The sequence below is a fragment of the Halomonas huangheensis genome, assembly GCF_001431725.1.
Taxonomy (GTDB): Bacteria; Pseudomonadota; Gammaproteobacteria; order Pseudomonadales; family Halomonadaceae; genus Halomonas; species Halomonas huangheensis.
The window spans coordinates 285,922-343,592 of record NZ_CP013106.1; the positions used below are offsets into that span (position 1 = coordinate 285,922).

At 58.5% G+C, this 57,671-nt stretch carries 42 protein-coding genes, 2 tRNA genes and 3 rRNA genes (1 of these 47 running past the window's edge); 25 read left to right on the top strand and 22 right to left on the bottom strand.

Annotation, left to right across the window (positions count from 1 at the left end):
• On the bottom strand, positions 1-213 hold the beginning of the coding sequence (locus AR456_RS01350) for a nicotinate phosphoribosyltransferase (protein ID WP_021819072.1). It extends 1,164 nt beyond the left edge of the window; 213 of the gene's 1,377 nt are visible here — the first part of the coding sequence; it begins with the start codon at positions 211-213; the stop codon falls past the left edge of the window.
• A gap of 304 nt (positions 214-517) precedes the next feature.
• Between AR456_RS01350 and AR456_RS01355 the strand changes: the two genes are divergently transcribed.
• On the top strand, positions 518-1,255 hold the full coding sequence (locus tag AR456_RS01355) for an NUDIX hydrolase (RefSeq protein ID WP_021819071.1): 738 nt from the start codon (positions 518-520) through the stop codon (positions 1,253-1,255).
• 33 nt (positions 1,256-1,288) lie between these two features.
• On the opposite strand, the gene AR456_RS01360 is transcribed toward AR456_RS01355, so the two are convergent.
• The 4 genes from AR456_RS01360 to AR456_RS01375 form a co-directional block, all read right to left on the bottom strand.
• Positions 1,289-2,272: a 2-hydroxyacid dehydrogenase gene (locus AR456_RS01360; protein WP_021819070.1), complete on the bottom strand. Its 984-nt coding sequence runs from the start codon at positions 2,270-2,272 to the stop codon at positions 1,289-1,291.
• Between the two features lie 119 nt (positions 2,273-2,391).
• Complete coding sequence (locus AR456_RS01365) at positions 2,392-3,369, bottom strand: sugar kinase (RefSeq protein ID WP_021819069.1); 978 nt, start codon at positions 3,367-3,369, stop codon at positions 2,392-2,394.
• Positions 3,366-4,418 (bottom strand): LacI family DNA-binding transcriptional regulator, encoded by a 1,053-nt coding sequence (locus AR456_RS01370; protein WP_021819068.1) that lies wholly within the window; start codon positions 4,416-4,418, stop codon positions 3,366-3,368. Before AR456_RS01370 ends, AR456_RS01365 begins: the two co-directional genes overlap by 4 nt.
• 162 nt (positions 4,419-4,580) lie before the next feature.
• Complete coding sequence (locus tag AR456_RS01375; RefSeq protein WP_021819067.1) at positions 4,581-5,273, bottom strand: HAD family hydrolase; 693 nt, start codon at positions 5,271-5,273, stop codon at positions 4,581-4,583.
• 401 nt (positions 5,274-5,674) lie between these two features.
• On the opposite strand from AR456_RS01375, the gene AR456_RS01380 reads away from it, so the two are divergent.
• A complete protein-coding gene (locus AR456_RS01380; protein ID WP_021819066.1) occupies positions 5,675-7,201 on the top strand; it encodes a hypothetical protein in 1,527 nt (508 codons plus the stop codon).
• A 24-nt stretch (positions 7,202-7,225) separates the two neighbouring features.
• Here AR456_RS01380 and AR456_RS01385 read toward each other — a convergent pair whose 3' ends face one another.
• The gene (locus AR456_RS01385; RefSeq protein ID WP_155829265.1) at positions 7,226-8,557 is read right to left on the bottom strand and encodes an SGNH/GDSL hydrolase family protein; all 1,332 of its coding nucleotides are present in this window, start codon (positions 8,555-8,557) and stop codon (positions 7,226-7,228) included.
• 108 nt (positions 8,558-8,665) lie between these two features.
• Here AR456_RS01385 and AR456_RS01390 point away from each other — a divergent pair, with 108 nt between their 5' ends.
• The gene (locus tag AR456_RS01390; protein WP_021819064.1) at positions 8,666-9,598 is read left to right on the top strand and encodes a LysR family transcriptional regulator; all 933 of its coding nucleotides are present in this window, start codon (positions 8,666-8,668) and stop codon (positions 9,596-9,598) included.
• A gap of 93 nt (positions 9,599-9,691) precedes the next feature.
• Here the strand turns inward: AR456_RS01390 and fba are convergent, their stop codons facing one another.
• From fba to AR456_RS01415, 5 genes are all read right to left on the bottom strand, one after another.
• A complete protein-coding gene (fba, locus tag AR456_RS01395; protein WP_021819063.1) occupies positions 9,692-10,756 on the bottom strand; it encodes a class II fructose-bisphosphate aldolase in 1,065 nt (354 codons plus the stop codon).
• Between the two features lie 108 nt (positions 10,757-10,864).
• Positions 10,865-12,031 (bottom strand): phosphoglycerate kinase, encoded by a 1,167-nt coding sequence (locus tag AR456_RS01400; protein ID WP_021819062.1) that lies wholly within the window; start codon positions 12,029-12,031, stop codon positions 10,865-10,867.
• A 57-nt stretch (positions 12,032-12,088) separates the two neighbouring features.
• Positions 12,089-13,105, bottom strand: coding sequence for a type I glyceraldehyde-3-phosphate dehydrogenase (locus tag AR456_RS01405; RefSeq protein ID WP_021819061.1), 1,017 nt, complete (start codon positions 13,103-13,105; stop codon positions 12,089-12,091).
• 126 nt (positions 13,106-13,231) lie between these two features.
• Positions 13,232-13,939, bottom strand: coding sequence for an LrgB family protein (locus AR456_RS01410; RefSeq protein WP_021819060.1), 708 nt, complete (start codon positions 13,937-13,939; stop codon positions 13,232-13,234).
• Entirely contained in the window at positions 13,936-14,304 is a 369-nt protein-coding gene (locus tag AR456_RS01415; RefSeq protein WP_021819059.1) for a CidA/LrgA family protein, read from the bottom strand. Before AR456_RS01415 ends, AR456_RS01410 begins: the two co-directional genes overlap by 4 nt.
• Before the next feature lie 215 nt (positions 14,305-14,519).
• On the opposite strand from AR456_RS01415, the gene AR456_RS01420 reads away from it, so the two are divergent.
• A complete protein-coding gene (locus AR456_RS01420) occupies positions 14,520-15,572 on the top strand; it encodes a class I fructose-bisphosphate aldolase (protein WP_021819058.1) in 1,053 nt (350 codons plus the stop codon).
• 155 nt (positions 15,573-15,727) lie between these two features.
• Here the strand turns inward: AR456_RS01420 and tkt are convergent, their stop codons facing one another.
• Complete coding sequence (gene tkt / locus AR456_RS01425) at positions 15,728-17,731, bottom strand: transketolase (RefSeq protein WP_056932989.1); 2,004 nt, start codon at positions 17,729-17,731, stop codon at positions 15,728-15,730.
• 270 nt (positions 17,732-18,001) lie between these two features.
• Here tkt and metK point away from each other — a divergent pair, with 270 nt between their 5' ends.
• The 4 genes from metK to AR456_RS01445 all read left to right on the top strand — a co-directional run bounded on the left by metK (position 18,002) and on the right by AR456_RS01445 (position 23,780).
• A complete protein-coding gene (metK, locus tag AR456_RS01430) occupies positions 18,002-19,222 on the top strand; it encodes a methionine adenosyltransferase (RefSeq protein ID WP_021819056.1) in 1,221 nt (406 codons plus the stop codon).
• A 208-nt stretch (positions 19,223-19,430) separates the two neighbouring features.
• Positions 19,431-21,299 carry an NAD-dependent DNA ligase LigB gene (gene ligB, locus AR456_RS01435; protein ID WP_236995529.1) on the top strand — a complete coding sequence of 623 codons (1,869 nt, stop codon included), beginning with the start codon at positions 19,431-19,433 and terminating at the stop codon, positions 21,297-21,299.
• Positions 21,300-21,411: 112 nt separating this feature from the next.
• On the top strand, positions 21,412-22,776 hold the full coding sequence (gene ahcY, locus AR456_RS01440; protein ID WP_031207871.1) for an adenosylhomocysteinase: 1,365 nt from the start codon (positions 21,412-21,414) through the stop codon (positions 22,774-22,776).
• A gap of 203 nt (positions 22,777-22,979) precedes the next feature.
• Entirely contained in the window at positions 22,980-23,780 is an 801-nt protein-coding gene (locus AR456_RS01445) for a UDP-2,3-diacylglucosamine diphosphatase (protein ID WP_021819053.1), read from the top strand.
• On the opposite strand, the gene AR456_RS01450 is transcribed toward AR456_RS01445, so the two are convergent.
• Positions 23,750-24,337, bottom strand: coding sequence for a TetR/AcrR family transcriptional regulator (locus AR456_RS01450; protein ID WP_021819052.1), 588 nt, complete (start codon positions 24,335-24,337; stop codon positions 23,750-23,752). The genes AR456_RS01445 and AR456_RS01450 overlap by 31 nt on opposite strands.
• A gap of 118 nt (positions 24,338-24,455) precedes the next feature.
• On the opposite strand from AR456_RS01450, the gene AR456_RS01455 reads away from it, so the two are divergent.
• Positions 24,456-25,109 carry a glutathione S-transferase family protein gene (locus tag AR456_RS01455; RefSeq protein WP_021819051.1) on the top strand — a complete coding sequence of 218 codons (654 nt, stop codon included), beginning with the start codon at positions 24,456-24,458 and terminating at the stop codon, positions 25,107-25,109.
• A 22-nt stretch (positions 25,110-25,131) separates the two neighbouring features.
• Here the strand turns inward: AR456_RS01455 and AR456_RS01460 are convergent, their stop codons facing one another.
• Positions 25,132-26,061, bottom strand: a complete 930-nt coding sequence (locus tag AR456_RS01460) for an AEC family transporter (protein ID WP_021819050.1) — start codon at positions 26,059-26,061, stop codon at positions 25,132-25,134.
• A gap of 282 nt (positions 26,062-26,343) precedes the next feature.
• On the opposite strand from AR456_RS01460, the gene metF reads away from it, so the two are divergent.
• The gene (gene metF, locus AR456_RS01465) at positions 26,344-27,192 is read left to right on the top strand and encodes a methylenetetrahydrofolate reductase [NAD(P)H] (protein ID WP_031207866.1); all 849 of its coding nucleotides are present in this window, start codon (positions 26,344-26,346) and stop codon (positions 27,190-27,192) included.
• 106 nt (positions 27,193-27,298) lie between these two features.
• Here the strand turns inward: metF and AR456_RS01470 are convergent, their stop codons facing one another.
• The 4 genes from AR456_RS01470 to prlC form a co-directional block, all read right to left on the bottom strand.
• Positions 27,299-29,485 carry a TRAP transporter permease gene (locus tag AR456_RS01470; RefSeq protein WP_021819048.1) on the bottom strand — a complete coding sequence of 729 codons (2,187 nt, stop codon included), beginning with the start codon at positions 29,483-29,485 and terminating at the stop codon, positions 27,299-27,301.
• 77 nt (positions 29,486-29,562) lie between these two features.
• Positions 29,563-30,543 carry a TAXI family TRAP transporter solute-binding subunit gene (locus AR456_RS01475; protein WP_021819047.1) on the bottom strand — a complete coding sequence of 327 codons (981 nt, stop codon included), beginning with the start codon at positions 30,541-30,543 and terminating at the stop codon, positions 29,563-29,565.
• Positions 30,544-30,968: 425 nt separating this feature from the next.
• The gene (locus AR456_RS01480; RefSeq protein ID WP_021819046.1) at positions 30,969-31,217 is read right to left on the bottom strand and encodes a YheV family putative zinc ribbon protein; all 249 of its coding nucleotides are present in this window, start codon (positions 31,215-31,217) and stop codon (positions 30,969-30,971) included.
• Positions 31,218-31,269: 52 nt separating this feature from the next.
• Positions 31,270-33,318: an oligopeptidase A gene (gene prlC / locus AR456_RS01485; RefSeq protein WP_031207864.1), complete on the bottom strand. Its 2,049-nt coding sequence runs from the start codon at positions 33,316-33,318 to the stop codon at positions 31,270-31,272.
• 190 nt (positions 33,319-33,508) lie between these two features.
• Here prlC and AR456_RS01490 point away from each other — a divergent pair, with 190 nt between their 5' ends.
• The 3 genes from AR456_RS01490 (at position 33,509) to AR456_RS01500 (ending at position 36,295) form a co-directional block, all read left to right on the top strand.
• Positions 33,509-34,852, top strand: a complete 1,344-nt coding sequence (locus AR456_RS01490) for a sodium-dependent transporter (protein ID WP_031207863.1) — start codon at positions 33,509-33,511, stop codon at positions 34,850-34,852.
• A gap of 75 nt (positions 34,853-34,927) precedes the next feature.
• The gene (locus tag AR456_RS01495; protein WP_021819043.1) at positions 34,928-35,479 is read left to right on the top strand and encodes a gamma carbonic anhydrase family protein; all 552 of its coding nucleotides are present in this window, start codon (positions 34,928-34,930) and stop codon (positions 35,477-35,479) included.
• 129 nt (positions 35,480-35,608) lie between these two features.
• Positions 35,609-36,295 carry a metal-dependent hydrolase gene (locus AR456_RS01500; protein WP_021819042.1) on the top strand — a complete coding sequence of 229 codons (687 nt, stop codon included), beginning with the start codon at positions 35,609-35,611 and terminating at the stop codon, positions 36,293-36,295.
• Between the two features lie 9 nt (positions 36,296-36,304).
• On the opposite strand, the gene AR456_RS01505 is transcribed toward AR456_RS01500, so the two are convergent.
• Genes AR456_RS01505 through AR456_RS01515 form a run of 3 tightly spaced genes read right to left on the bottom strand, consistent with a single transcriptional unit; the run spans position 36,305 to position 40,388 of the window.
• Positions 36,305-37,690: a sigma-54-dependent transcriptional regulator gene (locus tag AR456_RS01505; RefSeq protein ID WP_031207860.1), complete on the bottom strand. Its 1,386-nt coding sequence runs from the start codon at positions 37,688-37,690 to the stop codon at positions 36,305-36,307.
• A gap of 36 nt (positions 37,691-37,726) precedes the next feature.
• Positions 37,727-39,610: a sensor histidine kinase gene (locus AR456_RS01510; RefSeq protein ID WP_021819040.1), complete on the bottom strand. Its 1,884-nt coding sequence runs from the start codon at positions 39,608-39,610 to the stop codon at positions 37,727-37,729.
• Between the two features lie 4 nt (positions 39,611-39,614).
• A complete protein-coding gene (locus AR456_RS01515) occupies positions 39,615-40,388 on the bottom strand; it encodes an FCD domain-containing protein (RefSeq protein ID WP_021819039.1) in 774 nt (257 codons plus the stop codon).
• A 366-nt stretch (positions 40,389-40,754) separates the two neighbouring features.
• On the opposite strand from AR456_RS01515, the gene AR456_RS01520 reads away from it, so the two are divergent.
• The 12 genes from AR456_RS01520 to AR456_RS01575 all read left to right on the top strand — a co-directional run bounded on the left by AR456_RS01520 (position 40,755) and on the right by AR456_RS01575 (position 56,574).
• The gene (locus tag AR456_RS01520; RefSeq protein WP_021819038.1) at positions 40,755-41,510 is read left to right on the top strand and encodes a (Fe-S)-binding protein; all 756 of its coding nucleotides are present in this window, start codon (positions 40,755-40,757) and stop codon (positions 41,508-41,510) included.
• The gene (locus AR456_RS01525; protein ID WP_021819037.1) at positions 41,507-42,937 is read left to right on the top strand and encodes a LutB/LldF family L-lactate oxidation iron-sulfur protein; all 1,431 of its coding nucleotides are present in this window, start codon (positions 41,507-41,509) and stop codon (positions 42,935-42,937) included. The genes AR456_RS01520 and AR456_RS01525 overlap by 4 nt, the downstream gene beginning before the upstream one ends.
• Positions 42,934-43,587: a LutC/YkgG family protein gene (locus AR456_RS01530; RefSeq protein WP_021819036.1), complete on the top strand. Its 654-nt coding sequence runs from the start codon at positions 42,934-42,936 to the stop codon at positions 43,585-43,587. Before AR456_RS01525 ends, AR456_RS01530 begins: the two co-directional genes overlap by 4 nt.
• A gap of 274 nt (positions 43,588-43,861) precedes the next feature.
• Positions 43,862-45,979 carry a hypothetical protein gene (locus tag AR456_RS01535; protein ID WP_021819035.1) on the top strand — a complete coding sequence of 706 codons (2,118 nt, stop codon included), beginning with the start codon at positions 43,862-43,864 and terminating at the stop codon, positions 45,977-45,979.
• 88 nt (positions 45,980-46,067) lie between these two features.
• Positions 46,068-48,959: an FAD-binding and (Fe-S)-binding domain-containing protein gene (locus AR456_RS01540; RefSeq protein WP_021819034.1), complete on the top strand. Its 2,892-nt coding sequence runs from the start codon at positions 46,068-46,070 to the stop codon at positions 48,957-48,959.
• A 721-nt stretch (positions 48,960-49,680) separates the two neighbouring features.
• A 16S ribosomal RNA gene (locus tag AR456_RS01545) occupies positions 49,681-51,220 on the top strand.
• A 92-nt stretch (positions 51,221-51,312) separates the two neighbouring features.
• Positions 51,313-51,389 (top strand) — tRNA-Ile (locus tag AR456_RS01550).
• A gap of 165 nt (positions 51,390-51,554) precedes the next feature.
• A tRNA-Ala gene (locus AR456_RS01555) sits at positions 51,555-51,630 on the top strand.
• A gap of 284 nt (positions 51,631-51,914) precedes the next feature.
• Positions 51,915-54,815 (top strand): 23S ribosomal RNA (locus AR456_RS01560).
• Between the two features lie 93 nt (positions 54,816-54,908).
• Positions 54,909-55,024, top strand: a 5S ribosomal RNA gene (gene rrf, locus AR456_RS01565).
• The 16S, 23S and 5S rRNA genes sit together here with 2 tRNA genes alongside, the layout of an rRNA operon.
• Positions 55,025-55,402: 378 nt before the next feature.
• A complete protein-coding gene (locus AR456_RS20775) occupies positions 55,403-55,720 on the top strand; it encodes a transposase (protein ID WP_021818783.1) in 318 nt (105 codons plus the stop codon).
• Between the two features lie 11 nt (positions 55,721-55,731).
• Entirely contained in the window at positions 55,732-56,574 is an 843-nt protein-coding gene (locus AR456_RS01575; RefSeq protein WP_236995560.1) for an IS3 family transposase, read from the top strand.
• Between the two features lie 70 nt (positions 56,575-56,644).
• Here AR456_RS01575 and AR456_RS01580 read toward each other — a convergent pair whose 3' ends face one another.
• Positions 56,645-57,643 carry a helix-turn-helix transcriptional regulator gene (locus tag AR456_RS01580; protein WP_021819584.1) on the bottom strand — a complete coding sequence of 333 codons (999 nt, stop codon included), beginning with the start codon at positions 57,641-57,643 and terminating at the stop codon, positions 56,645-56,647.
• Between the last annotated feature and the right edge of the window lie 28 nt (positions 57,644-57,671).

The following is a 57,671-nucleotide window of genomic DNA, read 5'->3' on the forward strand; positions in this document are numbered from 1 at the left end:
GGCCTGGCAAACGGCCTCGGCTTCATCGATGTCTGTCGCGCTGATGGGGTGGCAGAGGTATTCCTTGAGAAAGGCCTGAAGGCCGAAGAACAGCGTTGTCGGATGCGCACCACCACGAGACTCGATATAGCTGGAGACATACTGGGTCCCGGCGGGGTACTGCAGAAAATGCGAGACCTTGTAGGAGTCGGTGTTCAGAATCAGATTACGCATGACGGAGCCCCTCCAGTCATAAGGCGCGGATATTGGTCTATCCCGCTAACGCGCCGGATGTGGCAGCGATGAAACCCATCGCTTGAGTTTAATATAGTGGCTGATAGCCAATAAATAAACCACAATCGTTTCGAGTCATGTGTCGGGTGCCATTTCCCGCCATTCTGCGTTCCTCGATCCGTGGTGCAGCGCTATACGTCAGGTAGGCATGGTCGTTACCGGCGATGGACTCATTGTCAGCGAAATAGACACGGCTTATTGTTGGCATATAGCCACTAATGGTAATGGCACAAGGAAGTCTCCGATGTCTGAATGGCAATCCGAAGCTGAATATCTCGAACAGTATGACGCCCGCCGCTATGACTGGCCGCTGGTTAGCGTCGATGTGGTTATCTTTACCTTGTATGAGTCACGCTTGCAGGTATTGCTGATAAAGCGAGGAGAGTTTCCTCACCGGGGACGCTGGGCCTTGCCGGGAGGCTTCATCGCCATGGATGAGGATGGTGATCTACAGGCAACAGCTCGTCGCAAGTTGCGGGAAAAGACTGGGGTCGAGGCGCCGTTGCTGGAACAAGTGGGAAGCCAGGGCAATGACTGTCGCGACCCTCGCGGCTGGTCGGTGACGGTACTGTACATGGCACTGATTGCCTGGGCGCCGACAGCAGAGTTCCTCGAAGGCGTCGATGATGCGCGTTGGTGGCCGGTAGAGAAGGTCGCCGACCTGGAGATGGCCTTTGACCATGCATCCTTGATCGAGGAGGCACGGGAGCGCCTGAAGAACAAGACGGCCTATACGGTACTGCCCGTGCATGTGCTGAGGCGTCCCTTTACCCTCACTCAGTTGCAGCACGCCTTCGAATTGCTGATGGATACGCAGCTGGAGAAGAAATCCTTCCGGCGGCGGATTCTCAATGCCGAAGTGCTCGAAGAAACCGGAGAGGCGCTGCTGGAAGGCGGCCGAGGCCGTCCAGCCGCCCTCTATGCTCCAGCGCGGGGCTCGGAAAGGCACCTTTTCGCTAGAGTGTTTGGTGAGTCTGCCTGAGCCGAGCGGGCCATCACCGTGTATTCACCATGCTCAGCTCGTCTGCGCGAGCACTTCGCCATTGACCGGACTGATCGGCTGCTCACCATTCAGTGCCATTCGGATGTTGTCGATGGCACGTTGCGCCATGGCGGTGCGTGTCTCATGTGTTGCGGAACCGATATGCGGCAAGGCGACGACATTGGACATCTGTGTCAGTGGTGAGTCAGCAGGAAGCGGTTCGGTTTCGAACACGTCAAGGCCAGCAGCATGCAGGGTGCCATCCTGCAGCGCCTGGATCATGGCGGCTTCATCGACCACCTTGCCGCGTGCCACATTGACGAAGATCGCTTCGGGCTTCATGCGCGCGAACTGTTCGGCACCGATCAACTTCTCGGTCTGCGCCGATAGGGGCACGGTGACACAGACGATATCAGACTGCTCAAGTAGCGCATCCAACTCCAGTCGTTGAGCTCCCAGCGACTGCTCCAGCTCCGGTTTGGGGGACGCCATGCTGTAGAGAATCTTCATATTGAAGCCCAGAGCACCACGCCTGGCGATGGCCGCACCGATCCGTCCCATACCGATCATGCCCAGCGTCTTGCCATGCACGTCGGAGCCGAACAGCTCCTTGCCGACGTTCTGGGTCCAACGCCCCTGGCGAACCATTTCCGCCAGCTCGGTGGCGCGCCGCGCGGTACACATGATCAACAGGAAGCCAGTGTCGGCGGTTGTTTCGGTAAGCACATCCGGTGTGTTGCACAGTAGAATGCCACGTCGAGTCAGTTCCGCGACCGGGTAGTTGTCATAGCCGACGGAAATACTGGCAATCGCCTCTAGCTGTGGTGCCTTGTCAAGGAGCTCGGGGGTCACCTTGAGGCTGGCGCCGACCAGACCATGTGCCTGTGACAGGACTTCCAGCACTTCGGGATCATCGAAGCCGGTGATATGCGGCAGGTAGTCGACCTGGAACTCGGAGCGCAGTGCGGCGAGTTGGTCGTCGTTGATCTCACGGAATACCAGAATACGCTTTGTCATGACGGATCTCGTTGTTGGTGGCTGCCGAGCATGGCCGTGGGGCATTCAGGATGGCCCATCGAGTCAGAAGGAGGATCGCTCAGTCGGTTGTTTGTCATACATAGTACAGAAACGTTCTATCACATCCGGGAAGCGGCTTCGAGCTGTTGCAGTCGTTCCCTGCTGGGTAATCCTTCCATATCGCCGATGACCTGTACCTGCTCGGCGCCGACCAGATTGGCGCGCATCAAGGCCTCTCGTGGCCCTAGTCCATCGAGCATCGCGCTGACGAAGCCTACTGCAAAGCCGTCACCGGCTCCCACGGTGTCGACCACTTCGGCGACGGGAATACCCTCGACGATGAAGCTTTCGTCGGTACCGGTCAGGATACCGCGGTAAAAGCTGCCCTCAGGGCCAAGCTTGATGACCACTGCCTCGGCACCCTGGTCGAGATAGAATCCAGCGATGTCCTGTGGCTGGTCATATCCGGTCAACAGGTGGCCTTCGCTCAAGCCCGGTAGCACCCAATTGGCATGCGCTGCCATGGCGTTGAGAGTGGTGCGCATCTCGTTTTCGCTAGCCCACAGAGTAGGGCGCAGGTTGGGGTCGAAAGACACGCTGGCGCCTTGCTTGCGGGCCTGCTGGATCAACTGCCGGGACAGTTCACGGCAACTGGCCGAGACCGCCGGTGGAATGCCGGTCGCATGCAGGTGGCGTAGTGCGGAGAAATCGACATTGCTGGCGTCGAACGATGACAGCTGGCTGGCGGCGCTGTTCTTGCGCATATACTCGACATACGGATCGGCACCACCTTCGGCACGCTCCTTGAACAGTAGTCCCGTGGGGTGCTCCGGGTCGGTGGTCAAATAGCGGCAATCGAGGCCCTCGGCCTCCAGCTTGTGGCGGAGGTAGCGGCCGGCACTGTCATTGCCGACTCGGCTCAACCAGCCGACGTGGAAGCCCAGCCGTGACAGGCCAATGGCAACATTGGTATCGGCGCCGGCGATACCCCGGGAAAAGTGCTCGATATCGGCGAGGTCGCCAGTCGTGCTGGCAACGAACATCGCCATGGCTTCGCCGAAGGAGAGAATTTCAGGTGCTTTGGGGGATGCAGTCATGGAAGTGTCTCGTGATGATGGGAGTCGAAAATGTCGGTTGGCTGAGTCGAGCCACGCGCGATCAGGTGAGGGATGAAGGATTGATAGCGAGGTTCGGTATTCCGTCTGGCCTGACGCGAGCGAAGACAGGCGATAGCCGCCTTGCCGATGGCATCGGTGGGCTGTGCCAGAGTGGTAATGCCGGGGTCGGTAAGTTCACACCAGTCCAGCTCATCAATACCAATGAGCCCGATATCGCCAGCATGCAGGCCAAGGGCGCGCATGCGCCGGAACACCGCTAGAGTCACCTGGCCATTGGCACACAGAATGGCAGGGCGCGACGGAGTATCAGCTGAGGAAATCACCTCCAGGGCAGTATCCAGTCTCCCTTGATCATCCAACTCGGTGGAGAGCACATCATTGGACAATTTCTGATCCCGGCAGCGCGCTTCGAAACGCTCCAGACGAGCTTTTCGGGAGCTTGCCTGGGCAGGAGGCTCCGTAACATAGAGCAGTCGTGAATAGCCCCGATCGAGCAAGTGATCAATGGCCATATCGATAGCGGCGACGTTGTCGAGACCGACTTCATCGACCTGTAGATCCGCAAGGCGGCGGTCCAGTAGCACCAGTGGCGGTCCATTGGTGGCGAACTGGCGTAGGGCGTCACTGTGTCGACCTGCAGCATTGACGATCAATCCTTCGATGCGCCACGAGGACATCAGGGCCAGCTGTTGCTGTTCCTGCTGTGGATCGTTGTCGCTGTTGCATACCAACAGTGATAGGCCGGCCTGACGACAAGCCTGTTCCACGCCATGCATGATCGCGACCGAAAACGGGTTGCGGATATCCGCCACCAGCATGCCGATCAGTCCGGAAGGGCCTCCCTTGAGTCCGCGTGCCAGAGGGTTGGGCTGATAGCCAAGTTGCTTCGCGGCTGCGAAGATGCGCTGCTGCATTGCGGCCGACAGGCGTTCACGCTCACCGCTGTAATAGCGTGACACGCTGGTCTTGGAAACGCCGGCAATGCGGGCGACCTCAAGGATGGTTGCGGGCCGAATGGATGAGGACATGGCTGGATTCCGTATTGAAACATACAATGGGAACGTTCCCATTGTATGTTCAGAATAAATCCAGGTCTCTCGACAGGCAAGTAACCAATGGCTAGACAAAAGTCTGGTTCGGCTATTCGAAACCGGGCCAGAGCCTCAGGGGGAGTAGCGGTGGCAGCGCTCTCAGGCGTGCGAAGCCTGCATGGCACTCTGGTGCTGGCGCTGAATGCGCGAGATGACCGTCGGTAGCTGGAACATGCTGGTGATCATGATGGCTCCCTCGGGAGTTTCCTCGGCATCCGGGAAACGGTTGAGGTGGATCACCGTCATGCCAGCGGCCAGCGCGGCTTGTACGCCGACAATGGCATCATCGATGGCGATGCAGTCTTCGGCCGCAAAGCCCATGATGCTGGCGGCATGCAGGTAAAGGCAGGGGTCCGGCTTCCAGCAGTTGGCGGTATAGCCACTGAAGATGCGGTTACCGAAGACCTCGGTCAGACCTACAGTGTTAAGCGAGGTACTGACCTTGTTCTCGGGGCCGTTGGACACTACGCCCATCGGGTAGTCGGTAAGCACCGCGAGGGCTTCGGTAGCACCATCGATTGGTGTCAGGTCTGTTGCAAGGCGTTGATTGAGGTTGGCGCGCATCACCGCCTCGAGTGTCTCGAGGTGGTCCGGGTCGACCCGACCATGTTGAGCCTCGAGGGCTGCCACGATGTTGCGGAAGCGAGCACCGCGAAAACCGCCCATGTAGTCCTCGGTTCGGAACGGCAGGCCTGCCGCCGTCAGGCTCGCAGCCATCTCGGCAGCCAGCAGGGGTTCACTATCGACGAGGGTTCCGTCGCAGTCGAAGAGCAGACATATAGGGCGAGTCATGGTGGACCTCGCAACAATGTAGTGGAGTTATCGAACAGTGTTGCATATTTATGTAGATTCTGCCCATGTTCAAGAGCGAAAACCACATTTTTTGAACAGTGTTTTTCAATTGTGCATCATCTGCACCTCAATGGTGCAGGCCACACTGTCCGGGGGCTGAGCCATGCATCAGACGTCTATCATCCAGATGTTCGTTCTATGACATGGTGATCTGGTGTCGGCAGATTTGTCGCCATTGATGAGGCATCATCTCGGCTCCACGAAATCTGCTGTGGTTGCATATTTCTGTCGAGCGGGAGAGGCTCAACTTACACATATCAGCGGAGTGGCTGCCATTGAGGTTCGTGAACTCGGAGCTGTGGCGTACATATGCTGTCGGGTGGCCAGGATGGAGAACCCGAGTGAGGCGCTGGTGGAGCCTGTTGCCACTATTGTCGTTACTGCTGATAAGTGGCTGTATGAATCTGGCGACGTGGCGCACGGTCCCGTCCCCTGGAGCTGCCGTATGTCTGTCCCGCATTGAGCTATTCGATGAGGTCGTGGCGGCTGCAGGTGTTGCGGACGCTGGCCATGCTCGTATTGAAGACTTTCCCTATCTGCGTGTCAGCCGCCTACTGGCGAGCTTCAACAGCACATTGCCGCAGGACCCATCTTCGGCCGCTTATGTCGATTGGTTGCGGCAGATGCGCGACCTCGACGCTGAGGCGCGACGCATTGAGGCGGCGAACCTTCCTGCTTCACAGCGCCAGTCACTGAGTCGGCAATTGGGGACCGATAGTCCTGCCGCTTCTCTCAACACCTGTGCGGAGTCATTGCTCGCAGAGGAACTGCTGGGAGCTGACGATAGTGTGGCGAGAGAGGCATTGGAGAACGCGGTGGAAGCGCCCGACCACTATCTCACTGCCTGGCGAATAATGGGGTTGTACCCGTTGACCAGCGTAGCGATAGCCGCGGGTTACGAAGGCTGGAAGACCGAGTATCTTGCTGACTTTGGTCAGCACTCCTCTGAGGCATCTGATGTCACCTGGTACGCGCCGTTTCCTGCGATTGATGATCGAGATGCTGACCGCGCTGCCCAGTGGGTACGTGACGCACCGCGAACACCGCTGGGATTGCTGGATATCAGTGGCGATGACCTGCTGCGTCTGGCGGGCTGGTATGCACCGCTCTTCGCGATTACCGCTCGCAATCATGATGACGCACTTGGAGGTCCCTACTGGCGAGCCGGTCCCGAAGGCCCGCTACCGGCGGTGGATACCAATCATCCTGTAGCGGATGTGCGCCTTGCCCACACCCGTTTCCATGGTCAGGTACTGCCACAGCTGGTCTATACGGTATGGTTTCCGGCGCGGACTCGCAGTGGAGCAACGGATATCCTCGGCGGCCGCCTGGACGGGCTGGTGTGGCGGGTAACCCTTGGCGAGGACGGCGGGCCACTGATTCATGACAGCATTCATCCCTGTGGCTGTTACCACCTGTTCTTTCCAGTACCCCCATTACAGCGTATCGAAGTACCCGCGGACCATGGCCTTGCCGAAGCGCCACTTTCGCCAGCGGCGGCCCCTTTGCTGACAGACGGGCAGCGTATGGCCCTTCATCTGGCAGCGACCAGTCACTTTCTTCACAACCTTACGGCAACCTCGACAGTACCGTCCGCGGCTATTCCCTATCGGCTACGGCTAGTGAATGAGGCCCCGGAATATGGGCGCCGCTCGCTGCCACTACCCGAAGGAGGGCGTCGCAGTCTCTACGATGATCAGGGGCTAGTGCCCGATACTGAGCGTCTTGAGCGCTTCCTGCTGTGGCCATCCGGTATTCGCAGTCCGGGGGCTATGCGCCAGTGGGGCACTCATGCCACGGTCTTTGTCGGACGGCGGCATTTTGACGATCCCTTCCTGTTCGAGAAGGCGTTTGCTCGCCCGCAGTGATGACTCACTGCAGGCTTGTGGTGGTCATTGAGATATCTCTTTCATCGCCGATGACTGATTCAACAGGGTCTCGCTCTCGAAGTCTGGCAATAGTGCTTCGAGGTCGACAGCTTCGGCCATTGCCCGGTTACCCGTGTCTCCGGGGTGGAGTCGGTCGCCCGAGTCGTAGAGTCGTGCGATACGTGTAGGGTTATCCGGCGCACGCAGGACGGCATCGAAGTCGATGACAGCATCGAAAGCGCCGCTATGACGAATCCAGTCGTTCGCCTGCTGACGCAAGGCTTCCTTGTCAGAGTTGTAGTAGTCGGAGAGCGGCGTGCCGGGCAGTGCACCTTCGAACGGTGTAAGTGTGGCGCCGGTGACATGCATACCACGGTTGTGGGCCTGTTCGATCAACTGGCGGTAGCCTGCTATCAGGGAATCGAGTGTGGGTGGTGAGGCGTCAGGTGCAAAGGCGGTGTCCGGCCAGCCAATGTCGTTGATACCCAGCATCACGATGACATTGCTTGCTCCCGGCTGTGCCAGTACATCGCGCTCGAAACGTGCCAACGCATTGACGCCCATGCCATCCGACAGCAGCCTTGCCCCGGAGATGCCTGCGTTGACCACTGCTACGCCATGTGGCGCAAGACGCGCGGCGAGAAAGTCAGGCCAGCGGCTGTCGTTGTCCAGGCTGGCCGTGGCTCCGTCGGTGATCGAGTCGCCGATGGCTACTACGACACGCGCGGCCTGGTCGGTTTCCACCTGAATTCCTGTCAAAAGAAGCCGGGCCGTGGTGGTTTGTGCAGAGTCATCTGCCATCTGGAACTCGGCCGCTGTGGTCTGATCGCCGGGCACGATCCAGCCAGTCTGGCGTCCGTCCCAGTGGAAGGTGTGTATTGGCGTTACATTCGGTAGATACAAGCTCACGCTTACCTGTGCCAACGCCGCTACCGCCAGGTCCACTGGATCACTGATCAGTGAAGCTCCCGGAAGAACTGTTGCAGCCTGTTGTCCACCGAAAGTCACGGTGCTCAGGCTGGTGCTGATGACAGCACCGTCCTGCTGCGGCAGTGCGACAGTGGCCTTGCCCACGGTAAGTGGCTGGGTTCCGTAGGCATTGGACAGTACGATACGTAGGCGCTGCCCCCCCAGGCTGAGGCGTGCCACCTGGCGCACCGTCTGATTGTGTAACGAGGTCGGGATATGGGTGGGGAACAGGAAATCTTCTTCCCAGACTGGCTGTGGACTGGCTTGCCAGGTCGCGACCCACTCAGGTGTGGTAGTCGCCGCTGATGCAGAAGGTATGGCGGCACCCGTCACGAGGGCTATGGTCAGCAGCATGGTGGCGAAAAGGGAGAGGGTGGATCTGTTCATGGCAATGAACTCCTTGAGATCGATGCACAGATCATGAGCCCAGCGAGCATGTTGGAATAGACTGACCACTGGCACATCATTTGTGAATTGAAATCACAAGGAGTGAGCATGACCCGCCTGTCAGTCAACCGGTCCGGTGAGTTGGAGGTGTTCGTACGCGTTATCGAGCAGGGCGGTTTCTCGGCTGCCGCCCGTGTCTGTGGCATGACACCTTCTGCTGTCAGCAAGCTGGTCACGCGTCTGGAGCTGCGCCTGGGGACACGGTTGGTGAATCGTTCTACCCGTCAGCTCCAGCTTACGGCGGAAGGCTGCGCATTCTATGAGCATGGCGTACGCATCCTCGCGGATCTGGAAGAGGCTGAGCGCTGTGTCAGTGAACGTACGGACCCTCGTGGTCGACTGCGAGTGAATGCCAATGTCCCCTTTGGGTACCACTTCCTGTTGCCATTGGTCCCCGAGTTTCTGGAGCGCTATCCCGCTGTGACATTGGACATCGTACTGACGGATGAAGTCAGCGATATCCTTGAGCAGCGCATCGACGTTGCTGTACGCGCTGGCCCATTGAAAAGCTCGAGTCTGGTGGCACGCAAACTGGGTGCCACGCGTATGGTGATTGTTGGTGCACCTGACTACCTGGCGCGTACTGGCGTACCGTCCACGCCGGAGGAGCTGCATGGCCATAATCTTGTGGGCGAAAACTACCCGCGTAGGCATGCGGGTTGGCCGTTGCGAGACAGCGGTGAAGATATCGTGATGCCGGTAACCGGTAATGCGCAGGCCAGTGATGGCGAGGCACTGCGTCGCCTGGTGCTGGCAGGAGTGGGACTGGCACGTCTGGCCGCGTTCCAGGTAAGCGAAGATATCGCAGCCGGCAGGTTGCAAGCGGTGCTCGAAGCGTACAACCCGGGAGATACCGAGGAAGTGCATGCTGTGTATGTTGGGCAGGGCGGCCACCTGCCGCAACGTGTGCGAGCTTTATTGGACTTTCTTGCCGACAGGATTGCTATCAGTCCAGAAGAGCTTCATTCGGTAGGAACTTGATGCAACAACAGCTCGATGCAACAACAGCGACACATGAAAACCCCCGGAACGACGTAGCGTTCCGGGGGCTCGGTCGATCATGGCAAGAGGTGCTTATCTGACTTTGGGAGCCAGCTCGCCTCGAGCATAACGCTCGAACATGCCTTCGAGGTTGATCGGCTTGATCCGGCTGGCGTTGCCGGCAGTGCCGAAGGCCTCATAACGGGCGATACAGACGTCCTTCATCGCCTGAGTCGTCAGCTTCAGGTACTTGCGCGGGTCGAACTCGGCCGGGTTTTCGGCGAGGAAACGACGCACTGCACCGGTAGACGCCAAGCGCAGGTCGGTGTCGATATTGACCTTGCGCACACCGTGCTTGATGCCTTCGACGATCTCTGCAACCGGCACGCCATAGGTTTCCGGGATGGCGCCACCGAACTCGTTGATCACCGCCAGCCACTCCTGAGGCACGCTGGATGAGCCGTGCATGACCAGGTGGGTGTCGGGGATGCGCTCATGGATTTCCTTGATGCGCTGGATCGACAGAGTGTCACCGGTAGGCGGACGGGTGAACTTGTAGGCGCCATGACTGGTACCGATGGCAATCGCCAGAGCATCGACATTGGTGGCCTTGACGAAGTCAGCGGCTTCTTCCGGATCGGTCAGCAACTGATCGTGATCCAGTTTACCTTCTGCACCGATGCCATCTTCCTCGCCAGCCATGCCGGTTTCGAGGCTACCCAGACAGCCCAGTTCGCCTTCCACGGAGACGCCACAGGCATGGGCCATCTCGACGGTACGGCGGGTGACATCAACGTTGTAGTCGTAGTCGGTGGGTGTCTTGCCATCCTCGCCCAATGAGCCATCCATCATCACCGATGAGAAGCCGAGCTGGATCGAGCGCTGACACACTGCCGGGCTGGTGCCGTGATCCTGGTGCATGACTACCGGGATATGCGGAAATTCCTCGACGGCGGCAAGAATCAGGTGGCGCAGGAAGGGCGCGCCGGCGTACTTGCGGGCACCCGCAGAGGCCTGCAGGATCACCGGAGAATCGGTGGCATCCGCTGCCTCCATGATGGCACGAACCTGCTCGAGGTTGTTGACGTTGAAGGCCGGAACGCCGTAGCCATATTCGGCGGCGTGGTCCAGCAGTTGGCGCATACTGACGAGTGCCATGAAAGTACCTTGTCTGGAAATGAAGTTGTGCTGGGTTGAGCTGAGTTGAATTGTACTGAATTGAATTGTACGGGGCACGGTCACCGGTGGGCGCCGTGCCTGGGGCGTTTATTGTGCTGCTGCGGCTTCGAGGGCCGCGACGGCGGGTAGTGTCTTGCCTTCGACATACTCGAGGAAGGCTCCGCCGCCGGTAGAGATATACGACACCTGATCGGCGATGGCGTACTTGTCGATCGCTGCCAGGGTGTCACCGCCGCCGGCAATCGAGAAGCCGGAGCTGGCGGCGATGGCTCGTGACAGAGCTTCGGTGCCGCCACCGAACTGATCGATCTCGAATACACCGACCGGGCCATTCCATAGAATGGTGCCGGCATTCTTGAGCATGTCGCCGAGACGAGCGGCGGTGTCCGGGCCGATGTCGAGGATCATCTCATCATCGGCGACCTGATCGACGGCCTTGACCACGGCTTCGGCAGACTCGGAAAATTCGGTGGCCACCACCACATCGGTAGGCAACGGAATCTCGACCTTGTCCATCAGTGCTCGAGCCTGTTCAACCAGCTCGGCTTCGTACAGCGACTTGCCGACATTGTGACCGGCGGCAGCGATGAAGGTATTGGCGATACCGCCACCCACGATCAGCTGGTCACATTTCTCGGACAGGGCGTTGAGCACTTCCAGCTTGGTCGAGACCTTGGAGCCACCGACGATGGCTGCCATCGGGCGCTTGGGAGTGGCGAGTGCCAGTTGCAGGGCTTCCAGTTCATTTGCCAGCAATGGGCCCGCGCAGGCAGTTGCCGCGAAGCGTGCTACACCATGGGTGGAGGCCTGGGCGCGGTGGGCGGTGCCGAAGGCATCCATCACGAAGATATCACAGAGCTCGGCATAGCGGCGCGCCAGCGCTTCATCGTCTTTCTTCTCGCCGACATTGAAGCGCACGTTCTCGAGCAGCACGACCTCGCCATCTTCCAACTGCGGGCTGTTGTCCAGGTAGTCGTTGACCAGACGTACCGGAGTATCGAGCAGTTTGCTCAGATGGGTGGCGACCGGTGCGAGGCTGAATTCGTCGGCAGGCGTGCCTTCGGTGGGGCGGCCCAGGTGGCTCATCAGCAACACTCTGGCACCGGCAGCGCGAGCCGCCTCTATGGTCGGCAGGCTGGCACGCAGGCGCGCATCGCTGGTGACCTGACCATTCTTGATGGGCACATTGAGATCCTCGCGGATCAGCACACGCTGCCCCTTGAGATCGAGATCGGTCATCTTGCGAACATTCATGATCGGCAGGTCCCTGTGTCTGTCAAACTAGTTGGAAAATCCGGCTGGCCTACCCAGTCAGGTATCCAGCGTTGCCATGCGGCGGGCAACATCCAGCATGCGATTGGCGAAGCCCCATTCGTTGTCGAACCAACACAGCAGTTTGATCAGGCGGCCACCGGCCACCCGAGTCTGGGTGGCGTCTACGATACCGGAGCGCGGGTCGTGGTTGAAGTCGACCGAGGCCATGGGTTCTTCGGTATAGCCGAGCAGGTTGGCCAGACGCGTCTGGCTTGCCTCGTGAAGCAGGCGATTGACTTCGGCAGCGTCGGTATCGCGCCGCACACAGATCGATAGGTCCATGGCTGAGACATTGATGGTCGGCACGCGCATGTGCAGGCACTGGAAACGTTCTGCCAGGTGTGGCATCAAGCGGTTGATGCCGCGTGCCAGGCTGGTGTCGACCGGCACAATGGAGTGCAGCGCCGAGCGCGTCAGACGCAGGTCGGTCTGATGATAGGCGTCGATCACCGGCTGGTCGTTCATCGCCGAGTGAATCGTAGTGGTCACACCGTGTTCGATACCCAATGCCTCATCGAGCACGGTCAGTACCGGGATCAAACAGTTGGTGGTACAGGATGCCGCCGAGACGATGCGAGCGTCGCTGCCGAGGCTTGCATCATTGATACCGGTGACGATAGTGGCATCGACATCGCTCTCGGCAGGCTGGGAAAACAGCAGGCGGCGCGCCCCGGATGCCAGGTGGCGTTCGGCAGTGGCACGATCCTTGAAGCTGCCCGAGCATTCCAGTACCAGATCGATACCCAGTTCTTCCCAGGGCAGGGCGTCGGGATCGGCTTCGGAGAGTATCCGGATCGGGCGTTGATTGATGATCAACTGGTGGTCAGCACTGCTGACCTCTCCCGGGAAACGCCCGTGAGTGGTGTCGTAGCGGGTCAGATAGGTAATGGTATCCAGCCCCGAGAGCTCATTGATTGCCACGACTTCAAGCTCAGGGTCGTTGCGCTCGATCAGGGCACGCAAGACACACTGGCCGATACGCCCGTAACCATTGATGGCGATACGTTGTGGCATGCAGTGATTCTCTCGTTTGAGGATGGATACAGGCGCAGAATTCTATCTCAACTCGGCTGCGACGTCGCCATGTCGGGACCCAGACCACAGGAGGTGTGTCTGGGCAGAGCGACATGGGTGGCGCATTCAAGCCGCTAGCTGCCAGGCGAGAGGAAGCATCAAAGCGGTCAACACACCGGTCAGCGTCATGCCCAGTGAAGCGAAGGCTCCGGCGGTAGGACCGATCTCGAAGGCGCGCACTGTACCGATGGCATGGCCGTTCACACCCAGTGCCAGTCCCAGTAGTCGCTCATCATCGATGCGCATCCAACGACCCAGCAGGGTGACAAAGGTGGTCGCGGCCACCCCGGTAATCAACAGGCTGCCCATCAGAATCGGAATCGACCCGCCCAGGGTAGAGGTAATTCCCATGGCGATAGGCGCCGTTACCGACTTGGGAGCCAGCGAAGCGAGCAGCACCGGAGGCGCTCCCAGCGCCCAGGCGATGGCGATGGCATACAGCGCTGCCAGCGCAGAGGCGATCGGTAGGCACACCAGCAACGGCCGCCACAGGGCTCGTACATGATGCATCTGCTGATACAGAGGCACCGCCAGGGCCACCGTGGCCGGGCCCAGTAACAGCATCAGCCAGTCGGCACCACGCTGATAGGCTGGCCAGGGAATATCCAGCAGCCACAACAGCAGGGCGACCAGTAACGAGGCGATCAGTACTGGCGGACACCAGCCCGGGCTGCCGACACGCTGGAAGAACCTGAGGCTCATCAGATAAGCGCCGATCGATAGGGCAATCGATAGTAGAGGGTGCTGCAACCAGCTGGCGAAGGCCTGGCTCATCGATCAGTCTCCGGGGGGGCGGTATTTCGCGGCAATAGGCGGCGCATCAGCCATAATGTACTGGCGACGCTCAGCAGAGTGCCGAGGGTCAGCGACATCAGCACTGCCAGCCAATGCGCCTCGATCTGGTCGAGCACCTGAAATACGCCGACTACTCCAGGCATGATCAGCATTGCCAGCATCATGATCAGCGGCTGTGAGGCACTGGCGATGGTGCCATGGACGCGACCTCGAGCAAGAAAGTACAGGGTCAGCAACACCAACCCCACGACACCGGGGGATAGCGGGAGGCCGCCCAGTTGAACGGCCAGGTCACCGGCCAGCCAGAATGCCGTCAGCCATAGGAATCCGTGCAGCAACTGCATGTTGTTGTCCCTGGTCAGGTGGTTTGGGTGTTTCCGTGTAGAGCCAGGCTGACTGAACATTCTGCAGCCTCAAGCAGTCAAGAGACGTTGCGACTCTCTTTGCAGTGCGTCATCCGCTACTCTGTGAAGATCAATTGCAATGCCAATGCATCTTTGCAAGGTTACTGTTTTCCAAGATTATCGTGTAACCCGCTGGAACCATAGGGAGATTAAGGATGAGTGATATCGCCAGTTGGCTGGGAGCCGAGGCCGAGGACCTGCTGACCCACGAGTGCCGGGGTGTACCGAGGGATCAACTGCACCTGCCTGGCGCTGACTTTGTCGACCGCGTGATGATGGATTCCGACCGCTCTCCAGCGGTATTGCGCAGCATGCAGTCGATGTTCAATCACGGTCGTCTGGGTGGTACCGGCTACCTGAGCATTCTGCCGGTCGATCAGGGTATCGAGCACTCCGCCGGGGCTTCCTTCGCTCCCAACCCCATCTACTTCGACCCGGCCAATATCTGTGAGCTGGCCGTCGAGGGTGGCTGTAATGCTGTCGCCTCGACGCTTGGTGTGCTGTCTTCAGTGTCGCGCCGCTATGCGCACCGTATTCCGATGATGCTGAAGATCAACCACAATGAAAGCCTGACCTATCCGGCGATGTACGACCAGACGCTGTTTGCTGAAGTCGATCAGGCATTCGATATGGGCTGCGTCGCAGTGGGAGCCACCATCTATTTCGGCTCGCCGGAAAGCCGCCGGCAGATCATGGAGATCAGCGCGGCCTTTGAACGCGCTCACGAGTTGGGGATGGTCACGGTGCTGTGGGCCTACCTACGCAACCCGGCCTTCAAGCATGAAGGCACCGACTATCATGTGGCCTCGGACTTGACCAGCCAGGCCGTGCATCTTGCCGCGACGCTCAAGGCGGACATCGTCAAGCAGAAGCTGCCGGAGAATAACGACGGTTATCGCACCATCGGCTTCGGCCACACCCACGATAAGGTCTATTCCGAATTGACCAGCGATCACCCCATTGATCTGGCGCGTTATCAGGTCGCCAACGCCTATATGGGCCGTGCCGGACTGATCAACTCCGGAGGGGCGTCCAGTGGCGAGGGCGACCTCGTACAAGCGGTGCGAACCGCGGTGATCAACAAGCGGGCCGGTGGCATGGGCCTGATCTCCGGGCGCAAGGCCTTCCAGAAGCCAATGCGCGATGGGGTTGAGCTGCTCAATGCCATCCAGGATGTTTATCTGGCGCCGGATGTCAGCATCGCCTGACGATAGCCCGTGCTAGCGTTTCAGGTGTTCCAGAACACAGATGTTCCATAACAACAAGGCCACGACGATTGCTCGCCGTGGCCTTGTTGTATGTGGCTGCAGTGCTGCGAACCAGACTCAGTGAGGCGTAGCTGGTCAGGTTCGCCTCAGTCATATCAACCCAGCAGTGCCTGGGCCTTTTCCACCACGTTGTCGACGGTAAAGCCGAAGTGCTTGAACAGGTCGCCGGCAGGCGCGGACTCGCCGTAGGTGGTCATGCCGACCACATCGCCGTCGAGACCGACGTACTTGTTCCAGAAGTCGCGATGACCGGCCTCGATGGCCAGACGGGCGCGAACGCCGCGTGGCAGCACAGAGTCACGGTAATCGGCATCCTGCTTGTCGAAGACATCGGTGGCCGGCATTGATACCACGCGCACCTGCTTGCCCTGTTCCGCCAGCTTCGCGGCGGCATCCATCGCCAGCCCGACTTCGGAGCCGGTGGCAATCAGGATCAGTTCCGGTGTGCCGTTCTCGTCCTTCAGGAAGTCCTTGAGCACATAACCACCACGCTGAATGTCGGCGACCTGTGCCTTGCTGCGCTGCTGGTGCGGCAGGCCCTGGCGCGACAGCACCAGTGCAGTGGGACCGGCGGAGCGCTTGATCGCATAGCCCCAGGCGGCGGCGGTCTCGACCGCATCGGCCGGACGCCAGGTGCTGAGGTTGGGCGTGGTACGCAGGCTGGTCAGCTGTTCGATCGGCTGATGGGTCGGTCCATCCTCGCCCAGGCCGATGGAATCGTGGGTGAACACATACACCGTCTGCTGGCCCATCAATGCCGCCATGCGCACGGCATTGCGCATGTATTCCATGAAGATCAGGAAGGTCGCGCCATAGGGCACGAAGCCACCATGCAGGGCGATACCGTTCATGATCGCCGCCATGCCGAACTCACGTACGCCGTAGTGCAGGTAGTTGCCGCTGGCGTCCTCGGTGGTGATGGCTTGCGCGCCATTCCAGAAGGTCAGGTTGGACGGTGCCAGGTCGGCGCTGCCGCCGAGCAGTTCCGGCAGTTGCGGTCCCAGCTCATTGAGGCAGTTGAGCGAGGCCTTGCGTGAGGCGATGCTCTCGCCTTTTTCCTGTGCAGCCTCGACCTGTGCGGCGCAGTTGAGCTCGCTGGGCAGGGTGCCGGCCTGACGGCGCAGGAATTCACGTGCCAGCTCCGGATGGGCCTGCTGGTAACGCTCGAAGCGTGCCTGCCAGTCGGCCTGCTGCCTGCCGCCACGTTCGCTGGCATCCCAGGCCTGGTAGAAGTCCTCGGGGATATGGAAGGGGGCATGCGGCCAATCGAGCTGCTCGCGAGCGGCGGCCACCTCGGCCTCGCCCAGTGCGGCCCCGTGGCACTCTTCCTTGCCCTGCTTGTTGGGCGCCCCGAAGCCGATGATGGTCTTGCAGATGATCAGCGTCGGGCGATCGTCCCGGGCACGCGCCATCTCGATGGCGGCCTTGATCTCGTCGGGCTTGTGACCGTCGACGGCGGGGACTACCTGCCAGCCATAGGCCTCGAAGCGTTTGGCGGTGTCGTCGGTGAACCAGCCCTCGACCTCGCCGTCGATGGAGATGCCATTGTCGTCGTAGAAGGCGATCAGCTTGCCGAGCTTCTGAGTGCCGGCCAGCGAGGCCACCTCGTGGGAGATGCCCTCCATCAGGCAGCCATCACCGAGGAAGCAGTAAGTGTAGTGATCGACGATGGTGTGGCCGGGACGGTTGAACTGGGCGCCGAGTGTGCGCTCGGCGATGGCCATGCCGACGGCATTGGCGAGGCCCTGGCCCAGCGGACCGGTGGTGGTCTCGATGCCGGGGGCATAACCGTACTCGGGATGCCCGGCGGTCTTCGCGTGCAGCTGTCGGAAGTTGGCGAGATCCTCGAGGCCCAGCTCGTAGCCACTGAGGTGGAGCAGGGAGTAGAGCAGCATCGAGCCGTGGCCGTTGGACAGCACGAAGCGATCGCGATCCGCCCATTTCGGGTCGGTCGGGTTGTGGACGAGATAGTCGTTCCACAGCACTTCGGCGATGTCGGCCATGCCCATGGGGGCGCCGGGGTGGCCGGAATTGGCCTTCTGGACAGCATCCATGGATAGGGCGCGAATGGCATTGGCCAGTTCGAAACGGGACGGCATTGAGGGCTCCTCGCCTGCGGCAAAGTGGCAATGGCTGACGCACGCCGTCGTAGCAATGGACGGAGTATACGTCGGGACATCTGGGCGCCGGATAGGGGTAGGCGGCGCTATCGGTAGAAGGGTATTGTCGCCGGAAATGCCTCTACCATCAAATTGACTGTAGGGCCCGTCGCTGGGCAGCGGCGCCGTGAAAGTGTAGAATCCCGCCCGGTCGAATTGTTGAATGCAAAGACCCGCCAGTCGTATAGCCTACCGAGGGTCGAGGACGCCATGAGCGAATACTCCCTGTTTACCTCCGAATCCGTGTCCGAGGGTCACCCGGACAAGATTGCCGATCAGATTTCCGATGCGGTGCTGGATGCTCTGATTGCGCGGGACAAGAATGCCCGCGTTGCCTGTGAAACGCTGGTCAAGACCGGGGTGGCCATCGTTGCCGGCGAAATTACCACCTCCGCGTGGGTGGACCTGGAAGACCTGGTGCGCAAGGTCATTCTGGATATCGGTTATACCTCTTCCGATGTCGGTTTCGACGGTGGAACCTGTGGTGTTCTGAATCTGATCGGTAAGCAGAGTCTCGAGATCGCCCAGGGAGTCGACCGTGAGAAGCCGGAAGACCAGGGGGCGGGTGATCAGGGCTTGATGTTCGGTTACGCGACCAACGAGACCGACTCCTTCATGCCTGCGCCGATCCATTACAGCCATCGGCTGGTCGAGCGGCAGGCGCAACTGCGTCGTAATGGCCTGCTGCCGTGGTTGCGCCCCGACGCCAAGAGCCAGTTGACCTTCCGCTATGACGAGGCCGGCAAGCCCTGCGCAGTGGAAGCCGTGGTGCTGTCGACCCAGCATGATCCGGATATCGATCAGCAGCAGTTACGCGAGATGGTCAAGCGCGAGATCATCGAGCAGGTGCTGCCGAAGGAGTGGTTGTCCGAGACCACCCAGTACCACATCAACCCGACTGGCAAGTTCGTGATTGGTGGCCCGGTGGGTGACTGCGGTCTGACTGGACGCAAGATCATCGTCGATACCTATGGCGGTATGGCGCGCCATGGTGGCGGGGCCTTCTCCGGCAAGGACCCGTCCAAGGTTGACCGTAGCGCGGCCTATGCCGGCCGCTATGTAGCCAAGAATATCGTGGCTGCCGGCCTCGCCGAGCGTTGCGAGATTCAGGTGTCCTACGCCATCGGCGTTGCCGAGCCAACTTCGGTTTCGGTCAATACCTTCGGTACCGGCAAGATCGAAGATGAGCGTATCGTGCATCTGGTGCGCGAGCATTTCGACCTGCGTCCCAACGCCATCACCCGCATGCTTGACCTGCTGCATCCCATGTATCAGTTGACTGCCGCCTACGGCCACTTCGGTCGTGAGCCTTTCGAAACCAGCTACAGCTGGACTGATACGCAAGGTCAATGTCATACCGAGACCTTCACCGCCTTCCCCTGGGAAAAGGTTGACCGCGCCGACGCGCTGCGCAAGGCCGCTGGTCTGTAATCTTTCCTTCAGGTAACCCGCAATGCCTCGTCGAGTGATCGGCGGGGCATTGTTGTTTCTGGGTCTCTATTGTTCTGGAACATCGATGCTTTGCCTGCTCGCTCTCTATTGTTGAAGTTCTCTACCCTGCCGCGCATTGATGTGCTCACGATATTTGTTCCTGGCTAGCATCAAGAATCAGGTACGTGCTGACGCCAGGGAGGGAATCATGCGCACCTGTAAATCCATGTGTATCTGTAAATCCATACGTGCTCGTTGGGCAATGACTCGAGTGATGGCTGCCAGGTGGTTGAGGGTGGCTTTATTGGTGGCGGCATTGTTGCTGATGGCGTTGTCGCTGATGGCATCGCCGCTGATGGCGTCGCCGGTGGCGGCCGCTTGTCCGCAATGGGCCAGTGAGCATGCTGAGAAGCAACTGACGGAACTCGGGCAGCGTTTGCAGGATTGGAACCTCGCCTATCGCCGCGATGGTTCATCGCCGGTCAGCGATGATATCTACGATCAGGCCCGGGCCGATTACCGGCAGTGGTCGAGCTGTTTTCCCGAGGTGGTCGACAGGCTGCCGAGCCCAAGGCTCGGGGCGATGTTGTTGCCGTCTCTATCCACAACGCTGAACCATCCCGTTGTCCACACGGGTTTGAACAAGGCGGCTACGGACGGTGAGGTTGCTGTCTGGTTGGCACGGCATGCACCGACCTGGGTGCAGCCCAAGGTCGATGGCGTTGCGGTAACCCTGGTCTACCGGCGGGGGCAGTTGGTGCAGTTGATCAGCCGGGGTGATGGGCGCACCGGACAGGATTGGACGCGCCATGCTGAGGTGATTGCTGCGGTACCACAGCAGCTGGATGTCAGTCGTTTCGATAACGCGAATGCTGAGCAGCTGGTGGTGCAGGGTGAGCTGTATCAGCGCCTTGCCGGTCATCGCCAGCAACAGGAGGGGACCGCTGGAGCTCGCTCCAGGGTTGCTGGCTGGATGGCGCGTGAACAGCTGACGCCAGATATCGGTCGGCAGATAGGGTTGTTTGCCTGGGGCTGGCCGACAGGGCCGGAGGCGATGGACGAGCGTCTGGCAGGGCTGGCTCAGTTGGGCTTCGAGGACGTCAGACGCTTCAGTGTACCGCTGGAGGGGTTTGCATCGGCGGCCCACTGGCGTCGACAGTGGTATACCTCGCCGTTGCCCTTCGCGACGGATGGTGTAGTGCTGCATGCCGCCACTCGGCCGAGTGGACGACACTGGTTGCCTCAGCCACCAGATTGGGCGCTGGCATGGAAGTACCCAGCACGCGAAGTCCTCGCTCAGGTTCGCGATATCGAGTTCAGCATTGGGCGTACCGGACGCATCACGCCGGTAGCGAAGCTTTATCCGGTGGAGGTGGATGGACGCACCTTGCGTCGCGTTGGTCTGGGCAGTCTCGACCACTGGAGAGCACTCGATCTGCTGCCGGGAGATCAGGCTATCATCGAGACTGCTGGATTGATCATTCCGCAAATCAAGAGCGTTGCCTGGCGTGGTGAGCCACGGTATAGCGTGCAAGCGCCGCTGGCCGAGGATTATCACCCGCTGAGTTGCTGGCATCCCGAGCCAGGCTGTGGTCAGCAGTTTCTGGCGCGCCTGGACTGGTTGAGCGGTGGTTCGGCGTTACAGCTGCGGGGGATTGGTCCCGCTACCTGGCGGAGGCTGGTCAATGCTGGCCTGGTCCAGGGGCTGCTCGACTGGCGCAAGCTGAATGCTGGTCAGCTTGCTCGATTGACCGGCGTGGGACAACAGCGAGCGCAGGCCATACTCATCAGTTTTGACGAGGCGCAACAGCGTAGTTTCGAGCAGTGGCTGATCGCACTGGGCGCGCCTCCGTTGCCGAACGGTCATGGACTAACAACCTGGTCAGCATTGCAACAGCGTAGTGCGGAGCAATGGAAGCGCTATCCGGGTGTTGGCGAGGTCACTGCCAAACGCTGGATGCAGTTTGTATCCGATCCCGAGGTTCAGACCTTGGCCGCTATACTGGCGGATGACGGTGTGGTCGGTTTTGCGCCCCCGACACATACCGGCTGCATGGAGTTCGAGCAGTGCCTATAGTGAGGTATGCATATCGACCAGCCAGGAGATAAGCATGACTTCGGTACCTCCGTCTCACTGCCACACTTCCCAGCTCACTGCAGTTGATCCTTCCTACGATGATTTCCGCGTCATGGATATGTCGCTGGCGGAGTGGGGCCGCCGCGAGATTCGCATCGCCGAGACCGAGATGCCGGCGCTGATGGCGATACGTGCGAGATATCGCGATGAACAGCCGCTCAAGGATGCGCGTATTGCCGGCTGCATTCACATGACCATTCAGACTGCGGTGTTGATCGAGACCCTGATTGATCTCGGCGCCTCGGTGCGTTGGTCGTCCTGCAATATCTTCTCGACCCAGGACCATGCGGCTGCGGCCATTGCCGCGGCACAGATTCCGGTATTTGCCTGGAAGGGTGAGAGCGAGGAGGAGTTCTGGTGGTGCATCGAGCAGACCATCGAGGGCCCGGATGGTTGGACCCCGAATCTGGTACTGGATGATGGTGGAGACCTGACCCTTGTGCTGCATGAACGTTACCCGCAGCTGCTGGCGGCGATTCACGGCATCAGCGAGGAAACCACCACCGGCGTGCACCGTCTGCTGGACATGGCACGCAGTGGCGAACTCAAGGTTCCGGCAATCAACGTCAATGATGCAGTGACCAAGTCCAAGAACGATAACCGCTATGGCTGCCGCCACAGCCTCAACGATGCCATCAAACGCGCCCTCGACCATCTGCTGGCAGGCAAGCAGGCATTGGTCATGGGCTATGGCGATGTCGGCAAGGGATCAGCAGCATCGTTGCGTCAGGAAGGCATGATTGTGCGGATAGCCGAAATTGATCCTATTTGCGCCATGCAGGCCTGCATGGATGGCTATGAAGTGGTCTCACCGCACCGCAACGGTATCAACCAGGGTGAGGCGAGCGTTGATCGGGATTTGCTGGGCAGGATCGACCTGGTGGTCACCGCCACCGGCAACGTCAGTGCCTGTGATGCCGCCATGCTGGAAGCGCTGAAGAATGGTGCGGTGGTTTGTAATATCGGCCACTTCGACAGTGAGATCGATACGGCGTTCATGCGCCGAGAGTGGCACTGGGAGGAGGTCAAGCCTCAGGTACATCGTGTCTACCGCGATATCGTACCGGGTGGTGACTTCGACCCCGCCAGCCGCAATGTCATCTACCTGCTCTCCGAGGGGCGTCTGGTCAATCTCGGCAACGCCACGGGGCATCCTTCGCGAGTCATGGACGGCTCCTTTGCCAATCAGGTACTGGCACAGATGCATCTCTACACCCAGCGCTTCGCCGATCTGCCACAGGAGCAGCGGTCCGCGGCGATCGCAGTAACGGTATTGCCCCGTCAACTGGATGAGGAAGTCGCCCGCTATATGGTCGAGGGGTTCGGTGGAGTCATTACTCAACTTACTGCAGAGCAGGCCGAATATTGCGGCGTGGCCCCGGAGGGGCCCTACAAGCCGGAGCATTATAGATACTGAAGCGGGCGATAAGTTGGAAGAGGGAAGAGGGAAGAGGGAAGAGGGAAGAGAACAGACTGTAGCTTGGCAGCCTCTTCCCACGGCTCACAGTCTGTCTTCTGTCTTCTGTCTTCTGTCTTCTGTACACCGAATCGTCATCTGGCCGCCATGGTGACGTCATGGCGGTTTGTCAGGCTTGGGCTCGCCTAACCAGGAGAATGCCCATGGCCACCACGCTTACGCCACGCACCCTGTTCATCTCTGATCTGCATCTCGGCACTCGGGATTGTCAGGCCGTGCTACTGTCGCGCTTGTTGCGCCGCGTGCGACCTGAGCGACTCTATCTGGTTGGTGATGTCATTGATCTGATTGCCATGCATCGCCGGGCGGCGCTTCCCGCTGAGCAGCAGCGTCTGGTGGCGCGCATCCTGCGCCTGACTCGCAGTGGCTGCGAGATCATCTATATCCCCGGCAATCATGATGCTGCCATGCGGCGTCTATGTGGGCTCAAGGTGCATCGGGTCAGTATCGAGCGTCGCTATATCCACGAGACTGCGGATGGTCGACGACTGCTGGTCAGCCATGGCGATGAATTCGATACCCATGTGCGCATGGCGCCCTGGCTGATGGCATTGGGCGATGGCATGCATCAGTTCGTGTTGTCACTGAATCGCTGGTGCAACAAGACACGCTCTGCATTGGGTATGCCGTACTGGTCGCTATCGGCGGCAGTAAAGGGACGCATCGGCGCCGCCCAGCGTTATGTAGAGCAGTTCGAGCAGGCCGCTCTGCATCAGGCGGCACGAGAGGGGCTCGATGGCTATGTCGGCGGCCATATACACCAGGCCGGTTTCCGTGCCCGTGATGGTGTGCTTTATTGCAACGATGGTGACTGGGTTGAGCACTGCACTGCTCTGATCGAGAACCATGATGGCCAGTTGGCGCTGATCGACTGGCAAGGTCGAGTGATCGAGCATGAGCCGGTGATGGCTACTCAGGCTTCCGGCGTACTGGCAGGCGCCTGAGTCCTTCCAATGTCGGGTACCGCCCTGACGGCCAGGTCGCGTCCGGCATCGAGCAGTGCTGCGGCCAGTTCCGGGGTATCGACGGTGCGTGCCATGGCTAGACTGCCGATCATTGCCACGGCCTGCATCAAGGCCTGGTGGCGCGCTGATGTGTCATCGGCGTCGGTCTGGAAACGCAGCAGAAAGTCTTCCAGCAGCGCGGTATAGGTCGCACGAACCTGGTCATCGCGCTGGGCCACATCACTGACGAGGCAGGCCAGAGGACAGGCGGCATCATGATGGTTGGTCGATTGGCTGAGGTAAGCATCTATTCGCTGCTGAGGAGTTGTCAGCAGGTCGAGATGGTGCGCACCATTCTCGGCGGCCCGGCGGATGGCCTGTGAATACAGGTCTGCCTTGCTGGAGAAGTGGGCATAGAAAGCACCGCGCGTCATGCCCGCCTGACTCATCACTTCATCAATGCTGACCGCGTCGAATCCTCTGGATGTGAAGCAGCCTGCTGCTGCGTCAAGAATTCGGGCGCGGCTGGTTTCCTTGTGTTGGGCATTCCAGGGCATGGCGATCACTCCAGTCGTGAGAGAACAGGGAATATGTTCTTGAACATATTGTGGTCGCGACCAGACTGGAGAAGCAAGACGGTGATAGGCGCCGTCACTGACAGCGAGGAAACCCGCCATGGCATCAGTGCAGATTATAGGACCTTCGTTCAGTAACTTCGTGCGTAGCGTCATGCTGGCTTGTTACGAGAAGGGGATCGAATTTCGTCAGAGCATGGAATATCAAGGCGAGCAATGCGCACCGGGAACGCTGGCGTTGGAGAAGCTTAACCCGTTCGGCAAGATGCCGGTGCTGGTGCATGATGGACTGGTGATTTTCGAGACCGTGGCGATCCTGCGTTATCTGGACCGTGAATTCGAAGGCCCCGAACTGCAGTCCGGGAATAGTGCGCAGCTCGCCTTGATCGACCAGTGGAGTTCGGCCTGTGCCAGTCAGGTTGATCGAGCCGTGGTGCGTGAGTATCTGCTGGAGATCATCAAGCCACTGTTCCAGGGCGGAGAGGTCAACAGGCAACGACTCAGCGATGCCGAACCCGGTGTTGCAAAGGTGCTGGCGATAATGGAGCGCCAGTTGGGTGAGGAGGGCTTCCTGATTGGCGATCAGTTCAGTATTGCAGATGCCTTGGCGGCACCGATGCTGGATTACCTGCTCAGACAGGCAGATGCTCAGGCGTTGGTCGCTGATGTGCCACGAGTGCAGGCATATGTCGAACGACTGAGAGCGCGGGAGTCCGGTCGCCGAGTATTGGTCGCGCCGGACTTTTCGCTCTGAGCCGTCGGATAGGGGGAGTTTGCTAGCCGACGATGGCCAGCATGCCACTGAGGTAGAGTGGAATCACGACAGGGGCGGCCAGGGTAGTGATCAGCACCGCCAGGGCGCCCTTTTCCGGTGCAATGCCCAGCTCCATGGCCACCACCACGACATTGGCGGCCATTGGCACCACGCCTACCAACAGCAGAGCCAGTCGCAGGTCCGGCGAGAGCCCGACAACACTGTCCAGCAGTAGTACAGCACCCAGCATCAGTGCCGGCCAGAGTAGATAACGCACGCCTACGCAGGCACCAATAAAGCGCCCGTCCAGCGAGCGTAGCGATACCCGACCCAGTGTCATGCCGATGATCATCATGCCCAGCAGGGTATAGGTGGAGGGGAACACATTCAGCGCCTCGGTGATCGTACTGGGCACCTCGATCCCCAACATTTCAACGAGCAGCGCGGCAAGAAAGGCATAGATCAGCGGCAGACGCGCGATCTTCAACAGACTGTCACGCACCGAGAAGCGTCCGCGAGCACTCAGATAGAAGCCGACAGTGAATTCATAAAGCGTCACGCCGAGTACGCAGAACAGGTAAACGGTCACTCCCTCCGGTGGCAGCAGTACCAGTGCCACTGGCAGGCCAAAGTACCCGGTATTACCGGTGCCGGCAGAGAAGGCCAGCACTGCGCCTTCTTCATCCGGTAGCCAGCGTTTGGCCAGCGCATTGACCACTAGCGCCACCAGGCTGGCGAGAACGAACAGTGAGGCGGTAAGGCCCAGCCAGGCGGGTGTCGGTCCGCCCAGTACCAGAGCACGAAAGAATGTCAGTGGGGCGATCAGGTAGATCAGGAGCGTGGCAATCGGGCGTGGGTCGACCTTCAGGCGACGCGCCGCAAGCACACCAAGCGCCACGAAAGAGAGCAATGTCCAGAGGGGGCCCATCAGGGCGGTAGGGTCGAGTGCCATGCGATGATGTCCTTATCCAGAGAGGGATCATGATGCCGAGACTCGCGGCTGTTGTCATTGGATCGCCAGCGACGTCTTCAGATCGCTGGCCTTTATAAGATATGGATATTTACCGGCCGGTTCTTATATGAATGGAATTGATAGTGTCCGGTGAAACTTTCATTGGTCGACTCGTCCAGCAGTCGTCACAATGGTCACACTTCAAGGATGCCGCGGGGTCGATTGCGCATCCACATAATGATCCGATTTCATGCCGCCGACAGCTGCGACGAGGAACATGCAATGAGCGCACAAGAGCATCCGCTGGGTATCAGCTTTGAATTCTTCCCGCCCAACACCGACGCCGGGCGTGAAAAGTTGATGCATACCCGCGACATGCTGGCCGAGCGCAACCCGCGTTTCTTCTCGGTGACCTATGGTGCCGGTGGTTCGACCCAGAACCGCACCATCGATACCGTCAATGCGGTTCGTCAGTGTGGTATTTCCACGGCGCCGCACCTGTCCTGTGTGGGCAGCGAGAAGGCCCAGCTGCGTGACTTGCTGCACAGCTATCGGGACCAGGGCATCGACAATCTGGTGGCACTGCGCGGTGATCTACCATCTGGTATGGGTGGGGTTGGCGAGTTGCGTTATGCCAACGAACTGGTGGAGTTCATCCGTGAGGAAACCGGAAATCACTTTCAGGTTGCCGTCGCGGCCTATCCCGAGTCCCACCCTCAGGCACCGGGCTTCGAAGCCGATCTGCAGAACTTTGCGCGCAAGGTGAACGCGGGCGCCGATCTGGCTATCACCCAGTATTTCTTCAACGCCGACTCCTACTTCCACTTCGTCGAGCGTGCTCGCCAGCTGGGTGTCGAAACCCCGATCGTGCCGGGGATCATGCCGATTACCAACTACAGCAAGCTGGCGCGTTTTTCCGATGCCTGCGGCGCTGAAATCCCGCGTTGGATTCGCAAGCAGCTCGAAGCCTATGGAGATGACAGCGAGTCGATTGCCGCCTTTGGTGAGGAAGTGATTTCGCGCCTGTGCCAACGCCTGCTGGATGGTGGAGCACCGGGCCTGCATTTCTACACGCTCAATCAGGCTGCTCCGACACTCAAGGTCGTCGACAACATCTGTTCGACGCGCTGAGGCAGCACCGCGTCGTACGATGCAACCGCACAACAACAACGCTGGACACGCAAAGGACCCGGTAGCAAAAGCTACCGGGTCCTTTCTTTTTACGCCAATTAGAGCTTCAGCTTGAGGTTGCCGGTCTGGCGCCGTTGCCTCGAGCACGCTGCATGGCGAACAACGCGCCAGCGATGACCAGACCGGCGACGTCGGTGTAGATACCGCCGTAGATCAAGAACAGTGCGCCGATGAGCATCACCAGCCGTTGCCAGGCCTTGACCGGTCCGAAGAACCAGGCCTGAACCGTGGCGGCGAGCAGGACGATGCCCAGAGTTGCGGTCAGACCGACGCGCAGGATCTGCAACCAGCTGCCTTCCATCAGCATGGCCGGGCTGTAGAAGAACATGAACGGCACGATAAAGGCGGCGAGGCCGATCTTGAACGAGGCTACCGATGTGCCCATCGGGTTGTCGCCGGAAATTCCAGCGGCCGCATAGGATGCCAATGCCACCGGTGGTGTGATCGCCGAGACCACCGCGAAGTAGAATACGAAGAAGTGTGCGATCAGCGGTTCGATGCCGATGTTGATCAGACCTGGAGCGACCACCGAGGCAGCCACGGCATAGGCGGCGGTTGTCGGCATACCCATCCCCAGCAGGATGCTGATGCACATGGCGAAGAACAGCGCCAGTAATTGGCTGACGCCGGCGAGGCCAAGCAACAGTGACGAGAACCGGGCGCCGACACCAGTCAGCGCAATGACACCAACAATCAGGCCGGCGCAGGCACAGACGGCGATGATCTGGATCGCCATGGTGCCGGCGAGGTTGAGAGCCTTGATGATCTCGCGTACGCCCATGCGGTAGGGCGATAGCCAACTGACCACTGCCGCGGATGCCGTTGCCAGGGTGCCGGCACGGATGACCGAGTAGCCCATGAACAGAGCGGCGATCAGGATAATGATCGGGGCGAACAGGTAGACCTGCTTGACCAGTTTCGAGAACTGCGGAATCTCATCCTTGCGCATGCCGCGCATGCCCTTGCGCGCGGCCTCGAAGTCGACCATGAAGTAGATCGAGGCGAAGTACAGGATCGAAGGGATAAGCGCAGCGATCGCGATCTCGGTGTAGGGAATCCCGGTCACTTCGGCCATGATGAAGGCGCCCGCTCCCATGATCGGCGGCATGATTTGGCCACCGGTGGAAGCGGCCGCCTCGATGGCACCAGCACTGCGTGCAGGGTAGCCGACCTTCTTCATCAACGGGATGGTCAGTGAACCAGTGGATACCACGTTACCGGCACTGGTGCCGTTGATCATGCCCATCAGGCCTGAGGCGAAGATTGCCACCTTGGCGGGGCCACCACGGGCACGACCGGCACCGGCAAAGGCGAAGTTGACGAAATAGTCACCGACCCTCGAGGCCTGCAGGAAGGCGGCAAAGATAATGAACAGAATGATGTAGGTCGAGGACACTGCAGTGGTCGGGCCGAGGATCCCGGCATCGGTGTAGACCTGACTGAAGAAGCGACCGAGTCCGAGGCCCGGATAGCCGAGGAAGCCCGGTAGCATCGGGCCGAGAAATACATAGCCAAGAAAGATGACGGCAATGGCCACCAGTGCCAGACCGGCGACGCGACGGGTCATCTCGAGAATCAACAGCGAACCGGCGATGGCAGCCCAGGTAATGCCCATGGGCGCAAATGAAGTACCGGTGGAGGCGCGTAGCGGACTGTTGAAGACGGTCAGCAGATAGATTGTGACTGCGACCGAACCAAGGATCAGTACGATGTCAGCCACTACCAGGCGATCACGCGCCTGGCCCGGTACCCAGGACAACAGAATGGCACCACAGGTGGCGGCGATCAGTGGCGCGCCATAGTGCCAGTTCTCGATGACAGGATCGATACGCAATGCGCCGTCCGCCATGGTGTAGTACATCATGATCGAGCGGATCAGGGCGTAGGCCGCAGGCACCAGCAGTACAAGAGCGGCCAGGTCCGGCCAGCGCAACCCCGTGGACTTCCCTTCCTCTGCAAAGCGTGAGCCAGCATAGAGACCGAAGCCCAGTACCAGCGCTCCACAGACGTGCAGAATGCGGAACGACCAGGTCTCGATCGGATAGAGGTTCAGCGATATCAGGTGGAAGCTCGCATAGGCGACGGCAAGGGCGCCGAACAGCCACCATTTCCAGCCTTCGTAAAGTCGGCGATTGGCCTCGACAGGTTCGTCGTCGACACCTTCCACCAACACCGGAGAGGCTTCCTGTTCGGATAGACGATCGTGCTGAGAGTTTTCGGGAGTATGGGACATGCGTCAGTACCTTGGGAAAAGCAGCTGGACGGCATCCGGCAACGAACTGAGTGCCGGATACCGACTCATTCAGGCGATTACTGCTTGATCAGAGCAGGGTCGATCTCATAGCCGTTTTCCTCGTACCAGCGAGCGGCACCCGGATGGAACGGCAGTACGGTGTTGTACTTGATGTTCTCGGGAATGGTGGTCGCCGCACTGCGGTGCACGTCCATCATCTTGTCATTGTTTTCCATGGTCACCTTGGTGACTTCGTAGACGAAGTCTTCCGGCAGATCACAGCCGGCGATGGCGAAGTTCCACATGGAAACCGCGCGTGCGTCGTGGTCAAGCGTGGTGTAGGTGCTGGCCGGGATGCTGAAATCGGACACCGGGAATTTGTCCATGACCTTCTGCTGCTCTTCCTCGGTGAACTCGATGATGTTGACGTCGGTCTGTACCTCAAGCTGGCTGACCGCGGGAATCGGGATGCCAGCAGCGAAAGCGACCACATCCAGCAGGCCATCCTGGAGCTGTCCGCCAAGGTCGGACCAGCCGCCGTTGCGACGCTCGAAGTCAACGCCGAGCTCCTCGAGAATCGCCGGGAAGTAGGTGTCGGAGGTGGAGGCTGCCGGGCCGAAACCGATACGTGCACCGTCCGGGATCTCGGAGATTGAGGTGATGCCGCTGTCGCTGAGTGTGGTGATCGAGAAGGGCGTCTCATACATCGGGAACAGCGCACAGACGTTGTCCATCGCAACGCCGGGAGCCAGTGGGCTCTTACCGTCGACCGCATCGGCGGCAGGGCCCATGGTGGTCAGACCGAAGGCAACGTCGCCGCCGTGCACCAGCGCCAGGTTCTGAGTCGGGCCACCGGTGACTTCGCCGCCGCCGGAAATGTCCAACTGGTCCGCCACCAGGTTGGCCCAACCAGAACCGTATACGAAGTAGGTACCGCCCTGACTGGCGGTACCCACGGTAAAGCTCTGCGGCCAGTCTTCACGGTCAGCCTGAGCGGTGCCGGCGATCAGTAAAGTCGAAGCGAGCGCGCCAGTAATGATCCGGGTAGTGGTGCTCATGGAATATCTCCCATTGCGATGCGATTGTGGTTATGTCGTGTTCGCGGCCCTCGAGTCGAGGAGCCGCCGGTAACACTTTTGTAACGCAAGGGGTATGCCAAGGCATTTTTTTACATTTAAAAACAATAAAGAATAATAAGTTTGTTCGACAAAAGTCGAAAAGGATTCAGTGGTGAGATTCTGGAAGTCCGCACGTTTGGGCGGACTCAGTGTGTGGATTTCCGCACGCTGACGGCATGCGTGCCGAATTCAGGGGGCAAAGAGCCAGGCAAGAACGGGGAAGAAAGGCAGCAAGGGAGACGGACACCGTCCGTTGGAACAGCATCCGCTGGGATTGGTGTGAATGGCTGGCGTCCAGGTCCTGTAGTCAGGATCCTGGAGCTTGGGTTTCAAGAGCCGGGTTTCAAGAGCCGGGGTTCAAGAGCTTAGTGTCGTGTGCTGGGGTCGAGGATTCTGACCGGTTGTAGCTGGTCGCTCGGCGAGCTTTCACGCGGCTGATTGACGCGCGTGGACAGTTCGTCGATGGCATCATCCTCGATTGCCAGCTGTTCGAAGAAATCACAATTGACGCACTCGCGGTAACGAATACCGTTCTGCTCCCAGGCTCGGATGCGGTCCATCTCCGCGCAGCGAGGACAAACGACACCAGCAATAAAGCGCTTTACAACAGCCATCAGGGCCTCCGGTAGTGGCCACCGAGTGGAAGGGTGGCCACTGGTAAGTGTATCAGGCGGCACGAATGCCGCTGTGACGCAGTAGCGGATCGATGCTCGGCTCGCGTCCACGGAAGGCCAGGAACAGTTCAGCGGCATCACGCGCACCTCCGGCCTCGAGAATTTCACGACGGAAACGTGAGCCAGTCTCCTGATCGAAAATACCCGCCTCCTCGAAAGCGCTCCAGGCGTCGGCAGACAGCACTTCCGCCCACTTGTAACTGTAGTAGCCTGCGGCATAACCTCCGGCAAAGATGTGTGAGAAGCCGTTCTGGAAACGATTGAACTCGGCTTTCGGCACTACCGAAATGGCTTCGCGCACGCTATCGAGCAGTGCTTGCACATCTGTCGCAGAAGGTGCCTCCAGCTCCAGGTGCAGCCGGAAATCGAACAACGAGAATTCCACCTGTCGCAGCAGGCCCATGGCCGACTGGAAGTTCTTCGCGGCGTTGAGCTTGTCGAACAGCTCCTGAGGCAGAGGCTCGCCGGAGTCGACATGGCCGGAAATCAGATCCAGTCCTTCGCGCTCCCAGCAGAAGTTCTCCATGAACTGACTCGGCAGTTCCACGGCATCCCAGGCAACGCCGTTGATGCCGGAGACATCTGCGACGTCCTGGCGGGTCAGCATATGGTGCAGCCCATGACCGAATTCATGGAACAAGGTGGTCACTTCATCATGGGTAAGCAGCGCCGGTTGGTCGCCCACCGGGCGTGTGAAGTTGCAGGTCAGGTAGGCTATCGGCAATTGCAGCTCGCCGTTCTCACGGCGGCGAACGCGACACTCATCCATCCAGGCACCACCGCGCTTGCCCTCGCGGGCATAAAGGTCGAGGTAGAAGCCGGCAATCGGGGTCTGGTTCTCGAACAGTCGATAGAAGCGCACATCCGGGTGGTAGCTGGGCGCGGAAGTGTCTTCCTTGATATGGATTCCATAAAGCCGCTCAACGACGGCGAACAGGCCTGAGACAGCCTTGGGGGCCGGGAAGTAGGGACGCAGTTGCTCCTGGGAAATGGCGTACCGGGCTTCGCGTAGCTTTTCGCTGACGTAGCCGACATCCCAGGGTGCCAGTTCGGTTAGCCCCAGTTCTTCGCGAGCATAGCGTTCAAGCTCGGCAAACTCTTCACGGCCCTGGGGGAGAGCGCGTGCTGCCAGGTCGTCGAGAAAGCCCAGTACCTGGGAGGCGCTGTCAGCCATCTTGGTCGCCAGCGAATATTCGGCGTAGCTGGAAAAGCCCAGCAGGCCGGCGAGTTCCTGGCGCAGGCGCAGTGTTTCTTCAATTATCGGGGCGTTATCGTACTTGCCTGCATGGGGTCCCTGGTCCGAGGCACGGGTGACAAAGGCGGTGTATACCTCCTGCCGCAGCTCACGATCATCGGCATAGCTGATGACCGGATAAAAGCTGGGGAAATCGAGAGTGATACGAAACCCGCTATGACCCTTGGCTTCGGCATTGGCTGCGAGAGTGGCCAGCGAGCTTTCCGGTAGTCCCTTGAGTCGACTGTCATCGTCCAGGTCCAGCGACCACGCCTGGGTCGCATCCAGCAACTGGTTGGAGAAGGTGCTGGACAGTGATGACAGGCGCGAACGAATCTCCGCCGAGCGTTTTTTCTTCTCTGGTGGCAGATCAACGCCAGCAAGACGGAAATCTCGCAACGCATTGTCGACTGCCCGCTGCTGAGCTTCGCTCAGGTCAGGCCATGCTGGCCCATCCCGTAGTGCCTGCCAGGCTCGGAATAACCCCTCATGCTGACCCAGCCAGGTGCTGTAGTCGGAAAGCTTCTGCAGGCAGCCGTCGTGCGCTTCGCGCAATTCCGGGGTGCTCATGGTGCCATTGAGGTGCGACACAGGCGACCAGGCCTGGGACAGGCGGTCATTGAGAGCTTCCAGAGGTGCGGCGAGGCTGTCCCAGTCTGGTGCTTGCTGCTCGGCTCGGGCGACCAGCGCCTCCACTCCTTCACGCAACTCTTCAAGAAGAGCATCGATGGCAGGGGCAATATGCTCCGGACGGATATCGCCGAAGGGTGGGAGGGAGTGGCGTTCAAGCAACGGATTGTGGGACATGGGCACCTCGTCGGCAGAATTCTGGTGGTCATGATAGCGCTGTGTTTGAGACAGCAGGGCATGACATCGTTGGCTATCCATAAATGCGGGCACCTGGCACGGGTTTCAATGTGCTAGTCTTGCGGCCTTTAAATCGCACTTCCCTGGAAAAGCACTTCCTTCGAAAAGAACAGTGGGGCATCGCAACAAGATGAATCAGACGCTGGAACGCTGGAGTTCACGCAGAGCCTTTATTCTCGCCGTAACAGGGGCGGCAGTGGGGCTGGGAAATATCTGGCGATTCCCGTATATCACTGGCGAGAACGGTGGCGCGGCGTTTCTGCTGCTGTATGTGGTTTTCGTCGTGCTGCTGGGCTTGCCGGTAATGATGGCCGAGATCATGATCGGGCGCGCGGGACGTCGCAGCCCCATGCAATCACTGGGCTACCTGGCCAGCCGTGCCGGGCGCAATACTGGCTGGCGCTGGTTGGGCCTGTTCGGTGCCTTCACGGTGTTCTGCATTCTATCGTTCTATTCGGTGGTGTCCGGCTGGTCGATTGACTTCATGGTCCATGCCTTCCGTGGTTCCTTCAGTGGTCAGACAGCTCCTCAGATAGGCGCCTATTTCAACGACTTCCTGGCGAACCCTGCCCGAATGACCTTCAACCATACGCTGTTCCTGGTCATGACCATGGCAGTGGTGGCCTGTGGTGTGTCCAAGGGGTTGGAGCGGCTCAATAACCTGTTGATGCCGCTACTGTATCTGTTGCTGATTGTGCTTGCGGGTCATGCTGTGAGCATGGATGGCTTCGGCCCGGCCATGGCATGGCTATTCACACCCGACTTCTCGGCGGTTACGCCGATGGTCTTTATCCACGCCATGGGCCATGCCTTCTTCACGCTGGCGGTAGGCGCCTGTGCCTTGATGGCTTACGGCGCTTATATGCCTGATCATCAGAGTTTACCTGGTGCGGCAGCGGCGGTGGCGGTGCTTGATGTGTTGGTGGCATTGCTCGCTGGTATTGCCATCTTCTCGGTGGTGTTTACCCAGGGTATGGATCCGGGGGAAGGGCCGGCACTGGTATTCATCACGTTACCGGTGGCCTTCGCCGACCTGCCGATGGGGGCCTTCTGGCTGGGCCTGTTCTTCCTGCTGCTGTTGCTGGCCACCTGGACGTCATCGATCAATCTCGCCGAGCCGATGGTCTCGACGCTGGTCGGCTGGGGCCTGAAGCGCCCAGTGGCTGCACTTGTGGTGGGTATCTGTGTGTGGCTGGTGGGCCTGCTGTGCGTGGCTTCGTTCTCGACACTCAGTGACTTCCACGTGATTGGGTCGATGAACTTCTTCGATGTGGTCAGCACCATTCCGCCTGAGATCTTCCTGCCGCTGGGCGGTCTGTTGATCGCCATCTTTGCCGCCTGGGTCATGCCACAGCAGGAGGCTCTGCGTGCTCTGGACGCTGGGCCCAATGGCTTTCGGGTCTGGCGCGCCGTGGTACGCTGGGTGTCGATCCCACTGGTGGTGTTGTTGCTGATCAGTCCCCTGTTCCACTAGGCCTCACCACTGGAATATCAATACCCATGACCCAGTAGCCGGTGGTGACCGCTGGCTGCTGCAGGAGGAGAAGTGATGACGACAACACCGCAATATCCGGTACTCAGAGCCTGGCAGGGCGTTTCCCCGCAGCTTGGCGAGCGGGTCTATATCGATCCGCAGTGCATGGTGCTGGGAGATGTCGAGCTGGGAGACGATTGTTCTGTGTGGCCGATGGCGGTGATTCGTGGCGATATGCACCGCATCCGGATCGGTGCGCGAACCAGCGTGCAGGATGGCAGTGTGTTGCATATTACCCACGCCAGTGACTTCAACCCCGATGGTTTCCCGCTGACCATTGGCGAAGATGTCACTATTGGCCACAAGGCGGTGTTGCATGGCTGCACGCTGGGCAATCGTATTCTGGTGGGGATGGGCGCGATCGTCATGGATGGCGCGGTGGTCGAGGATGAAGTGATCATTGCCGCCGGAGCCGTGGTCCCTCCCGGTAAACGCCTGGAGAGTGGTCATGTCTATGCCGGCAACCCGGCAAAGGCGTTGCGTCCGCTCAAGGACAAGGAGCGTCGCTTCTTCCCCTATACGGCAGGGAACTATGTCAAGCTCAAGGACCAGTATCTAGCGAACTGAACTGTTCGCGGCCCGATGGTTTCGAGGTCCACAAGAAAACGTTCCCAACTGTTTGTTTTCCATTGAACTTATGGGCGATAATCTGGTCATTTATCCAGTATTCATTCTTGACTCAGGAAATCGCCCGGTATGGCCAACTTTCGCACCCACATCAGTGTGGCCGCCGCCGGTGGTGCAGTGATCGCTCACGCTGGATGGCAAGCGGGGCTATGGGATTTCATGCAGAGCCTGCCGGTGCTGGCGCTGACCACGTTCGGTGGCATTCTTCCAGATATTGACTCCGATACCTCGACCTCGATTCGCCTGATCTTCAATCTGCTGGCGGTTCCCGCCGTGGTGGCGGGTGCTGTGATGCTGCAGGACAAAATGGTGGCGGGGATGCTGGTGCTGGTCTGCGGTGCGATCTATGTGGCGGTGCGCTATCTGGCCAGCGCGGTCTTTGCGCGGTTCACCGTGCACCGTGGGATATGGCACTCACTGCTGGCGGCACTGACCTGTGGCCTGGCAGCCAGTGCGGTGAGCTTCGGGCTCTTTCAGCGCCCTGAGACGCTGGCCTGGATGCATGGGCTGGCGCTGTTCGCCGGCTTTATCATTCATCTGTTGCTTGATGAGCTGTATAGCGTTGACTTGAGTGGCGCGCGGCTCAAGCGCTCGTTCGGTACTGCGCTGAAGCCGATAGATGTCAGCGATCTGGGCGCCAGTCTGGCCATGCTGTGTATCGCATTGTTTCTGTTCCCCTGGCTGCCGGGGTTCGGTGTGCTCTACGGTATGGCGGAAAGCACGGCATCGGCGCTGTACGGTTTGATGCCATCCTGATGCCATGCATCAAGGCTGGCTTTCTCTATCGTGTTGACGAAAGTTATCTGGTTTGAGGTCGTGTTTGCGCAGCTTGTCGTAGAGGGTCTTGCGCGGCACCCCGAGTTGTTCGCAGACTTCGTTGATACGTCCTTGATGGCGGACCAGCGCCTGACTGATCAACTGCTTCTCGAACAGTTCCACCTGGCGGGGCAGGGGTAGCTCGCCAGACTCACTGTCGCTGCCTTCCATCAGCCTGTCGAGTCGATAGTCGCAGGTCACGCCAAGCAGTACATAACGCTCGGCGAGGTTGCGTAGCTCACGGGCATTGCCCGGCCAGTCATGTGCCAGCAGTGCCGATACCGAGCCGGCATCCAGCGGCGGTGCTTCCATGCCGCTGCGGCTGGCAGCGACGGCAGCGAAGTGCTGGAACAGTAGCGGAATGTCCTCGAGTCGTTCGCGCAGCGGCGGAATCGGCAGCGTTACGACATTGAGCCGATAATAGAGGTCCTCGCGGAATTCACCGGTTTCGGAAGCAGCCTTGAGGTCGATCTTGGTGGCCGCGATCACGCGGATATTCAACTCGACGGGGGTATTGCTGCCAAGGCGTTCCACCATGCGTTCCTGAAGGACTCGCAGTAATTTGACCTGCAATGCCAGTGGCATCGACTCGATTTCGTCGAGGAATACGGTGCCTCCCTGCGCGTACTCGAACTTGCCGATGCGCCGTTCCACGGCGCCGGTAAAGGCCCCCTTCTCGTGACCGAACAGCTCGGACTCTATGGTGCTCTCTGGCACGGCGCCACAGTTGATGGCGACAAAGGGGTGGGCACTGCGCGCACTACGCTCATGAATGGCACGTGCCACCAGATCCTTGCCGGCTCCGGTCTCACCGAACAGCAGCACATCGGTTTCGACCTGGCTTATGCGCTGCGCCATGGAAGCGAGATGCTTGATCACTGGCGTGCGACCGACCAGGCGTGGGCCGGCGGCCGATTGCTGTGCTTCCAGTTCGGCCTTGAGGTAGCGATTTTCGAGACTCAGCCGGCGTTTCTCGATGCCGCGTCGTACCACTTCGACGAGCTGATCCCCCGAGAAGGGTTTCTCGAGAAAATCCCAGGCGCCTTCGCGCATGGCCTCCACCGCGGTGGAAATATCGCCATGCCCGGTGATCAATACCACCGGCAGGTCTGGATCTCGCTGGCGCAGTTCTCGCAGCAGAGCCATGCCGTCCATGCCTGGCATGCGAATGTCGCTGATCAATACTCCGCTGAAGTCTCGATCGAGGTTGTCCAGAGCCTGCTGGGCATTGTCGAAGGGCTGCGGCTGATACCCCGCCAGTTCCAGGGTCTGGCCGACGGTGATGCGTAGATGGGCCTCATCGTCGATGACCATTACGGGGGGCGTGTCGTCCATATCAGGTTGGCTTCCTGGCGGCGATAGTGGGTGAATTCAGCCTGCTGTCGAAGATGGCAGAACCGATCGTTGGCGACGCTGCTCTGATGCTTCAGGCAGCGCGATGATGAAGCGTGCCCCACCATCAGGTGATTCTGCAACCGACAGGCGACCACCGAAGTCATCGATGATGCGTGCCGAGATCGACAGCCCCAGACCTAGTCCGGAGCCGGGGGGCCGAGTGGTGTAGAAGGGCTCAAAGATATGTTGACGCTGTTCTTCGGGAATACCAGGACCATTGTCGTCCAGCCATACATGCACCATGTCACCGTCACGCTGTGCGCCGAAGGTCAGGCGCGGGTTTTCGGTTCCACTCATGGCCAGCAGGGCATTGCTGATCAGGTTGACCAACACCTGCTCGAGGCGCACAAGATCGGCCATGACCCACAGCTCTTCGCTGTCGGATGGGTAACGCATCTCGACACCATGTTCCTTGATCCGCGCCTGGAACAGCCGCAGCGCATAGTCGAAACAGGAGGATACGGATACTGCACTGGTCTGATCGTCGCTCTTGCGCGAGAACTGACGCAATTGAGCACTGATATCTGCCATACGCCTGGTCAGTTCGACGATCTGCTCGAGGTTGGCATCGGCGGTTTCCCACTTCTGGCGAGTGATGAAGGCACGCGCATTCTCGGCATAGGCACGAATGGCCGCCAGCGGCTGATTGAGCTCATGGTTGATACTTGCCGCCAGTTGGCCAAGAACGGCCAGTTTGGCAGCCTGGACCAGCTCGTCGCGCGTCTGACGAAGGCTGGCTTCGGCGCGTCGACGTTCTTCAATCTCGGCGACCAGGTCCTGAGTACGGCGAGTGACATTGCGCTCCAACTCGTCACGTGCCTGGGCGAGGGTCGCACGCTCACGGCTGGCAAATTTCTCTCGTTCACGACGCAGGCGATGTCGCTGCCAGCCGATACCGACGCCGAGCACCAGGATGCCGTAGAGCCCGCCGGAAAGCATCATTGCCAGCCATTGGGCTTCGACGACCGGGGTGAGTGGCTTGAGGATATGCATCTGCCAGCCAAGCTGAGGAAGGTCGCGTATCAAACTCAGGTAGTTGCTCCCGGCCAGCGGTCCACTGCCGAAGGTAACCAACTGGCTGTCTTTACCGAGCCGTTGAGTTTCCTCAAGCCCGGTAGCGAGCAGAGGTTCATCGGCGTAACGGCGGCTACTGCGCAGCTGAGCACGACGTTCGTCGCTGATTGGAGAGAGCGCGCGCAAGCGCAGATCAGGATTGCTTGCCATGAACACGATGTCGTTCTGATCGACGATCAACAGCTCGGTGTCGGGGCTCTGCCAGCTCGACTCAATATCGTCGATCAAGACCTTGACGGTCATCACCCCGACCGGGGCCGAGTCCGGGTTGAGATCATCCAGCCACACTGGTGAGGAGAAGTAGTACCCGCGATTGTCGGAGACGACGCCAAGACCATGAAAGCGTCCTTGATGACCGGCAATGGCCGCCTGGTAATAGGGGCGAAAGCGATAGTTCACGCCGAGAAAGGTGTCGGGCTTGTGCCAGTTGCTGGCCGCGACCGTGGTGCCTTGGCTATCAAGAAGGTAGATATCGGAGACGCCAGTGGTGCTGCGAAAGCGGTCCAGCAGTAGGTTAAGTGGCATCAGGTCCTGATGGGGAGGGCCACTCAGGTAACGCTTGATGATTTCACGCGTTGCCAGCAGTTCGGGAAGATACTCATGGCGCGACAAGTGGCCGGTGAGGCCAACAGCAGAGAGGCGCAACTCGTCTTCGGCATCCTGTTGCAGTGAGTCGAGCGCGGACTCGCGAGCCATCTGGGCGGTTTGCCACAGGACGACTGCGAAGCCGGCTGGAATCAGCAGCCACAGTAGTTTGCGTGAATGACGGGGTAGCGACTGGCGCATGGTATCAGCGGGACCTTGGTGGCATGACCTGGGCACGTCGTAGCGAGCGTTGCGCGCGGGTTTCGGCACGCTCCATTTCCAGCAGGCCCTCCTCGACAAATACCAGATGCTCGTGGGCCAGGCGTTGCGCATCTTCGGGACGCCCTTCGAGGATGGCATCCAGCAGTGCGCGGTGCTGTTCCATCAGCTTGGGCCTCGAGTCGGGTTTCTCGAAGAGGTGGGCAAGGTTATCGACAATGCTACGCTCCAGCAGGTGGAAGATGCCACGAATAGTGTGTAGCAGAAGAACGTTGTGTGCAGACTCAGCAATTGCCATATGGAAGGCAGCATCTGCCTTGGCTTCCTGTTGCGGATTCTCTCCGATGAAGCAGGCTTCCAATTCCTCGAAGCGTTGCAGCAATAGAGCCTTGTCAGTGGGAGTGGAGCGCATCGCCGCATAGTAGGCAGACAGCCCTTCCATGGCATCTCTGAATTCGAGCAGGTCGAGATGAAACTCTCCATGGCGCTCGAGCATTTCCAGAAGCGGATCACTGTAACCACTGTTGAGTGATTCGCTGATATAGGTGCCACCGCCCTGGCGACTGATCAGCAGGCCACGAGCAGACAGCTTCTGGATCGCTTCGCGCAACGAGGGACGCGAGACGCCAAAACGCTCTGCCAGTTCTCGTTCTGGTGGAAGGCGCTGCCCAGGAGTCAGGCTACCCTCGAGAATCAACGCTTCGAGGCGCTCGGTAATAACATCGGCCAGACGTGGCTGCCGAAGGGGGTGGTAAGCCATGGGCACAATCCTGAGCTTGCAGATATAGAGGTTTCAGCGCTACATGTTAGCTCTCAATAATTGGTAATACCAATGTCGAGTTCAACGGCATCTGGTCAGTTTCTGGAAATCCCTGTGCTCACAACAGGTTGTGATAGCGTCTTTCTATGGTTGTACTAAAGTTCAAGATGATTTCGACTTATTGCACTGAGTGAGAGTTTGACACTGCAGTCCATGGGGCCATAAGGTGCCTTCGAACCACTACGGTAAATTGGTATTACCAATTTACCGTAAATATGAGGCTGACATGCTGGTGATGTGCAATACCAGCTCTCGGTATCAATAAAAACGACAGTAGTGGGCCGTGCCGCCAATGAGGACTCGCTGATGACCCCCGTCAAGCTATACCCATCGCCCCCGGAGAAGGTTTATCTCTTCGGGACCTGCCTGATCGATATGTTCTTTCCCGAGGCGGGTCTCGACGCTGTTCGATTGCTGGAGAGAGAGGGCATCGAGGTGATCTTTCCGGACGACCAGACCTGCTGCGGTCAGCCTGCTTATACCTCGGGATATCACAATGAGGCGCGGGCTGTGGCGCGGGCCCAGTTGGGGCTGTTTCCAGAAGACTGGCCAATCATCGTTCCCTCGGGTTCCTGTGGCGGCATGATGCGCAAGCACTATCCGTCATTGTTCGCAGGCACGGCAGATGAGGCCCGAGCCGAGTCGGTTGCCGCTCGGGTCTATGAATTGACGGAGTTTCTGGTCCATGTCTGCCAGCTGAAGCTTGAGGACAAGGGCGCTGCCGAGAAGGTCGCTATGCACACCTCGTGCAGTGCTCGGCGTGAAATGGGGTTGGCCGATACTGGGCCGGCCTTGTTGGCGCAGTTGGGGCAGGTGGATGTGGTCGAGCAGGAACGCGCCGCAGAGTGTTGTGGTTTCGGTGGCACCTTTGCCGTGCGCCATCCTCAGGTTTCGGCGGCTATGGTCGAAGACAAGAGTCAGGCCATCGAAGCGGCGGGGGCCCAGCACTTCGTGACCTCCGACTGTGGCTGCTTGATGAATATCGGTGGGCGCCTGGCTCATCGCGATAGCGGTGTGTCCGGTGAGCATATTGCTTCCTACCTGTGGAGAAGAACCTCATGAGCCAGCCGGTCGAAATATTTACTCCACAGCAGTTTCACCGTCAGGCGCAGGATGCGTTGGGTAATCCCCAGGTTCGAGCCAACTTCCGCAAGGCCATGGATGGACTGATGGTCAAGCGCCGGGATGCATTCGCTGAATGGCAGCTCGAGGAGCTTCGTCAGTTGGGCGCCAATATTCGTCTGCGTGCCTTGTCACGCCTGCCGGATCTGTTGGAGCAGCTTGAGGAGCGCTGTGAGGCCAATGGGATTCGGGTGCACTGGGCTGAAGATGGTGAACAGGCTTGCCGCATTGTGACCGATATCTGCCAGCAGCATGGGGCGCGTTCGGTGATCAAGGGCAAGTCGATGGTCTCCGAGGAAATGCACCTCAATGCGCATCTCGACAAGGCAGGGATCGAGGCGCTGGAGTCCGACCTGGGGGAATACCTGGTACAGCTCAACGAACAGACGCCATCTCATATCATCATGCCGGCGATTCATCTCAATACGGATCAGATATCCGACATCATGCACGAGCGTACCGGTACCGAGCGGACACGGGATGTCGACACCATGACCGCCGCGGCACGAGCCCAGTTACGTGAGCGGTTCATGGCGGCGGATGTGGGGGTGTCAGGGGTCAACTTTGCGGTCGCGGAAACCGGCACACTGTGTCTGGTCGAGAACGAGGGCAATGGACGCATGACTACCACCGTGCCTCCGGTGCATGTTGCTGTCACCGGTATCGAGAAGGTGGTGGAGCATCTGGCGGATGTCCCACCGCTTTATGCGTTATTGACGCGCTCGGCAACCGGTCAGCATGTGACCACCTATTTCAACATGATCAGCTCTCCGCGCAGAGACGGTGAGCATGATGGGCCGCGTGAGGTTCATCTGGTGTTGGTCGATAATGGCCGTTCGCGAATTTATCAAGATGATGAGCTGCTCGATACGCTGCGTTGCATTCGCTGTGGCGCCTGCATGAATCATTGCCCGGTCTACACCCGAGTCGGCGGCCATACGTATGGCACCACCTATCCTGGGCCGATTGGTTCGATTTTGATGCCGCACCTGCTGGGACTTGAAGCGACCCAGGACCTGCCTACTGCTTCAAGTCTATGTGGTGCTTGTGGTGAGGTTTGCCCGGTCAAGATCCCGATTCCTGACCTGTTGGTACGGTTGCGGCGCGAAGCCGTTGGCGAGGGAGAGGGCAATGTGCCGGGAGCCGGCGTCAAGCGTTCCACCCGTGAAGTGGCAGCCTGGAAGAGTTGGCAGTGGTTGGCAACTCACCCCAGCGCCTGGCGTGGTACCACGGGCATCATCGGCAAGCTGCGAGGACTGGCGCCTGAACACCTTGGCCCATGGACCGAGTACCGTAGTGCGCCAAAGCCGGCGGCGGTGTCATTGCACACATTGATCAAGCGGCGTCGTCAGGAGGATCAGTCATGAGTGCGCGTGACAATATTCTGCAGCGTCTACGTGAGCGTAGTAGTGCGCCTCAACCTGCCCCGCTCAGCGATTTTTCGGTGGTGACAGGTCGTCAATGGACAGCGGAGGAGCGAGTCGCGCATTTCGAGCGCTGGATCAGTTCGGTGCATGGCGAGATCATCCATTGCCGCAAGGACAACTGGCGGGAAGCACTGGTAGGGATACTGAGTGACAAAGGCGTTCAGCGCCTGGCACTGGGGCGTACCAACGACGTGGCGAGGGAGGCCCGGGAGTGGCTTGGCGAAAATAGTGTCGAACTCGTTGATGTTGATCGCGATATCGGAGACTGGCAGCGCGAGATGTTCGAGCGAGTCGATGCCGGATTGACCTCAACGCTGGGGGCGATCGCTGAAACAGGCAGCCTGTGGCTGTGGCCGACTCCAGATGAACCGCGCCTGCTGAGTCTGGTACCGCCGCTGCATATTGCGGTGCTGGATGCCGACCGTATCGAGGACACCCTGTTTGATGTCATGTCTCGCCATGGCTGGGCAGAAGGAATGCCAACCAATGCCTTGCTGATCTCCGGGCCCAGCAAAACCGCCGATATCGAGCAGACTCTCGCCTATGGTGTGCATGGTCCACGGGAGCTGGTGATTCTACTGCGTCATTGATCTGATTTCTGGAGGCGGTGTTCCCTACCTTCCAGGGCCTGCCGAAAGGCATGAGACATCGACTCGTCATCGTGGGATGATGGCGTAGAGAATAAGGTGCATGAAAAGAGCTCGGCCGAAGGTCGCAAGCAGGTGTTGAAGGCTTGCGGTGCGCGCTTCTGCATAGGCGACATGGGTACGGAGCCGCTGTGCCTATATTATGCTGCTGGTAGTTATATATATCGTTCATATAAAGACGTCAGCAGTGGGTGCTCTCTTGTAAGGAGACAACGCAGTGATCAATAAAGGACAACCCCATCAACTCGTGCGTCCGCTGGCATTGGCTGTGCGTCGTGTCGCACTGGTCGGTGGTGTTCTGGCTACAACCCTGCTGGTGGGGTGCCAGGACCAGGGGGACAGCGAAACAGAGAAGACGACAGGCGGGTTCGATATCGACGCGCCTGAAGTGGCGGTCGGCGAGCCTTTGACAGGCGAGTTGAGCTCGTCCAGTCAGATCAACCTCAAGGATGGTTCGCGCCGAGATCAGCATTGGTTGTGCCCTGCTGCCGGAAATGCAGCAGAGGGTACGCTCTATCGGCTGAACTCGCCCTTTGAAGGCACCGTCACTGTATTTGACAAGTCCGGCGATTGGCTGGGAGGTGCCGAGTCCACCGAGGAGCTTCCCGCCGAATTGCTGGTGGCACCGGTGGAAGAGTGTTCGCTGGTGGTGGTTAGTGGCAAGGATATGGCCGAGTTCGGCCCTTATAAACTTGAACCGATACCTGGTGATGCCGGTACGGAACTGGCCGACGACCAGACCGTGGCTGGTCATCTCGGAGAAGAGATCAACAGCTATACCTTCAGTGTCGATGAGTCGCGTCGCGTTACGCTGACCCTGACAGGAGTGCGTGATGCCAAGCTCAGCCTGACAGGTGCCGAGGTTGCCGAGACTGGCAAGCTTTGTGGCGATGCACAGCAGACGCTGGAAGCATTCCTCGACCCGGGCGACTACGAAGTGAGTGTGGTGGCAGGGCGCCCTGCTCGAGAAGAGGTCAATGTCGATTGCCGCGATAACGTCGTCAGCGTTGGTGATGGTTATCGCCTGCACATGGCCTCGTCTGACCTGTCGAGTGGTGAGCGTAACAGCGGGCCGCTGCGTAATGGCGACCAGATCACTGGAGTGCTGGGAGCCTCGGCTACCCCGGAAAACTCAGCGACCAGTGCCAACCGTTACACCATGACTATCGAGGAACCGACTCGGATTGATCTGGCGTTGCGTTCTTCGGCGTTTGATGCGGTATTGGATGTCTACGGTGACCAGACCAATCTGCACTCGGATGACGATGGTATGGGCACTGACTCTCGTATCGAAAGTGTGCTTATGCCGGGTGAATACACTGTGGAAATCTCTGGCTATGCTGGCGCGTCTGGCAGCTATTCTCTGCAGCTCTCGACTACCCCCTTCGATGGTGAGTTGCAGAATAACGGTGAGTTGGAGTCGGGGGCGACAGTGCAGGGCATGAGCGACTCAGCCGGCAACGTCTATACCTTGAAGCTGGATCAACCGGCGAATGTCGAGGTTAACCTTTCCTCCGATGCTTTCGACACAATGCTCTATCTGGAAGGCAATGGTGTGTCGCTGAGCGATGATGATGGGGCAGGTGACGGCTCGACCAACTCGAAACTGACGGCAACCCTTGAGCCGGGTGAGTATCAGATCGAGGCGGCCAGCTACAGTAGTGGCATGTCTGGCGGAATGTATGAGCTCAGCACCAATGTCATGCCTTTTGATGGTGAGTTGCTCAATAGTGGTGAGCTACAGGTGGGGCAGCCAGTGCAGGGCAACCTGGCTTCGTCGGGCTACAACACCTATGAGTTCACTATTGATGAGGTTTCGATGGTGACGTTGGACATGGCATCGCCAGCATTCGACACCTACCTCGAGCTCAACGGTGATGACACCAGTCTGAGTAATGACGATTTCGGGAATGGCACTGACTCGCAGATTCAAGCAGTGCTTGAACCGGGCACCTATGAAGTCGGTGCCTCCAGTTACAGCGGAACTGGAATGTTTTCCCTGAGCCTGGCAGCCGAGCCGTTTGCCGGTGAGATCCAGTCCGAAGGTGACGTCCATATTGGTGACAGCATCCATGGTCAGTTGACCGCCGGCGGTGCCTTGATCTATCAGTTGGTACTTGATGAACAGCGCACCATCAGCGTCGAGAGTCAATCGTCCACGGTCGATACACTTCTGCAGTTGGAAGGCGAGGGTGTTCGCCATGAGGACGATGATGGTGGCAGCACCCATCTTGGAGCGCTGATCGAGACCACTCTGTCTCCAGGCACCTATACCATCACGGTGACTGGTTATGATGGCGGTAGTGGTCTGGTGCAGCTTGACGTGAGAGGCTGATCTACCAGCGTTTCGCTCCAGCGCCACTCTTCGGAGTGGCGTTGTCGTTTTGGGGTATCCAGTCAGGTGGACATCAAGGGGCTTGAGCATGACCGCAATCACTACCTCCGAACCACGGATTTCGATCGAGGAACTGGTCGAGCAGTTGGAACAGCGAATCATGCCGCAGAGGCTGGTGCGTGATCCCTTGCTTCGGCTTGCCTATGGTACCGACGCCAGTTTCTACCGCCTGGTTCCGGGACTGGTGGTTCGCCCCGAGAATGAAGCGGAGCTGCTGGCGGTGATTGAGGTGTGTCGTGATGGTAGTTGGCCGATGACCTTTCGGGCGGCGGGTACGTCATTGTCGGGCCAGGCGGTGACAGATGGCGTACTGGTTCAACTCAGCCGAGGCTGGCGCGATGCTGAAGTTCTGGATGATGGTGCACGCATCCGGCTGGATCCTGGTGTTGTCGGGGCTCGGGCCAATCAGTTGCTGGCTCCCTTCGGTCGCAAGATCGGCCCTGATCCGGCTTCCATCAACAGCTGCATGGTCGGCGGTATTGCCGCCAACAATGCTTCCGGCATGTGCTGTGGTACGGCGCAGAACAGCTACCACACGTTGGCGGCCATGCGCGTGATATTGCTGGATGGGACAATATTGGATACCGCTGACCCGCAAAGCGTGATGGCTTTTAGAGAAAGCCACGCGGCCTTGCTGGATGGGTTGGAGCGGCTGGCATCGAATGCGCGCACTGACGTCGAACTTGCTCGGCGTATTCGCCACAAATACCGCCTCAAGAACACCACGGGATATGCGCTCAACAGCCTTGTCGATTTCCGTGATGGTATCGACATCCTGATGCACCTGATGATTGGTTCAGAAGGTACGCTGGGGTGTTTCACCAGTATCACCTATCACAGTGTTCCGGAACCTCCGTGCAAGACTGCAGCGCTGATCTTCTTCCCTGATCTCGGAAGTGCCTGTCGGGCGACCATGGCCCTGCGCTCCGCTCCGGTGGCCGCAGTGGAAATGATCGACCGTGCCGCACTGCGCTCGGTAGAGCGGGCGCCAGGCATGCCGGAGAGTCTGCGTGGACTGCCGGATGGAGCCACTGCGTTACTGGTGGATGTGCGCGGAGTTGATGCCGAAATATTGCAGGAGTCCATTTCGGCAATAGGGCAGGCGCTGGAGGGCATCACCACTCTCGAGCCAATTACCTTCACCGATTGTGCCGCGACCTATGAAATGTACTGGAAGGTTCGCAAGGGGCTGTTTCCGGCAGTGGGGGCGGTGCGTGATATTGGTACCACGGTGGTGATCGAGGATGTCGCTTTTCCCATCGAGCGCCTTGAAGAAGGAGTAGCTGCACTGAGCGAAGCCTTTCAGCGTCACGGTTACACCGATGCCATTTTGTTTGGCCATGCGTTGGAAGGAAACCTGCACTTCGTCTTCCCGCAGGGCTTCGAGCGACCGGGGGAGGTGGAGCGTTATCAGGCGCTGATGGACGATGTTGCCAGGCTGGTTGCTGTCGAATTTGGTGGGTCGCTGAAGGCTGAGCATGGTACTGGCCGGAACATGGCACCTTATGTTGAGCTGGAGTGGGGTAGCGATGCCTATGAGTTGATGTGGCAGATAAAGGCACTGTTCGATCCCCGGCATCTTTTCAATCCCGACGTGATGTTGAGCCGCAACCCCACGCTGCATCTGGAAAACCTCAAACCATTGCCGGCTGCACATGAGCTCGTCGATCGTTGCATAGAGTGTGGCTTCTGCGAGGTGGTGTGCCCCTCTCGGGATCTTACGCTGACACCGCGTCAGCGCATCGTGCTGGCACGCGAACGGGCTCGACTTGATGCTCTGGAGTCACCCAGTGAATCGGAACGACAATGGTTGGCGGCGTTTGCTGGTAGTGATGCCGAGTATGCTATTGAGCAGACCTGTGCTGCCGATGGGATGTGTGGGACTCGCTGTCCGGTTGACATCAATACCGGTGAGCTGATTTTGGCAATGAGACAGCAACAGCATCAGCGCTGGGCGCCAATGGCACGACGCATTGGTCACCACTTTTCCGGTGCCACTAGAGTGGCGCGCACGGGGTTACGCTTGTTGAGCGCTGGCCGGAGTGTGGTGGGCGACAAGGCGATGACCGGTGCCAGTCGCTGGTTGCACACTACCAGCAGTAACCAGATACCTCAGTGGACGCCCGCCATACCTGCGGCTGCGCCGATCCGTATTCTTCACAGGAAGACAGGGAACACGGGGCAGCGTGATCAAGTGGTGTATTTTCCATCATGTGCCACTCGTGTGTTCGGCGCTGACAAGCGCGATACCGACTCGCGGGCCGTCATGGATGTGGTGCTGCGACTGCTCGACAAGGCTGGCTATGACGTGGTTATACCGGAAATGTCAGGCCACCTGTGTTGTGGCATGGCGTTCTCGTCGAAGGGAATGGGTAACGAGGCGATTCACAAGGCGCGCGAACTGAATCGAGAGCTGCTGATTGCCAGTCGCAATGGTCAGTTGCCGGTCTTGTTCGACACCAGTCCCTGTAGCTTGCAGATTGTTGAGCACCTTGATGAGCGCCTTGAAGTGCGAGACCCGGTAGCGTTTGCTCACGATTACCTGCTTGATCGACTCACGCTTGCTCCATTGGATGAGCGGGTCGCCGTACATGTCACCTGCTCAGCCCATCGCAAGGGATTGCACGATCGTTTTATTGAACTGGTGCGAGCTTGTGCCCGTGATGTTGTCGAGCCTGAGGGGATCAGTTGTTGTGGCTTCGCAGGTGACAAGGGGCTGCGTGTCCCTGAGTTGAACGCATCTGCGCTGAGTGGATTGGCATCTCAGGTATCTGGTTGTGCCTTCGGCGTCTCCAACTCTCGTACCTGCGAGATCGGTCTATCGCAGCATGCAGGAATTACCTACCACTCGGTTCTCGACCTGTTGGATCGAGTCAGTCAGCCGGGACCATTCCGGGCCAGGTCGGTCTCGAGCTCCTGATGGCTGTGGGTATTGTAGCCCTGAGCCGCTAGCTGTAAGTCGTAAGCGGTAAGCAACCCCGCGACAGAGGGTGGGACGCGCCTGGATAACATGTCAGACGGCACGGTGCTGCGGGGTTGGCATCGTGTCGTTCGCGGCCTTCCGCATCCTCTGAAATTTTTTTACAGAATCCGCTTGCAGACCTCGGTGCAAATCCGTAAAGTACGCATCCGCTGCTGGCGACGAGCAAACGTCGCAAGCGGTGAAGAGGGGTAGAAGTAGCTGATTTGAAAAGACTTTTTGAAAATCGCTGCTTGACATTCTCACCGGATTCGGTAGAATGCGCCTCCATCGAATCGGGATCACTCAGTCACATCGAGCGATCACGGATCGCACCTCGGGTTCGAGGCCTGGTTGTCCAGTGGGCATCAGGATCGAACGGAAAAAAGAGGTTGACGAAATCCACCGGTTCTGTAGAATACGCCTTCCTCGCAGGGCACTTCGCTTCGGTCTTCAAGGTCAGCGAAGTAAGTCGCAAGACAGCGAGACGCTCCACTCTTCGAGAGTCCGGAGCCGCTCTTTAAAAAATTGATCAGGTAATTCATGTGGGCGCTTGCCGATGAGTCAGTGATGTAGTCACTGAAATATCAAGGCAAGCGACTCGTCAAAGGTCTTAGGATCTTTTTGAGAACGTTTGAACCTTGAGCCAGGTTTGGTGCAGCCAATGCACTATCAGATTTTTCAACTGAAGAGTTTGATCATGGCTCAGATTGAACGCTGGCGGCAGGCCTAACACATGCAAGTCGAGCGGAAACGATGGAAGCTTGCTTCCAGGCGTCGAGCGGCGGACGGGTGAGTAATGCATAGGAATCTGCCCGATAGTGGGGGATAACCTGGGGAAACTCAGGCTAATACCGCATACGTCCTACGGGAGAAAGCAGGGGATCTTCGGACCTTGCGCTATCGGATGAGCCTATGTCGGATTAGCTTGTTGGTGGGGTAATGGCCTACCAAGGCGACGATCCGTAGCTGGTCTGAGAGGATGATCAGCCACATCGGGACTGAGACACGGCCCGAACTCCTACGGGAGGCAGCAGTGGGGAATATTGGACAATGGGCGAAAGCCTGATCCAGCCATGCCGCGTGTGTGAAGAAGGCTTTCGGGTTGTAAAGCACTTTCAGTGAGGAAGAACGCCTCTGGATTAATACTCTGGAGGAAAGACATCACTCACAGAAGAAGCACCGGCTAACTCCGTGCCAGCAGCCGCGGTAATACGGAGGGTGCGAGCGTTAATCGGAATTACTGGGCGTAAAGCGCGCGTAGGTGGCTTGATAAGCCGGTTGTGAAAGCCCCGGGCTCAACCTGGGAACGGCATCCGGAACTGTCAGGCTAGAGTGCAGGAGAGGAAGGTAGAATTCCCGGTGTAGCGGTGAAATGCGTAGAGATCGGGAGGAATACCAGTGGCGAAGGCGGCCTTCTGGACTGACACTGACACTGAGGTGCGAAAGCGTGGGTAGCAAACAGGATTAGATACCCTGGTAGTCCACGCCGTAAACGATGTCGACTAGCCGTTGGGCTCCTTGAGAGCTTTGTGGCGCAGTTAACGCGATAAGTCGACCGCCTGGGGAGTACGGCCGCAAGGTTAAAACTCAAATGAATTGACGGGGGCCCGCACAAGCGGTGGAGCATGTGGTTTAATTCGATGCAACGCGAAGAACCTTACCTACCCTTGACATCGAGAGAACTTTCCAGAGATGGATTGGTGCCTTCGGGAACTCTCAGACAGGTGCTGCATGGCTGTCGTCAGCTCGTGTTGTGAAATGTTGGGTTAAGTCCCGTAACGAGCGCAACCCTTGTCCCTATTTGCCAGCGATTCGGTCGGGAACTCTAGGGAGACTGCCGGTGACAAACCGGAGGAAGGTGGGGACGACGTCAAGTCATCATGGCCCTTACGGGTAGGGCTACACACGTGCTACAATGGCCGGTACAAAGGGTTGCGAAGCCGCGAGGTGGAGCTAATCCCGAAAAGCCGGTCTCAGTCCGGATCGGAGTCTGCAACTCGACTCCGTGAAGTCGGAATCGCTAGTAATCGTGAATCAGAATGTCACGGTGAATACGTTCCCGGGCCTTGTACACACCGCCCGTCACACCATGGGAGTGGACTGCACCAGAAGTGGTTAGCTTAACCTTCGGGGGAGCGATCACCACGGTGTGGTTCATGACTGGGGTGAAGTCGTAACAAGGTAGCCGTAGGGGAACCTGCGGCTGGATCACCTCCTTAATCGACAAGTCGCTGACTGTCGGTAAGTGCTCACAATGAATTACCTGATCAAGATAGAGCAATGACTGTTTGGGTATGGCCCAGCGACTCATGGGTCTGTAGCTCAGTTGGTTAGAGCGCACCCCTGATAAGGGTGAGGTCGGCAGTTCAAATCTGCCCAGACCCACCACTTTCCGCTCAGTTGGTTGGAGCGCCCCCCCCCCTGGGGTGAAAGGAAAGCGGTGAGGGCGTAAGGTTTGTTCAAACTGCCTTGATTCAGCAAATCAAGAAAGAAGTTTTGAAAAGCTAGAGTGAAAAGTGTTTTTCTTCACTCTTGTTTCTGTCTTCTTGAAATGGGGCCTTAGCTCAGCTGGGAGAGCGCAACACTGGCAGTGTTGAGGTCAGCGGTTCGATCCCGCTAGGCTCCACCAAATCCTACTGAATACTGCGTTGCTTGATGACTCGTGTAGACAACTACACTTCGTCATGAAGCGCCTTGTCTTCAGTACGATTACCTGATCAACAGTCATTGTAGTGAATTCTAAGTCGTGTGCTTTGTGTAAAGCCTACCGCTTAGAGTTTCGGCTCTATTGCTCTTTAACAATGTAGATCATGCTGACAAGTCCCTTTTCTTCGGAAAAGGGCAAGTGATACGTCTCAAGCGTATCCGGCAATTGTCGTGCATCATCGATTGACAGACCCCTTGGGGTTATATGGTCAAGCGATGAAGCGCATACGGTGGATGCCTAGGCAGTCAGAGGCGATGAAAGACGTGGAAGCCTGCGATAAGGTTCGGCGAGGTGGCAAACAACCTGTGACCCGGACATTTCTGAATGGGGAAACCCACCCAACACAAGTTGGGTATCCCACACTGAATACATAGGTGTTGGGAGGCGAACCGGGGGAACTGAAACATCTAAGTACCCCGAGGAAAAGAAATCAACCGAGATTCCCCCAGTAGCGGCGAGCGACCGGGGACCAGCCCTTAAGCAACACGACCGGTAGGTGAACAGACTGGGAAGTCTGGCCATAGTGGGTGATAGCCCCGTAACCGAAACCCGAGTGTTGTGAAATCGAGTAGGTCGAGGCACGTGAAACCTTGACTGAACATGGGGGGACCATCCTCCAAGGCTAAATACTCCTGACTGACCGATAGTGAACCAGTACCGTGAGGGAAAGGCGAAAAGAACCCCGGAGAGGGGAGTGAAATAGATCCTGAAACCGTATGCGTACAAGCAGTGGGAGCAGACTCGTTCTGTGACCGCGTACCTTTTGTATAATGGGTCAGCGACTTATTTTCAGTGGCGAGCTTAACCGTATAGGGGAGGCGTAGGGAAACCGAGTCTTAACTGGGCGACCAGTCGCTGGAAATAGACCCGAAACCGGGCGATCTATCCATGAGCAGGTTGAAGGTTGAGTAACATCAACTGGAGGACCGAACCAGGATCTGTTGAAAAAGATTTGGATGACTTGTGGATCGGAGTGAAAGGCTAATCAAGCCCGGAGATAGCTGGTTCTCCTCGAAAGCTATTTAGGTAGCGCCTCACGTATCACCGCCGGGGGTAGAGCACTGTTTCGGCTAGGGGGTCATCCCGACTTACCAACCCGAGGCAAACTCCGAATACCGGTGAGTGCAAGCGTGGGAGACACACAGCGGGTGCTAACGTCCGTTGTGAAAAGGGAAACAACCCAGACCGTCAGCTAAGGCCCCGAAATCCTGGTTAAGTGGGAAACGATGTGGGAAGGCTTAGACAGCTAGGAGGTTGGCTTAGAAGCAGCCATCCTTTAAAGAAAGCGTAATAGCTCACTAGTCGAGTCGGCCTGCGCGGAAGATGTAACGGGGCTCAAACCAGGTGCCGAAGCTACGGGTTCGCCGAATGGCGAGCGGTAGAGGAGCGTCGTGTAAGCCGATGAAGGTGGATTGAGAAGTCTGCTGGAGGTATCACGAGTGCGAATGCTGACATGAGTAACGACAAGGGGAGTGAAAAACTCCCCCGCCGGAAGACCAAGGGTTTCTGTTCGACGCTAATCGGAGCAGAGTGAGTCGGCCCCTAAGGCGAGGCCGAAAGGCGTAGTCGATGGGAAACGGGTCAATATTCCCGTACCTCACAGTATTGCGATGGGGGGACGAAGAAGGCTAGGTGAGCCAGGCGTTGGTTGTCCTGGTGAAAGCTTGTAGGCCAGTGATTCAGGTAAATCCGGATCACTCTCTTCATGGAGAAGGCCGAGAAGCGAGACGAACTGACTACGGTCAGGAAGTCATCGATGCCACGCTTCCAGGAAAAGCCTCTAAGCTTCAGATACTGTGGGACCGTACCCCAAACCGACACAGGTGGTCAGGTAGAGAATACCAAGGCGCTTGAGAGAACTCGGGTGAAGGAACTAGGCAAAATGGTGCCGTAACTTCGGGAGAAGGCACGCCGCATCAGGGTGAAGGAACTTGCTTCCGGAGCCCGAAGCGGTCGAAGATACCAGGTGGCTGCAACTGTTTATTAAAAACACAGCACTCTGCAAACGCGCAAGCGGACGTATAGGGTGTGACGCCTGCCCGGTGCCGGAAGGTTAAGTGATGGTGTTAGGTTCGCCGAAGCTCCTGATCGAAGCCCCGGTAAACGGCGGCCGTAACTATAACGGTCCTAAGGTAGCGAAATTCCTTGTCGGGTAAGTTCCGACCTGCACGAATGGCGTAATGATGGCCACGCTGTCTCCACCCGAGACTCAGTGAAATTGAAATCGCAGTGAAGATGCTGTGTACCCGCGGCTAGACGGAAAGACCCCGTGAACCTTTACTACAGCTTCACACTGGACGCTGATGTTGCCTGTGTAGGATAGCTGGGAGGCTTTGAAACCCTGTCGCTAGATGGGGTGGAGCCAACCTTGAAATACCAGCCTGGCATCATTGGCGTTCTAACTCAGGACCGTTATCCGGTTCGAGGACCGTGTGTGGTGGGTAGTTTGACTGGGGCGGTCTCCTCCCAAAGAGTAACGGAGGAGCACGAAGGTACCCTCAGCACGGTTGGAAATCGTGCATTGAGTGCAAGAGCATAAGGGTGCTTGACTGCGAGACAGACACGTCGAGCAGGTACGAAAGTAGGTTCTAGTGATCCGGTGGTTCTGTATGGAAGGGCCATCGCTCAACGGATAAAAGGTACTCCGGGGATAACAGGCTGATACCGCCCAAGAGTTCACATCGACGGCGGTGTTTGGCACCTCGATGTCGGCTCATCACATCCTGGGGCTGAAGTCGGTCCCAAGGGTATGGCTGTTCGCCATTTAAAGTGGTACGCGAGCTGGGTTTAGAACGTCGTGAGACAGTTCGGTCCCTATCTGCCGTGGGCGTTGGAGATTTGAGAAGTGCTGCTCCTAGTACGAGAGGACCGGAGTGGACGTACCTCTGGTGTTCCGGTTGTCACGCCAGTGGCATCGCCGGGTAGCTATGTACGGACGGGATAACCGCTGAAAGCATCTAAGCGGGAAGCCCCCTTCAAGATGAGATCTCCCTGAGGCCTTGAGCCTCCTGAAGGACCCAGCAAGACCAGCTGGTTGATAGGCCGGGTGTGGAAGCGCTGCAAGGCGTTGAGCTAACCGGTACTAATGGTCCGTGAGGCTTGACCATATAACACCCAAGTGGTTTTGGTCGATGACGCACGACAGGACATTGACGGATACGACGAGACGTATCAGTTCAGCATGATCTACACCCTTTTCGCCTGACGACCATAGCGAGTGTGAACCACCTGATCCCTTGCCGAACTCAGTAGTGAAACCGCTCAGCGCCGATGGTAGTGTGGGGTCTCCCCATGTGAGAGTAGGTCATCGTCAGGCATTTATTCAGAAAAAGTCCCTCGGATGCGATGCATCCGGGGGATTTTTTTATGCCTGATGATGACCTTTCCTTGTCATGTGAGAGTAGGGTTCGCACCGCCCGGGCAAGATATATCTTGCCAGGTGCGAACGGGCACGGGATGCACAGCCGCGAAGCGGCGTCCCGTGCACCGGCTCAAGCTCACGGTAGTGAGTGCAGAGGCGTCAGGCATTTATTCAGAGCTCTCTCGAAGTTCAGCCGATTATCGAGAGATGATCGGGGTTTTTCGCATGCATGGGAGCGCGTGCCGCCTGATCGTCATGCACCAGGTTTGACGATAATTCTGCTATGCCCCCGATTTTGTAGACACCTCCCTTTACAGGATGAGGAGAGGTGTCATGCTTCTACGTACACGTCGTCGGTATACGCCTGAATTCAAGCAGCATGTGGTTCAGTGCTCTCTGGAATCGGCGGATTCCCAAGCGGTCATTGCTGCCAGGTTCGACGTACCTACCAGTGTCCTTGAACGGTGGAGGAGAGAGCACGTGTCGACTCATGAGAAGGATCAGAAGCCACTGCCCAACCGGGGAGCCTCGAAGAGCCTGGCTGACCTCGAACGCGAGAACCGCCAGCTCCGCAAGCAGTTGGCACGCAAGGAGCTGGAGGTAGAGATCCTAAAAAAGGCCGAAGAGTACTTTGCCAAGGGCATGAAGTAAGGTTCCGCTTCATCCAGCGTTTTCATGGTGATCAATATCCGGTCGCCATGATGTGCAAAGTACTCGGAGTGTCTCGATCCGGCTTCTATCGCTGGGCGTCCAGGACGCCATCGAAGCGCTGCCAGGCCAATCAAGCACTGTCGATGTTTCTGCATCAGGAAGCTGAGCAGCAGCATGGGATTCCCGGCTACCGCAAGCTCTGGTATTCCGCAGTGCAGTCAGGCTTCATCTGCAGCCAGAACCGAGTCCAACGACTGCTTCAGCGCATGGGATATCGCTCTGTGACAGCTCCTCGCCCTGGTTGGCGCAAACCAAAGCCCGGTATCCCGGTACGCCCCAATCTGCTCAACAGAGGCTTCTGTGTCGACGAGCCTGACCGTGTCTGGGTATCGGACATCACTCAGGTTCGGTGTCAGGAAGGCTGGCTCTACATTGCTACGGTCATGGACCTGTACTCGCGTCGCGTGGTCGGTCATGCCTGCAGCCCTCAGGTGGATGCCACCCTGGTGAAAGAAGCTGTAGTGGAGGCGCTGAGCTGGCGGTCGATCACTGAGGGAGACAGCCTGTTCCACTCAGATCAGGGAGCTCAGTATCGCAGTGAGGACGTGCTGAAAACACTGAATGGGGCCGGCTTTACGATCAGCATGTCTCGGCGAGGGAACTGTTGGGACAACGCCTGTGCAGAGAGTTTCTTTTCTCTGATGAAGCGGGAGTGGCTGCATCATCTGGGGCTGGTGACGCGTGAGGAAATGAAGAAGGCGGTGAAATACTACATTGAAGAGTACTACGATGGAGTCCGCGCTCACGAGACCCTGGGCGGATTAACCCCCAGGGACTACGAGTTGGCGGCCTAAACCGAGGTGTCTACTTTTTCAGGGGCACACCAATTCTTCCTTCTTCCTTCTTCCGTCTTGCCTCTTGCCTCTAAAGCTTTCCCTTCGCCCTCCGGCAGGTGCTGGGCGTGATCCCATAGACTTTCTTGAAAGCGGTAGCAAAGTTGGTAGCGCTACTGTAACCCGCGATGGCGGCGGCATTCTCGACGCTGGTGCTGTCATGGGAGAGGGCGTCGTAGGCGCACTGGAGCTTCCGCCGACGCAGATGCTCACCCAGTGGCACCTGGAACTGTTGGCGATAACGACGCTGTAGTTGTCTCAGGCTCATGCCCAGGCGCTGGGCCAGTTGTGGTTGGCTCAGGCGACCGGCCTCGCCGCTGTTTATCAGACACTCCAGAAGATATTGCCAGTCATGCCGGGATGATTCGCTGTGTGCTATCGGAGAGTCGAGGGCGATCAACGACTCCCTGATGAGATCAAGGGCGATGGCTTCAAGTTTCAGTAATCGTACGGGAGAAGCTGTGGATGAAATATCCAACGTCTCCAGCTTGTGGGCAAGATCCGGGGACGGTTGCCATTGTTCGATCTGGAATGGGAAAGATGATTGCGATGAGAGCTCGGTACCCGCTGTGCGATTCAGTAGTCTTGTTGCTGAACCGTGATCGAAGCGACGCTGCAGCCAGGCGGGTGTGGCTGTCAGTATTACGCTGTGCTCGATGCCACCCTTGATGCCATGGCGCTGAAAGGTAATAGGTTGGTCCAGTGCAGCTACCATGGCGGGAAAACGATGATTGCGCCCCAGAACCAATGGCTGAGACCCGAAGCTGATACGGGCTTCTCCTTTCCATACCACTGCCACCTTCAGGCCCGGTGATACGACGGCTTCACTATGCAGCCCTACTCGGTCGCGGATCCGATTTATACGCAGAAAGAGCCCTGGCTGTACTTCATGCTGATACATATCACCCAGCAGAGGAGGTTGGTCGAGTGGCCGATCGGCAGTCCTCATGCGGTGATCGAGGGTGAGCACCCTGGCCAGCGAACGAATGTCATTGGGGCCGACTAGAGGGGTTTGATTGAAGACTCCCACTTGCTTCTGTCCTGAGTGATGGCCGCAT

What these genes read in the sequence shown, in the direction of transcription:
- AR456_RS01355 (WP_021819071.1), top strand. Translation starts at nt 518, where the DNA reads ATGTCTGAATGGCAATCCGAAGCTGAATATCTCGAACAGTATGACGCC.
- AR456_RS01360 (WP_021819070.1), bottom strand. Translation starts at nt 2,272, where the DNA reads ATGACAAAGCGTATTCTGGTATTCCGTGAGATCAACGACGACCAACTC.
- AR456_RS01365 (WP_021819069.1), bottom strand. Translation starts at nt 3,369, where the DNA reads ATGACTGCATCCCCCAAAGCACCTGAAATTCTCTCCTTCGGCGAAGCC.
- AR456_RS01370 (WP_021819068.1), bottom strand. Translation starts at nt 4,418, where the DNA reads ATGTCCTCATCCATTCGGCCCGCAACCATCCTTGAGGTCGCCCGCATT.
- AR456_RS01375 (WP_021819067.1), bottom strand. Translation starts at nt 5,273, where the DNA reads ATGACTCGCCCTATATGTCTGCTCTTCGACTGCGACGGAACCCTCGTC.
- AR456_RS01385 (WP_155829265.1), bottom strand. Translation starts at nt 8,557, where the DNA reads ATGAACAGATCCACCCTCTCCCTTTTCGCCACCATGCTGCTGACCATA.
- AR456_RS01390 (WP_021819064.1), top strand. Translation starts at nt 8,666, where the DNA reads ATGACCCGCCTGTCAGTCAACCGGTCCGGTGAGTTGGAGGTGTTCGTA.
- fba (WP_021819063.1), bottom strand. Translation starts at nt 10,756, where the DNA reads ATGGCACTCGTCAGTATGCGCCAACTGCTGGACCACGCCGCCGAATAT.
- AR456_RS01400 (WP_021819062.1), bottom strand. Translation starts at nt 12,031, where the DNA reads ATGAATGTTCGCAAGATGACCGATCTCGATCTCAAGGGGCAGCGTGTG.
- AR456_RS01405 (WP_021819061.1), bottom strand. Translation starts at nt 13,105, where the DNA reads ATGCCACAACGTATCGCCATCAATGGTTACGGGCGTATCGGCCAGTGT.
- AR456_RS01410 (WP_021819060.1), bottom strand. Translation starts at nt 13,939, where the DNA reads ATGAGCCAGGCCTTCGCCAGCTGGTTGCAGCACCCTCTACTATCGATT.
- AR456_RS01415 (WP_021819059.1), bottom strand. Translation starts at nt 14,304, where the DNA reads ATGCAGTTGCTGCACGGATTCCTATGGCTGACGGCATTCTGGCTGGCC.
- AR456_RS01420 (WP_021819058.1), top strand. Translation starts at nt 14,520, where the DNA reads ATGAGTGATATCGCCAGTTGGCTGGGAGCCGAGGCCGAGGACCTGCTG.
- tkt (WP_056932989.1), bottom strand. Translation starts at nt 17,731, where the DNA reads ATGCCGTCCCGTTTCGAACTGGCCAATGCCATTCGCGCCCTATCCATG.
- metK (WP_021819056.1), top strand. Translation starts at nt 18,002, where the DNA reads ATGAGCGAATACTCCCTGTTTACCTCCGAATCCGTGTCCGAGGGTCAC.
- ligB (WP_236995529.1), top strand. Translation starts at nt 19,431, where the DNA reads ATGCGCACCTGTAAATCCATGTGTATCTGTAAATCCATACGTGCTCGT.
- ahcY (WP_031207871.1), top strand. Translation starts at nt 21,412, where the DNA reads ATGGATATGTCGCTGGCGGAGTGGGGCCGCCGCGAGATTCGCATCGCC.
- AR456_RS01445 (WP_021819053.1), top strand. Translation starts at nt 22,980, where the DNA reads ATGGCCACCACGCTTACGCCACGCACCCTGTTCATCTCTGATCTGCAT.
- AR456_RS01450 (WP_021819052.1), bottom strand. Translation starts at nt 24,337, where the DNA reads ATGCCCTGGAATGCCCAACACAAGGAAACCAGCCGCGCCCGAATTCTT.
- AR456_RS01455 (WP_021819051.1), top strand. Translation starts at nt 24,456, where the DNA reads ATGGCATCAGTGCAGATTATAGGACCTTCGTTCAGTAACTTCGTGCGT.
- AR456_RS01460 (WP_021819050.1), bottom strand. Translation starts at nt 26,061, where the DNA reads ATGGCACTCGACCCTACCGCCCTGATGGGCCCCCTCTGGACATTGCTC.
- metF (WP_031207866.1), top strand. Translation starts at nt 26,344, where the DNA reads ATGAGCGCACAAGAGCATCCGCTGGGTATCAGCTTTGAATTCTTCCCG.
- AR456_RS01470 (WP_021819048.1), bottom strand. Translation starts at nt 29,485, where the DNA reads ATGTCCCATACTCCCGAAAACTCTCAGCACGATCGTCTATCCGAACAG.
- AR456_RS01475 (WP_021819047.1), bottom strand. Translation starts at nt 30,543, where the DNA reads ATGAGCACCACTACCCGGATCATTACTGGCGCGCTCGCTTCGACTTTA.
- AR456_RS01480 (WP_021819046.1), bottom strand. Translation starts at nt 31,217, where the DNA reads ATGGCTGTTGTAAAGCGCTTTATTGCTGGTGTCGTTTGTCCTCGCTGC.
- prlC (WP_031207864.1), bottom strand. Translation starts at nt 33,318, where the DNA reads ATGTCCCACAATCCGTTGCTTGAACGCCACTCCCTCCCACCCTTCGGC.
- AR456_RS01490 (WP_031207863.1), top strand. Translation starts at nt 33,509, where the DNA reads ATGAATCAGACGCTGGAACGCTGGAGTTCACGCAGAGCCTTTATTCTC.
- AR456_RS01495 (WP_021819043.1), top strand. Translation starts at nt 34,928, where the DNA reads ATGACGACAACACCGCAATATCCGGTACTCAGAGCCTGGCAGGGCGTT.
- AR456_RS01500 (WP_021819042.1), top strand. Translation starts at nt 35,609, where the DNA reads ATGGCCAACTTTCGCACCCACATCAGTGTGGCCGCCGCCGGTGGTGCA.
- AR456_RS01505 (WP_031207860.1), bottom strand. Translation starts at nt 37,690, where the DNA reads ATGGACGACACGCCCCCCGTAATGGTCATCGACGATGAGGCCCATCTA.
- AR456_RS01510 (WP_021819040.1), bottom strand. Translation starts at nt 39,610, where the DNA reads ATGCGCCAGTCGCTACCCCGTCATTCACGCAAACTACTGTGGCTGCTG.
- AR456_RS01515 (WP_021819039.1), bottom strand. Translation starts at nt 40,388, where the DNA reads ATGGCTTACCACCCCCTTCGGCAGCCACGTCTGGCCGATGTTATTACC.
- AR456_RS01520 (WP_021819038.1), top strand. Translation starts at nt 40,755, where the DNA reads ATGACCCCCGTCAAGCTATACCCATCGCCCCCGGAGAAGGTTTATCTC.
- AR456_RS01525 (WP_021819037.1), top strand. Translation starts at nt 41,507, where the DNA reads ATGAGCCAGCCGGTCGAAATATTTACTCCACAGCAGTTTCACCGTCAG.
- AR456_RS01530 (WP_021819036.1), top strand. Translation starts at nt 42,934, where the DNA reads ATGAGTGCGCGTGACAATATTCTGCAGCGTCTACGTGAGCGTAGTAGT.
- AR456_RS01540 (WP_021819034.1), top strand. Translation starts at nt 46,068, where the DNA reads ATGACCGCAATCACTACCTCCGAACCACGGATTTCGATCGAGGAACTG.
- AR456_RS20775 (WP_021818783.1), top strand. Translation starts at nt 55,403, where the DNA reads ATGCTTCTACGTACACGTCGTCGGTATACGCCTGAATTCAAGCAGCAT.